Genomic DNA, 57,671 nt, shown 5'->3' with positions numbered 1-57,671 from the left:
AGGAGCGGCGCGTACTGGTGATCATCACCTATCACTTTTCCAGAGGCGATACCGCGCGCGGCTGTGCGGGGTTCAATTGCGATCACGAAGCGGCGCTGGCGCATGCGCAAGGCATTAAAGCGCAAGTCGAGGCCATTTTCGGGGCTGGCCATCAAAGCGTTTACCCACTGGTCTGTGGTTTTGAGACCGACGAAGATGCTCTCATCCTGCACAACAAGGCAGACAAACGACTCGACCTCTCTACACTGGTCTCAGAGCAACACCCGGACTTGCCCGCCCGTCTGGAAGCCATGTTCAACGACATGCCCGGTCAGGTACGGCGTGACCTGATGCCACTATTGGAAGGCAATATCCGCCATATCGCCGAGATTCGCAGCACCGACCGTGAACTGGCCGTCGAGCACCGGGAATGGACGCTGTGCGTCGGTCGCGGCTTTGATTTTTTGCACGTCCCCAACATCGCGCTGATCATCGGCCCATTCAGCCCGGATTTATCGCACCCCATCCAAAAGGCAGCGGGCATTATTCAGGGCAATATGGATAAGGGCCGCATTCCCGATGACGGCTTTCTGCTGCTCTCGTCGGCTCCCTATCAGGAACCCGGCCCCGATCGGGCACGGGCTGAAATGAAGGCGCGCTTTATGGCCGACTTTACCGCCACAGTGATTCGTGATTGCCAGCCACAGCTGGCAAAAAAGATGATCAGCCGGACCGCCATTTTGAACTGGCCAACCCGACGGCTCGAAGTATTTGAGTCAGCCGCAACCGGCACAGTGTAACTCAGGCTACTCGGCATCACGGGCCAGCATGCTGGCAAAATCCGCTGCCGGCATCGGGTGGCCAAGGAAATAACCCTGGCCAAAATTGCACTGCAGACGGGTCAGTGTTTGTTCTTGCGCCCGGGTTTCCAGCCCTTCGGCAACACTCTGAATTCCCAGGCTGGACGCCAGTTGAATGATGCTGGTCACGATGTCCATCGCACTGGAGTAATCATCAATGGCGCTGATGAAGGACCGGTCAATTTTCAACTGATCGACCGGAAAACGGTGCAGGTAGGACAAGGATGAATAGCCGGTTCCAAAATCGTCCAGTGACAACTGGACGCCCAGCCGTTTGAGCTGATGCATGATGGCAATAATGCTGTCGGAATGATGCAGCAAGACCGTCTCGGTAAACTCCAGCAACAACTGATCGGCTGCAAGGCCCGAGGTGGCCAGAGCGGTTTTCACCGATTGCAGCACATTGCCCCGGTAGAACTGGTCTGCCGCCAGATTCACCGAAACCCGACACGGCAAGCCCTGAAGATGCCAGTTCGCAGCTTCAGCGCAAGCCGTTTGCAACACCCAGTGGCCCACTTCGACCATCAGCCCATGTTCTTCGAGCAGGTACATGAACTCGCCAGGCGCCAGCACGCCACGGTCGGGATGGTTCCAGCGCAGCAAGGCTTCGGCACCGGTCAGGCGGTTGTCCGAAAGGCGATACAAAGGCTGATAATACAACTCGAATTCATCATTGCGGATGGCATGCTGCAACTGCGATAACAACACCAGGTGTTCATGGGCTGCCTGGTTCAGTTCATGGGTAAAATAACAATACTGACCCCGCCCGCTCTTTTTCGCCGAGTACATGGCGGTGTCGGCGGTACGCAACAAATCGTGTGCGCTGTCACCGTCTTCCGGGTAGAGGCTGATGCCGATGCTGGCGCCCAGCTTGAGCGGTTGATTCCTGACAAAAAACGGTGCTTCCAGCTCATGCATAACCTTGGCCGCCACCGTTGAGGCGGTTGTGTCAAAACCGATGTCCGGCAGACTGATGACAAATTCGTCGCCGCCCAGGCGGGCTATGGTATCGCTGCTGCGAACACAGCGTTGAAGCCGTCCGGCTACCTCTTTGAGCAACACGTCGCCGGTTTGGTGACCCAGGGAGTCGTTCACGTGTTTGAACCGGTCGAGGTCAATCATCAAGACCGCAGTGCGCGACTGCCGGCGCCTCGCCGATTCGATGGCCCCGTCAATTCGATCCTGCAACAGCGACCGGTTGGGCAAACCAGTCAGCTCATCGTGATGCGCCATGTATTGAATCCGGGCCTCGGCCCGGGCCCGATCAATCGCAATGCCTGCCAGGTGAACGGCTGACGCGATGAGCACCCGCTGCTCTTCACTGGGGCCTCGCACATCCCGATAATAAATAGCGAACGACCCCAACACCTGGTTTGACTGGGTAGTGATGGGAGTGGACCAGCACGCCTTCAGCCCGACGCCAAGTGCCAGCTCACGATAGTCATCCCAGAGCGGGTCGGTCGCGATGTCAGAGACTTCAATGGTCTGGTTTAAATACATGGCGGTACCGCAGGAACCCGCCCTGGGCCCAATATCGACACCAATCAGCGCACGGCAGTAGTCTTCCGGCAAACTCGGGGCGATACTCTGACCTATGGTTTTGCCGCTGTCGTCTAGCAACAGGATCGATGCCAGCCCAACATGCCCCTGAGCTTCAACCCAATGCGCCAATTGACGCAAGATGGATTCCAGAGGCGCGTGGGCAGCAATCAGTTCCAGAATGTCATACTGACCGGTGCGCAAAGCTTCAGCCCGCTTGCGCTGGTTAATTTCCTCTTTCAGATCCCGCGTCAGCCGGTAGAGGTTCTCGGTGATGTGCTCGTTGTATTCCAGCGCTCGCGCCAGTTCCTGAGTGCGCTGCTGCACCGTCGCTTCAAGTGTCAGCGCCGTCTGAAACAGCCCGAAGTCAGACCCCTGTTGCGACATGCTGCGTTCGGATCGGTCCATCAGGGCGTCGATGATTTTATTGAGCCGGCGAATCTCGGCTTCTGACCCGGGCGCACCGGCCTCTGCCGCATGCCCTGCAGGCGACCTGGACGTCATGACTGCCCCCCCTCCGGATACCCGATCGCCAGACCGGTAAAGGTCTGGTTTACGTGCACACCGCCGAACTGCTCTCCATAGGAATTAAAGCCAAGGGTATTACAGGCCTGCGTCAGCGCACTCGCCCGGGCAGTATCGTCATTTTGCCCCATCTCGAGCTTGCGCAGCACACAATCAAACGCCAGCATCACTTGCGGCGAGCCCAGAGTTTGCCGCACAGACTCCAGAGATAGTCGCAGGTTTTCAATCAGATCCACACCCCGGGCAACCCGGAACACCAGGCCGGCTTCAATGGCGCAGTAAAAGCTCAGGCTGCCATCCGGGTTAGCCTGTCGAATTGACCGCACGTATTCCTTGCCTTCGATCATCACCACCACCGGTGAGGCTGCAAACCGCATCAGGTTCAAATCATCAACATCAACACCGGTCAGGCGAGCGTATTCGGCGGCAGCGGGCAATCCGTTGATTTCAGTCACCAGGCGCCGCTCCGGATCTGCAGCCGTGATCACCAGACGCTGATCGGTCGCAACAAAGTGCTGGGACTTCACCGGCGCAATGGAACAACGGGTCGACATCAGCAACATCAGAGCACTATTGGTGTGAAACAGACCCTGATGAAACACCCAGGTATCCTTGAACACCAGGTCATCGCCTGTCGACCCTCCCACAATGGGAATGGTGGGTAAGCTATTAAACAGCGTTCGGGTTACAGCGTCTTCGCGCTGGGAAACGCCATCGATCAGTAGCATGGCAAACGTATTGGGTAATTCGCCCTTGCTGTGCTCATGGCGCAGCACCAGACTATGAGCAAAGGTTTGCAAACGGCCGACTTCCGCTGACTTCAGACTGTCGAGCCGTGCCACGGAAGCCACAAAGTGATCGGCCGGGAAGCTGGCCCCACTGATACTGTGATCACAATACCCCGCTGGTCCTATTTCTCCGGCAGTGGTACAGCCAACGACAGGGGTGTCAACAAACAGCTGATTAAGCGTATTGGCCAGAATAGCCAGGTCGTAGCGACTCGAGCAAAAAAAGATCACCAGACTGGCGTCAGGCTGACTGATTTGCTGATGCAAGTCCCGAACGGCCGCCTCGGGATCGGACAGAGTGGATTGGCCAAGCTTCACACAACGCGTCAATTGAAACCCTCCGATCGCTGGCAAACGTCCAACCCGGACGACAAATAACTTGCCATAGCAAAAGCCTAGTCCAGAAGCGGCTGCTCAGCCAGACAACCGTAAAGGTCGCGCATTCACAAAGTGACGGCGTGCTGCTGATAACCGCTGTGAGCGCAGCTCAGTAGACTGCCTGCATCGTCTGGTTTAACCACCAGGCCAACCCCTATACTCGCTGGAGACTTAGATGAAGATCGACGCGTTTTTTGACAACCTGTGGCAGGACTACATCAACATGACCCCCCAGGCAGAGGCCATTGCCAATGCCCTCACTGCCCGGGGTGAAGTGGTTCAGAATGACCACGTTGCCTTTCGCACCTTCAATATTGGCCCCATCCAGCTGAAACACCTTGAGCCCTTCATTCTCGACATGGGCTACAGCCGGTATGAACCCTACCACTTTCCCTCTAAGAAGCTGGATGCGTTCGGCTATATTCCGCCGAGCCCCGACATGCCGCGCATTTTTCTCAGTGAGCTGCGCGTTGAGGAACTGACCGACTCCGCCCAAACTCTCGTTCGACGCCTCGTCGATCAGATCAATCCGGATGACGTGGCCGATGCCTCCATCTTCTGGCGCGGGCCGTTGTGGCAGACACCGTCTTATGAAGACTACGAGCAACTGGCCAGTGAATCCGAATACGCCGCCTGGCTTAGCGTGATTGGCCTGCGCTGCAACCACTTCACCATCAATGTGAACGCCCTCAATGGCATTAACGACATTGAACAGATGAACCAGATGATTGAAGAGTTAGGGTTCAGCATCAATGAAGCCGGTGGACGGGTGAAGGGGTCACCAGCGGTGTTGCTCGAACAGGGATCTACCAAGGCCAGCGTACAGCCCTTTACTTTCGCCGATGGCAAGCAACACGACGTGACCACCTGCTACTACGAGTTTGCCAAGCGTTACCATGACGAAGAAGGCAACCTCTACCAGGGTTTTGTAGCCGCCAGCGCCGACAAAATTTTCGAATCAACCGATATGCGCAAGGACTCCTGACATCGACCATCCTTCCGGTGGCCTGACCGCATTTGCGGGCCACCCCTTTCCCCGTCACTTTCGGGCATAGGATCTTGGTGCTAGACTGGCTGGGTTGTTGACAGACTCAGCACTTACTCAAACAGGTCAGGTACAGGGATGAAAGGTTCAACACTGTTTACACTTACCGCGGTTACACTTGCCATTACGGCCCTGTATATGGCGCTCGGGCAGCCCGAGGTGACACCCGGTTATTTCATGAGAAACCCGGTCAGTGCCGACGCAGGCGGTCAACACCCGCTGACCTGGATCGACCAGATCCAACAGACCCTGGCCTCCTGGCTGTAATCCCGCTTGTCTCGTTTACCGATCGGGCGCTGCCGTTCTGTTTAACGCTCTGTAATCCGAAACTGATCTGGTTCACCCCTCATGCCCCCACTGATTCGCTCAAATCCTCTCATCTGGCTGGACATTCCCGTTGTGGATCTCGACCGGGCCATCGCCTTTTATCAGCCAGTGCTCGACTGGACGCTCGACGACCAGCGTCCCCAGACCGATATGGCGGTTTTCCGGCACAGCCGGGGTGAGGTTGCCATAGCGCTCATACTGCAATCGTCAGCGCCCGGCGGGCTGGGCCCACTGCCCTACCTTAACTGCCATGGGCGATTGAAGCTGGCAATGGCGCAGGTTGAACCCCGGGGCGGTACCATTGAACAACCCATCCATTCGCTGGCGCCCTTTGGTTTCCGAGCCGTCATTCGTGACAGCGAAGGCAACCGGGTGGCGCTGCACAGCATGGCGATGAACGAATAATGTGTCTTTGCGTAGTCAATTACCGACCCGGGCACGACTGGCCCCTGCTACTGACCGCCAACCGCGATGAATTTCTGGACCGGCCAGCCGAAGCCATGCACTGGTGGGAGCCGTCCGTGCCGCACGATGCACCCGTGCTGGCCGGTCGGGACCTTAAAGCCGGAGGCACCTGGCTGGCGGTAGACGCCAAAGGCCGAATCGCCATGCTGACCAACATTCGCCCGGGGTATCTGGGTAAGACAGGCCAGCGCAGCCGGGGCGAACTGCCGCTGGCGTTTTTGCGACAATCGCACGACATCAGCACCTTTCACCAGTCACTGCTCCCCGACATCGATCAATACGCCGGCTTCAACCTGGTGTTGTTTGATGCAACCGGCCTGTTCTGGTTCAGTTCCGACCACCCGAATGGTCAATGGCTGGCGCCCGGCATTCACGGGCTCAGCAACGATGCCCTGAACACGCCCTGGCCCAAGGTCGAGCTGGCCCGTACACAGATGGCTGCACACCATGACCGACTTGAGATGATGCCCTGGCAACCGGCAGAGCTGGCCAACTTGCCCATACTGGCAGACCCGCACCCCCAACCCGATGAACAATTGCCGGATACCGGTGTGCCCAGAGGCTGGGAACGCATCCTGTCTGCCCAGACCATCACCTCGGATCACTATGCCAGCCGGTGTCGCACCTGGATCGCTCTGCATCGCAACGGCCAAATACAGGTCAGCGAAGCACAACTGAGTCCGGAAAGCGCCATCGCTGAGCCCCGGTTGTTTTCCTGGCAGGTATAGAGAACGGCGCTAAAGTCTGCGATGTTCCTGCGTCGGCATCTTCAGCCGCACGGACTCAACCCGCCCAAGGTCAGTCGTCTGGGTAACCCCTTGCTCGCCTTCCCCGACGCTGTCAACCTCACCCCAGGGGTCAACCATCAGGCTGTGGCCCCACGTATGGCGTTTTTCATCGTGTTTTCCACCCTGATTGGCGGCGACCAGATAACACGCATTTTCGATGGCCCGGGCACGGCACAGCACTTCCCAGTGAGCCTGCCCGGTGGACCAGGTGAAGGCCGAAGGCACCACAAACGTATCTACACCCCGGTTGCGTTGCAGCCGGTATAGCTCGGGGAAACGCAAGTCGTAACACACACTCAGCCCCCAGTGGCCCCAGGGGGTCTCCAGAGTGACGACTTCACCTCCGGGCTGGTAGTGGTCGGATTCACGATAGCGGCCCTGGGCGTCACTCACGGCGGCATCAAAGAGGTGGATTTTATCGTAATGGGCCCGCACCTCGCCCTGGTCATCGATCACATGCATTCGTGCCCGGGGTTTCGCCTCGTTCGGGGCGTAGACCGGCAATGTTCCGGCCACAATCCAGAGTTTGTAGCGGCAGGCAGCGTCGCGCAGGTGCTGTCCAACCGGTCCGGTGAACTCACGCTCGCTGGCAGCCAGTTCCGTGGCGACACCGCCGCCGAACACCGCAAACATTTCAGGCAGTTGCACCGCATCGGCACCGGTCTCGGCGGCAGCCGCCAAATGCCGGTCAACCGAATCGAGGTTTTCCTGCAGATACCGTGAACTGATCATCTGGGCCAGATACCATTTCATGCGTCGCTCTCCTGTTGGGTCCACGCCCACACTCGGCCTTCAGGGTGACCCGGGGCTGCCCGGGTTCGTGGGCACCACATTGCCCAAACGGTCGCCTACGCTGGGGTTCAAAGAACTGCCGCTGTTGTTATCGAACACACGATAAAAGCGCAGTTCGGGTGCCTCAAGCGAGCCGGTCACGTGCATGCGGGCCGAACTCAGGCGTTCCAGTTCGTTGTTAAACACCCGTTCGGTCACATAAATAGCGGCCGCAGCCTGAGGCGTCACCCCGGCCAACAGGGCGACCAGCGGGAAGGTGCTCGACAGCGGGACTGTCATCACCATATCAACATCGAGCACATCCCGCACCAGATCGGCATCGCCACTGAAACGGAACTTGGTCGAAGGTCCGTCGATCAGCAACCGGTCGCCTACCCGGGCAAAGCCCCGGTCAAACAACAATTCGCCTTCGATCACATCGTAGCTGATGCCGTCGCGAATCAAATCGGAAAAGTCCAGGGCAAGACGGCGCAGCACCCGGGTGAAGTTGAGCAGACCCACCAGTTTCACGCCTTCGTATTCATCCAGCTCCAGAATCGAGCCATTGGTCAGGCGCAGTTCGATTCGACCGCGCAAGCGTTCATAGTCGAAATAGGCGGGCGTGCCCGGCCACTCAAAATCCAGATCAAACTGTCCGGAGCGGCTTTCGAGCACCGGGGCGTAATCCCAGCTTTGCAATACGCTGAGGATGTTCCCGACCCTGACCTGCCCCTTAAACGCCGTGCGGTGTTCGCTATTGAGGTAGCGCCAGGTCAGTTCGCCATCCAGCCGAGCCTCGGGCATTTCGACTCTTAGATTGCGCAGAACGGCGCTGTCACCATCGCGACGAATCTCTGCCCGCCAACTGCCCATATCGCGACCGTCGATCGACAGCCGGGCGATCTGTAAATTCGCATCCGGCAGCTCATCCGGCCGCAGCATAGCCATCGGGTCTGGCGCGGGTGCCTCATCAGCCGCCGCTGTTGCAGCGTCGGCAGCTTGTGGCGTCCGGTTGATGTTCACAAAATCAAAATCGGCGAAATGCGGATCGCCGTTAAAGGGGATCAACACACGCCCGCTGAGCTCCCTGGCTTCCAGAGTTGCCAGCCAGCCTTCATCACTGCTGAGTATCTGAATGCGGGGTTGAGTCCAGTTCAAACCCTGTCCGCGCCACAGTGCACCGCGCAAATTCACTTCGCGAATCGGTTGTGTACTCGCTTCGGCCCCGAGTTCAACCAGGGGGGACCCGGCTTCCCGGTAGACGTCACTCACGGCTTGCAAGGCATCGCGCCATTGATCGATGTCCGCCTCGGGCAGAAGTGCATCGACATAAATCCCGCGTTGAATCCGCCGCTCCAGCGGCGTGTTCAGGGCCACGGTTCCAGCCTCAAGCTGATTATCAGGTGAGAAATCGAAAGCCCATTGCACCACCTCGTTGTAATGACCGGAGATGCCCAGCCCCTCGCCATCGGTAAACACCAGGTCCAGCGCGAGCGGTCGGCTCGCTTCTGCTGTTTTACCCAGAGCCGCCGGAAGCGACAACGGCAGGTTGATGAGATCCGACGCCAGGGCAATACGGGTCTGGCCAGGCAAAAAGTCCAGCTGTGCATCGGTGGCAATGCGATACGGCTGGTCTGCCAGCCAGGGGTCTTCGAGCCATCGGCCCCAGGCATCCAGCGGCGTTTCACCAGAAACCGCGAGACTGACCCGGGCATTCGCTCCGGTCAGGTCGGACGTCAGTTGTGCCTGATGCCGGGCGCCGAAAAGTTCACCGTCCAGGCGGTTCGAGTAGAGCCCTCGCCGGCTGTTGTAGCCGATATCACCACTGAGCGCCGATAGATTCAGACCCAGTTCGGTCAATTCAAGCGTGCCATTGCTGAGCTGACTGGTCAGCGCAATGTCAAGTGGCTCGTCGCTCAACGGCACTCTGAGCTCCAGATCTGCTTGGGTGTCACCGGTCATCGTCCAGTCACTGACAACATCGGCCGCCAGAAACTCAAGCGGCCCGTCCTGCTTGAATAACGCCAGGGCGTCGCCCGCGCCTGAACTTACATCGAGGTCGATTAGCAGTTGCCGCTCGGCAAATGGCAACCGCAATTGACCGCTATTGAGCGTTATCCCGGCCAGATTGCCGCGTTGCGCTTCAACACGCAGATCATCGAGTGATAACCGGACTTGACCTGAGCCACCGGCAATCGCCGGCCAGGCGTCATTGAAGCGCACCACGGCATCATCGAAATCGGTCACCAGGGCGAGCCCACTGTCGGTCATCTGACCTTTGCGAAAGCCAGAGACAAAGGAGAAATCCAAATCCGAAAACCGGCCCGACTGTATGTTTTCGACAATCCAGGGTTTGATCGGATCGGGCAAACGATTATCCGGCGTCAGCCGCTTGGCCCAGCTGGCATTGGTTGCGTCTGTCGCCACCGCAAGCCGAAACCCGATTTCGCGCTGACCGGAAGCCAGGTCGCCACCATTGACCAGATCCACCCGCCAGTGACCGGTTAGCGGCTGTGCCGACTCACCCTGGGCCTGTTGCGTTGCATCGGGAGCAATGGTCGCCCGATGCTGCCCTTCCAGTTGCACACCGGCACTGGCCGACCAGCGCACATCCAGAGCGCCCTCAATGCGCTCGAACAAGAACGGCTGGTCATAGATGGCCGGCAACCGGAAATCGACGCCGGTGTTGTCGAAATTCAACCGCGCCCTTGAACCTTCTGCCCGCAGCTGACCACTGACACCACTCAAGCCCGGGATGCCCGAGTAAGGTTGCATCCGCACATCGCTGACACTGGCCGTCACTCGCAATGAATCGTGCTGTCCGATGCGGTAAGACAGCTTGCCCTGGTCAATACTGGCTTGTGGAAAGGCCTGCTCCCAGTAACCACTGCCATCATTGACGGCCAAAAAGGCGCTGATTGGCGCGAGGGGCAATTGATCCCACTGTATCTGCCACTGCAACTGGCGCAGGCTGGCCCGGGCCACAAACTCACCCTGAACCTCGGGTTCAGCAGCGGCGGATCGCTCCAGTTCATGGGAAAAATGGTGTAACCAGACATCCGCCCCTCCGCTGCTTCGCTCGGCAAACAGCTCCATATCCAGATTACGAAGCGCCATTGCACTTCGGCTGCCGCTGAGACGGGTCGCCGGGCTCTGCAGGCGGGCCTGGATAGACTGCCACTGATCGCGGGTCAGGCTCACCCAATACTCGCCCGCTACAGCGGCCTGACGCACATCCGGCAGCCACTCTTGCAGCCAGGGTGCCATATCAAAAGCCCCGTGCCGGGCATACAGGTCCACTTCGTATTGATCGTCACGCCGACTGCTTTCCAGTTGCAATTCAATGGGCACGGAAAGGCCATCGTAATTGACGCTGGCTTCAGCCCGCATCCAGTTGTCATCACCCGACCCGGTCAGTTGCGCCGATTCCATAGCAACCGTCATCCCCGGCAACAGCAACGGCTCAATGTGCAATGCCATGTCGGTAAAGCGCACATCACGTTGCTGGCGGATCAGAGCGATGACCCGCTCCAGCGACATATCCGGTGCGTTGGCTGCGCTGGAGCCGGCGTTTACGCCGGCAAAACTCCAGCCCTCATCAGTTTGCTCCAGGTTGGCTTCAAATCCGGTAAGTTCAAACCGCTTAAATACCGGCGACAGCGTTATCAGCGACTGCAGCAGCGCCGGTTCCAGCAGCATTCGGTCGACACTGAGAGTCGAGCTGATTTGCACATCTTCGGCAATCAGGATGGGGTTAAACTGGCGCCATTCTCCGGTGAGACTGCCAATAGAAACCGAGGCATTGAGACGGTCGCTGAGCAACAACGCCAGTTCGGCGTTATAGCGTTCGACGTGAGGGAAGAACTGTCGGCCGAGCGCGAGATAGGCGGCCACCAGCAGTATCCAGAACGCGCCAATCTTGAGCAACACCGTGCCCAGGGCTTTTAGAATGCGGTAACGGGCCATGTGTCAGAGTTTCAGCGTAAAGGCAGCGGTGCCGCCGGTGCTGGCAATGCCTGTGAATGGAATCAGACCGCGCGTCTGCCTACTGCAAAATGACATCAAACTGTTCCTGGCTGTACATGGGTTCAACCTGAAACCGAATCGGTTTGCCGATAAACTCTTCAAGGTCGGCCAGATTAGAGGATTCTTCATCCAGCAGCCGGTCGACGACTTCCTGCGAAGCCAGCACCAGATACTGGTCGTTGTTGTAGGCACGTTCTTCGCGCAGTATTTCGCGAAACACTTCATAACATACGGTCTGGGGCGTTTTAACACGACCGCGACCGTTACAAACCGTGCAGGTCTCCGTCATCATGTGCTCCAGGCTTTCGCGGGTTCGTTTGCGCGTCATCTCCACCAGCCCGAGATCGGAAACGCCGGTCAGCTTGCTTTTCGCATGGTCTTTTTCCAGGTACTTCTCCAGCATGCGCAACACCTGGCGCTGATGCTCGGGGTCGTCCATGTCGATAAAATCGATAATGATAATACCGCCCAGGTTACGCAGGCGCAGCTGGCGCACAATGGTGGTCACGGCTTCCAGGTTGGTCTTGAAGATCGTCTCTTCCAGATTGCGATGACCGACAAAGGCGCCCGTGTTGACGTCAACCGTGGTCATCGCTTCGGTCTGGTCAATGATCAGGTAACCGCCCGACTTCAGTTCGACCTTGCGCCCCAGCGCCCGGCGAATCTCATCTTCAACCGCAAACAAATCGAAAATCGGCCGTTCACCCGGGTAATACTCAAACACCGGCTCCACTTCGGGCGTGTACTTGCGCACGAAGTCGATCACCTTGGTGTAAGTCTCTTTCGAATCAATGCGAATTTTTTCGACGTCGGCACGCACCAGATCCCGGGCTACGCGCAGATACAGCGGCAGGTCTTCGTAAATGGTGGCCGGCCCCGGGGTCTCTACAATGCGCTCGCCCAGCACCCGGAACACGCGCTTCAAATAGTTCAGATCCGACTGGATTTCAGCCTCGCCGATGCCTTCCGCAGCCGTACGGAGGATGTAGCCCCCCTTTTCGATGCCTTCATCGGCCTTAACCTTAACCACCAGAGCACGCAGGCGTTCACGCTCCTCTTCTCCGTCAATGCGCTGGGAAACGCCAATGTGGTTGGAGTCCGGCATGTATACCAGGTAGCGCGAGGGGATCGATAAATGGGTCGTCAGTCGAGCGCCTTTGGTGCCGATGGGGTCTTTGATGACCTGCACCGTGATCGACTCGCCCTCACGCACCAGAGCCTGGATGGACTTTTGCGTTTCGCCTTCCCGTTTGGGCTGATCAAAATCCGAGGCATGAATAAACGCAGCCCGCTCCAGACCAATATCAACAAAGGCCGCCTGCATGCCAGGCAAGACCCGAACCACCTTGCCCCGGTAAATGTTGCCGACGATGCCGCGCGTTTGCTCCCGCTCGATGAATATCTCCTGGACGGCGCCGTTTTCAACAACAGCAACCCGGGTCTCCATCGGAGTTACGTTTACCAATATTTCTGAATTCATAACTGAGCCTGTTCGTACCTGTCGATTCAAGCGCTGGCGCACTGCTAATACCCCAGGCTCACACTGTCTGGCCGCTCTACTGTAACCATCACCCAATTAGATTGACACCAGGGCTCCATCCCAGACCGTAACACCACGCCGGGTCAGTAACTGGGCCGTTTCGCGCAGTGGTAGACCTACAATAGCAGAATAGCTGCCTTCAATCCGTTTGATAAACACCGAGGCCAACCCCTGTACCGCATAACCTCCGGCTTTATCACAGGGTTCCTGCGTATCCCAGTAGGCACGGGCCTGTTCCGGCATCAGCTCCGCGAAGACAACCCGGGAGGTCACCACCTCAACCTCCACCCGATCGTGGCTGGCCAGCGCGACGGCGGTCATCACATCGTGCGCCCGACCGGACAGCCGTTCCATCATATCGAGAAAGTCGTCCCGGTCGCGGGGTTTGCCGAGAATGTCCCGGTCGACCACAACGGCCGTATCGGAACCCAGCACCAGTGCACCGGACTCGCCCCGGCCTGCAACCACCGCCAAGCCGGCGGCCGCCTTTTCGCGGGCCAGACGGCTGACGTAATCGGCTGCACTTTCCAGCGACTGCATGCGCTCATCAATGTCGATGGGCAAAATGGAAAACTCAACCCCCAGGCCGCTCAGTAATTCACGCCGGCGGGGAGACTGTGAAGCCAGGTACAGGGACATGAAGACTCCTTCCAATAAAAACGAGGTCAATAATCGGCGGGCCGGTCAAAGAGTGCAGCGACGGCACACAACGTAAGCATCAACGCCTACTGAACCCGGAACCGCAATTGCAACGCCCGCAAAATGACGTATACCCAGGGCCACAACAAGGCACTGACCAGCGACGGCAGCAAATGCATCTCGCCGGTGATGCCCGACCCCAGAAAGTCACGACACCATTGCACCAGCAACTGACTGACCGCAATGATCAGAAACACGACCAGTGCCTGCTGCAAGATCGGGTACATGCGCAGCCGCTGATGCAACAGCAACACCAGATACACAAGCCCGCTGTATGACAGGGCAAACACCCCAAGATAGGTTCCCAGCACCACGTCTTGCAATAAGCCCACGCAAAAACCAACGGTAATGCCAACCCGGTCGGGCAACACCAGGACCCAGAAAATAAGAAACAGACCAACCCAGTCGGGTCTGGCCAGCGCAATCATCTGTGGCAGCGGCACCGCGGCCAGCAAATACGCAATAAAGAAACTGAGGGCGATAACCCACAAGCCCTTGGCGGGTTTGGTTTTCATTCCGGCTCCCGCTTGAAGATAAGCAGTAAATTTCGACTGCGTGACAGTTCAGCCAGCGGTTTGGCCCGAATGGTCGCAAAGGGTTCGCCGGTATCGTATTCAATGGCCTGAACTTCAGCGACCGGATAGCCTTCCGGGAATCGCCCGGCCAGACCGGAGGTGATCAGCAGGTCGCCTATCTTTACATCGGCCGTGCTGGGTACAAACTCCATTTCCAGCACGTTCAGATCACCGGTACCCACCACAATGCTGCGCATGCCGTTGCGGTTAATTTGCACCGGAACCGCGTGGTTGGCGTCCGCCACCATCAAAACCCGGGAAGTGAGTGAGTTGACCTGAATCACCTGGCCAAACAACCCGGTGGCGTCGAGGACGGCCTGGCCAACATAGGCACCATCCTGGGCGCCGCGATTGATAATAACCTGATGAGTGAAAGGATCCGGGTCGACACTGAGCATTTCGGCGGTCAGATAGTCGGCCTCGAAACGGGGCGTGGCATCCAGCAAACGACGCAAGCGTTCGTTTTCTGCTTCAAGCACGGCCAGCCTTTGCGCCTGCTGCCGGAGCACGAGCACCTGATTGTTCAGCGAACGGTTATCTTCGATCAGCTCATCGCGCTCGGCGAAGGTGCGACTCGACCACTCCACCATATCGGTGGGCAGGCTGATCAGGGATTGTACGGGAGATACCAGATAAGACAGGGTCTGTCGCAAATAATCGACCTGGGTGTAGCGGGCATCCAGAGCCATCAGCGCGACAGAGACCACCACAGCTACCAATAGACGATAACCGTGCTGTGGGCCGGCAGAAAACAGCGCTTTGATGACAGACTCTCCTATGAAATGCGGGTCGCAAGAACAATGCAGTCAGGCCGGCTTCAGACCGGCACTGGCTGCTGGCGACCATTATTCACTGAAAAAGTCGAACACACGTTCATCCATCATTTCCAGTGCACGGCCGCCACCGCGGGCCACACAGGTCAGCGGATCGTCAGCCACCAGCACCGGCAAGCCGGTTTCTTCGCTCAACAGCTTGTCGATATCCCGCAACAGGGCTCCACCACCGGTCAGCACAAGGCCGCGCTCGGCGATGTCGGAAGCCAGTTCGGGCGGTGTTTGCTCCAGCGCGCTTTTCACGGCCTGAACGATCGCCGAGAGACTTTCCTGCAAGGCCTCAAGCACTTCATTGGAATTCAGGGTAAAGCTGCGCGGAATGCCTTCGGCCAGGTTACGGCCTCGCACATCGATCTCGCGAATCTCGGTTCCCGGGTAGGCACAGCCAATTTCAATTTTAATGCGTTCGGCCGTCGCTTCACCGATCAGCGAACCGTAGTTGCGACGAATATAGGCCACGATGGCTTCATCGAAACGATCGCCACCGACGCGGACGGATTCGGCATAGACCACACCGTTCAAGGAAATAACGGCAATTTCCGTGGTGCCACCGCCGATGTCCACCACCATAGAGCCACGGGCTTCCTCGACCGGCAGGCCAGCACCAATCGCCGCCGCCATGGGTTCTTCAACCAGAAACACTTCACGGGCACCGGCACCAAAGGCCGACTCGCGAATGGCTTTTCGTTCTACCTGAGTGGATTTGCACGGCACACAAATCAACACTCGGGGGCTCGGCGCAAACCAGCTGTTTTCGTGTACTTTGGCAATAAAATGCTGCAGCATTTTTTCAGTGACGTGAAAGTCGGCAATCACGCCGTCTTTCAGTGGCCGGATCGCCTGAATGCTGCCCGGTGTGCGGCCGAGCATGCGTTTGGCTTCTTCGCCCACGGCGGCAACGGTTTTCTGGTTCCCGGTCAGGCGCACAGCCACAACCGACGGTTCATTCAAGACGATGTCGCGATCGCGCACATAAATCAGCGTATTTGCCGTACCCAGGTCAATCGACAAGTCGCTTGAAAAAAGTCCCCGAATCTTTTTAAACATTTTTTGATGATTCCAATTCTGATGGGTGCGGTACAAGAGGGTATGGGAAACCGGCTACAGGATTTCCTGATGACAACCCAATAAATCCACACTATTAAAGCCATGACACAGCCCGGCAATGTATCAATGGCAGGGATTTTGGGCAAGCTGTAAATATGATAACTTATGCCTCATCAATGATTTATTGGGTAGAGTTAAAGCGTTAATACATCCTAATGTGAATTGAACACCGGTGCAGATTCACAGGTTTGAATCACGTCCGTCATCAATTCAGGTTGGGAAGGCAAGCGCCAGGCTCGGCCCGTGATAATGCACCAGATTTGTCATCCACCCACCCAATGCCGCAAGAAGCCATGTGTAAAGCCTGCTTCAACCGCATTGACCAGCGTGGTTTGGCCCCTAATTTAGCCCCAGGAGATCCACAACCATGAGCCTAGACCGCTCCCAGGTGGAAAATGTTGCCCAACTGGCTCGCTTGCAAGTCACGGAGGACGCTATGGCCGCCACCGTGGCCAGTCTGTCGAGCATTCTCGATCTTGCCGACCAGTTGCAAAAGATCGATACCGAGGGTGTCGAGCCGCTGTCGAACCCCTTGGATGCCACCGCGCGGCTGCGCCCCGACGACGTCACCGAGCACAATCAGCGCGATGCCTACCAGGCAATTGCGCCGAGCGCGGCCGATGGCCTGTACCTTGTCCCCAAAGTCATAGAGTGAGCCAGACCCGACATGTTAGATAAAACACTGACCCAGCTCGCCGCCGGTCTGGCCCGGGGCGATTTCAGCAGCGTGGAGCTGACACAGGCCTACCTGGAGCGCATCCGGCAGCACAATGCCGACCTCAACGCCTATATTAGCGTCACCGACGACATAGCCCTGGCTCAGGCGGCCACGGCCGATGAGCACCGCGCCGCCGGCAATGCCAGTTCGCTGACGGGGCTGCCGATCGCTCACAAAGACATTTTTTGCACCCAGGGCGTGCGCACCAGCTGTGGTTCACGCATGCTCGACAACTTTATCGCGCCCTATGAGTCGACGGTAACCGCTCGCCTCGCCGATGCTGGTGCGGTCATGCTTGGTAAAACCAACCTCGATGAATTTGCGATGGGGTCTTCCACCGAATCCAGCCACTACGGCCCGACCCGCAACCCCTGGAACCGGGACACCGTGCCCGGAGGCTCCTCGGGCGGCTCGGCAACGGCTGTGGCAGCGCGTCTGGCGGCGGCGGCCACCGGTACCGATACCGGCGGCTCCATACGCCAGCCAGCTGCATTCACCGGCATTACCGGCCTGAAGCCGACCTATGGCAGGGTTTCGCGCTGGGGCATGATCGCCTACGGCTCATCGCTCGATTGCGGCGGCCCGATGACGCAAACGGCCGAAGATGCGGCGCTGATGCTGAACGCCATTGCCGGCTTTGACCCGAAAGACTCTACCAGCATGAACCGGCCCGTAGACGATTATCAGGCGCGCCTGAACGAACCCCTGGCGGGCCTGCGTATCGGTTTACCGAAAGAGTATTTCGGTGATGGTCTGAACGACGGCATCCGGGCCGCCGTGATGGCCGCGGTCAGCGAGTTGGAAAAACTCGGTGCAACGGTCAAGGAAATCTCACTGCCTCGCACCGAGCTGTCGATTCCGGCCTATTACATCATTGCCCCAGCTGAAGCCTCGACCAACCTGTCACGCTACGACGGCGTCCGCTACGGTTACCGCTGCAAAGACCCGGTGGATCTCGAAGATCTGTATAAGCGCAGCCGCGCCGAAGGCTTTGGCGCGGAAGTTCAGCGCCGGATTCTGGTCGGTACCTACGCATTGTCGGCCGGCTACTACGATGCCTACTACAAGAAAGCCCAGCAACTGCGCCGCCTGATACGCGACGATTTCCAGACGGGTTTTAAGGACGTCGATGTCATTCTCGCCCCCACCACGCCCTCACCGGCCTGGACGCTGGGAGAGAAAAGCAACGACCCGGTGGCCATGTACCTGGAAGATATTTATACGCTGTCGACCAACCTGGCTGGCCTGCCCGCCCTGGCCCTGCCCTGTGGCCAGGTTGGTGGGCTACCGGTGGGCCTGCAGCTAATCGGTAATTATTTCGAGGAGAGTCATTTGCTGAACATCGGCCACCAGTACCAGCAGGTAACCGACTGGCATCAGCAAGCACCGGCACTCTGAGACTGGTTTTTGAGCCAATTGAACGACACGCACGCATCCGTTAATCGCACGTGAGCAGCAGGCCCCAGCGCCCGCTGCCAGCAGAGGACCCAAAGATGGAATGGGAAACCGTAATCGGGCTGGAAATACACGTTCAGCTTTCAACCCGATCCAAGATATTCTCCGGCTCCAGTACCCAGTACGGCGCTGAGCCCAACACCCAGGCGAGTCTGGTCGATCTGGCCATGCCCGGCGCCCTGCCGGTGTTCAACGAAAACGCCCTGCGCAAGGCCGTCGCCTTTGGCCTGGCAATCGATGCGCACATTGGCAAGCGCTCGGTGTTCGACCGCAAGAACTATTTTTACCCCGATCTGCCCAAAGGCTATCAGATCACCCAGATGGATGACCCCATCGTCGGGCTGGGCGAAGTCGACATCGTGCTCGACGACGGCAGCACCCGCACCATCGGCGTGACCCGGGCGCACCTGGAAGAAGATGCCGGTAAATCCCTGCATGAAGATTTCGAAGGCATGACCGGCATCGACCTGAACCGGGCCGGCACGCCATTGCTGGAGATCGTCTCCGAACCGGACATGCGTTCGGCCAAGGAGGCAGTGGCCTACCTGAAGAAGATTCACAGCATCGTCACCTACATCGGCATTTCCGACGGCAACATGGCCGAAGGCAGCCTGCGCTGTGACGCCAACGTCTCGGTTCGGCCCAAAGGCCAGACAGAATTCGGCACCCGGACCGAAATCAAGAACATTAACTCCTTCAAGTTTGTTGAAAAAGCGATCAACGTTGAGGTTCAGCGCCACATCGATGTCATCGAAGACGGCGGCACGGTTACCCAGGAAACCCGGCTGTACGATGCCGACAAGAACGAAACCCGCAGCATGCGCTCGAAAGAGTTCGCCAACGATTATCGCTATTTCCCCGAACCCGACCTGCTGCCGGTCGAGATTGACGACGCTTACATTCAGGACGTAAAAGACCACCTGCCGGAACTGCCGGATGCCAAAATTCAGCGGTTCAAGGCCGATTACGGCCTTTCCGACTACGATGCCACGGTACTGGCCGCCAGCCGCGCCATGGCCGATTATTTCGAGGCCGTGGTCGACGTCACCAAAGACGCCAAGCTGGCCGCCAACTGGTGCATGGGTGAGCTGGCCGGCCAGTTGAACCGCCATGAACAGGACATCGCCGACAGCCCGGTCTCAGCGGCGAACCTCGGCTTGCTGATACAACGCATTCAGGACAACACCGTCTCCAACAAGATCGCCAAAACCGTGTTCGAAGCCATGTTCCGGGGTGAAGGGTCGGCCGACGAAATCATCGAGGCACAGGGCCTGAAACAGGTCAGCGATTCTGGCGCCATCGAGGCGATGATCGACGAGGTGATCGCCAACAACCCCGCCCAGGTGGCCGATTACCGCAGTGGCAAGGACAAACTGTTTGGCTTTTTTGTCGGCCAGGTGATGAAAGCCTCCAAAGGCCAGGCCAATCCGGCCCAGGTGAATGATATTCTGAAAAACAAGCTGCAAGGCTGACCGGTCAGCGCCGGATCACCCCATTGGGGATTGATCCGGCGTATTTTGTGATCAACACTCTCTACATTCGATCCTCACAATGTCCATCACCCCTAAACCCTCGCGCGGCCTGGCCGATACCTTCCATACCAGGTCAACAAAATTGTCACAGAACAATAACTGACCGATCGATCAAATAACGGCATAATCACAGTTCTCACACGTTCAACGGTGCCCGGTCACGGCCGGCCCTATCAGGTTTTGGATCAACACTATGAAGCTGTCCCTGATTGCCCGGGTTATTGCCGGTTTTACCACTCTGCTGATCTTGTTTTCGATGATTACGCTCTACTCGCTGGTCGTTGAAAACCGTCTGGCCGGACAACTGGAGCTGACGTCAGGTCAGTTGGGCCCCTTGCTGGACGATACCAACCGGCTGCGTAACACCCTTCAGGAGGCGAACCGGGCGGTTATCCTGCACGCCAATGCCGACGATGCAGAGCGCAGAACCCTGCTTGAAAGCCAGTTCAGTAGCGCGCGCAACGGTTACGACAGCCTGTTTCAGAGCCTAATGCAACGGCTCGAAGCCTATCCGGACATTCGTGATCAACTGGCTGCCAGCCAACCCCTGGCTGACTCGCTCTTCGCAACCGGCGCTAACCATTTGGCGCTGCAGAATCAGCGGGTGCAGGCCCGCCTGAACGCTCTGGAGCAAGCCCAGCAATTTGACGATGAATGGATATTCTTTACCGGGGATCTGAACGCCATTGGTTCCCGGGCCACTGCTCAGGGGGATTCGGGTCTGCAATGGGAAATCGATTACATCGTTTCCCAGGCTGAGGGCGCTCAGGCCTACCTGCAGCGGGCGCTGGCGATCAATTCTTCCGAACGCATGGGCGAAATCGAGTCCCAGTTAACCACAACTCTGGAACAGCTGAACGCCAAGGCGGAATCGATCGAATCGAATTTTGCCCGCTATGCCGCCGACACCAATGACTATATCGATCTGTTACGCTCCGCCATTGCCGGCGAATCGGGGTTGTTTCAAAGCCACAAGCGCTATGTTGAACTGAACGAGCAAAGCACCCTGGTTCTGCTTGAACTGAACGACACCATGGATTCCAACCTCACCGCACTGGACAGCCTGGTCGGCACAACGCGCAGTGTGTCGGCGCGGGCCACCCAGGAAGGCAATGCCATGGCCACCCGGGCTATTGCCATCACCCTGGGCTTGCTGGTGATGGCGCTGGTCATATCGGTGCTCATCGGGTTTTCCATCGTCCGCTCAATTCGCAAGCCCATGGCCGAAACCCTGGCCGTGCTGGACCAGTTGGCACAGGGCCATCTGGGCGAACGCATCAAACACACCTCCAGTGACGAAATAGGACAGATTGCCCGCAACGTGAATACCCTGGCCGACCGGCTCAGCGATGTCATTCGCGACATCCGGACGTCTTCCGAGCAGGTGGCTGAATTGTCGGCCAGTACGTCGGAAGTCAGCGCAACCACGCGTGCCAGTGTCGAGCAACAGCAGGAGCAGACCCAGTCAGTGGCCACGGCCATCACCGAAATGGAAAGCGCCATTCAGGAAGTGGCCGCCAATGCGGAGCGCACACGCACCGAAGTGTCTGAAGTGACGGAGTCGGCCGAGCAGAACATGGCCAGCATGACGCAAAACATTGACTCGGCGCGGCAATTGAACGACTCCCAGGCGCACGCCAAAACGGTGATTGAGACCCTGCGGGATGAAAGCCAGCAGGTGGCCACCATACTCGATGTCATTCAGGCCATCGCCGAGCAAACCAACCTGCTGGCGCTGAATGCCGCGATTGAAGCCGCCCGGGCCGGCGAGCAGGGCCGGGGCTTCGCCGTGGTGGCCGACGAGGTCCGCACGCTGGCGACCCGGTCACAACAGTCGGCAAACGACATTCGTGTGATGATTGACCGGTTACAGCAGCAATCCGAACAGGCCGTCGCCATTATGTCGAGCAATCAGTCACTGGCGCAGGCCTCGGCCAGCCAGTCTCAACAGACCGGCGACTCACTGGCGGCCATGGTCAAACGCCTGGCAGACATTAACGACATGAGCCATTCCATCGCGACGGCGTCGGAAGAGCAAAGTGCCGTGGCCCGTGAAGTCACCGAAAACGTGGTACATATTTCCGATATGGCGGAATCCCTGGCTGAAACGGCCCGCCAGGCGGCCAGCAACAGCCAGCAACTGCGCGAACTGGCCCGAAACCAAACCGCACTGGTGGGCCGATTCCAGTTAACCTGATCAACGCATACGCCGGTGCAACTGAACCAAAGCCGGCGTGGTGTGCGTATCAAAGAATCACGTTTTACAGGAAGGCTGCATGCAATTACTGTCGTTCGGAGTACCTGTTCCGGCTCGCACTCTGACAACCCTGACCATCACACTGCTGGCATCCGCACCGGCTTTTGCGGTCGACAGCGCTGCACTCAGATCCGGTCTGCAATCGGCAACCGGATCGTTAGCTACCCTGAAAACCATCCATATCGCCCATCAGGGCGAGATCATCTGGGCCGAGGCTTACAATGGGGCTAGCCTGTCTGCCTCCACCAACATCAAGTCAGCGTCAAAGACACTGGTCGCTACGTTGGTCGGCATAGCCATCGACAAGGGCATTCTAGACGGCGTTGATCAACCCATCGCGCCCCTGCTGCAAGACCAGCTTCCAGAGAACCCCGACCCGCGGTTAAACGACATTACCATTGGCCATTTATTGTCGATGCAGGCTGGACTGGAACGCACCTCTGGGCGGAATTACGGCGCCTGGGTGGTCAGCGATAACTGGGTGAAAAATGCTCTGTCACGCCCGTTCGAGGAAGAACCTGGCGGCGACATGCAATATTCAACCGGCAGTACCCACCTGCTATCGGCGATTCTGATGCGTGAAGCCGGAGAGTCCACGCACAGCCTGGCCAACCGTTGGCTGGCACCGGCCGGTATCCGCGTCGATAGTTGGCTGAAAGACCCCCAGGGCATTCCCATGGGTGGCAACCAGGTGGGTATGACACCGGAATCGCTGCTGGCACTGGGTGAACTCTTTCGCCGGAATGGCCAGACGGAAGACGGAGAGCAACTGCTGTCGCAAGAGTGGATTGACGAAAGCTGGGAACGACGTACCCGGTCCCGATTTCATCGCGGCGGGTACGGCTATGGCTGGTTTATACAAACCTTTTCCGGCGTCGATGGCTACTATGGCTGGGGGTACGGTGGTCAGATGATCTACGTTTTGCCCGAGCTGGAGCTGACCATCGCCATCACCTCTGAGGAAAACGAACCTTCAGGCCGCAGTGGTTATCGCGACCAGTTGCATCGCCTGGTCAGTCAGCAGGTTGTGCCTGCGGTCCGTGATTCCTGAGTGACAACACAAAAAAGGCGGCTGCCCTAACGGACAGCCGCCTTTTTTACTCATGAACCTTATCGCACTTTTTTAACTGACCGGTTGTCCACCGGCACCTGAAAAACCTCGACCTCCCCTTCCAGGTCAGCCGCGAGCCCGTTCAGAGTGTTAACCGCATTCTGATTCGCCTTCAGGGCGGTGATCGATTTGCCAGAACTCTCAGTAACGCCTTCCATCGACGCGACCAGTTCGTTGATGTCGCCAACCTGCACGCGAATGACTTCGACGATCTGCCGAACTTTTTTCAGCGAATCATTCGCCTGATTATCGATGGTTGTCAGCACTTCATTGGACGATTCACTCAATGACAAACCATGCTCGATTTGCGGCAAGGTTGATTCCATGGCATTCACCGATGCCTGCGTCTCCTTGCGAATCTGTCCCAGCATCGATTCGATCTGGCCAGTGGCATCGCCGGTGCGCTGCGCCAGAGTGCGCACTTCATCGGCCACCACGGCGAACCCACGGCCGGATTCGCCAGCGCGAGCAGCCTCGATAGCCGCGTTAAGCGCCAGCAAATTGGTTTGCTCGGAAATACCGTTGATCACACCGGCTATGTTGGCAATCTCGCCGGTACGGGCTTCCAGCTGACGAATTTGATCAACCGCCGCGTGCACCACATCCGATACCTTACGAATTTCTATCGCCGTCTCGGCAATCAACCGACGACCGGATTCAGATTGCTCAACCGTCTTCGACGAGTTTTCTTCCGTATCTTCGAGCAATTCAGCGGTATGCAGCACACTTTGGCGCATGGTTTCCAGGCGATTGGCAGCATCGTTCGTCGACTCGCCCTGCTGCTCTGCCATCGTCAGTGCATCGCTGGACTCCCGGGACAACACAACCGCTTCTTTGCCCAGTTGCTGTGAGGCGTTCACGATATTGGTCACCACTTCACCCAGCCGATTCTGCATCAGTTGCACTGAATAGAGCACGCTGCCTTCCGGTGAGGTACGGATCTTCTGGCTCAGATCGCCTTCCTGAACCTTCGACAAAATATCGGCCACTTCGCGCGGTTCACCGCCCAACGAGACTTTCAGGCTGCGTTCAATCAGGATCGCCAGCACAATGCCGAACAAAATGGCGAGCCCGGTCAGCAACAGCATAAAGGCTGTGAACCCTGCCGCACCTTCACGGATGTCATCAGTAATGGCCTGGCTTTGCGCTTCCTGATAGTCAATGAAGGCGTTAATTGATGCCAGCCAGTCGATGAAGGCGGGCTTGGCTTCAGTCAGCATGAGTTGTTCGGCTGCCTCGCGCTGGCCGGCTTGCCGCAGGTCAATAACCTCTGAAATCAGCGGTTCTGTGCGTTGTTCAACGGCTTGAATGCGGCTGAGCAGTTGACGCTCACTGGCGGACACATCACCACCATTGTTCAATAACCGGTTCAGCGGGCCAGCACTCTCCTGATAAAAGCGTTCAAGCCGCTCGATAATCGCAATTTCTTCATTCAAAGCGGCCGTGTCAGGCGCCAGAACCACATCGCGAATGGCGATGGCACGGTCGTGCACACTGCCCCTAAAATTAATAGCGTAGCGTTGTTTCACCGAGTTTTGATCGGTGATGGCCGTTAGCCCCTGATCAATGGTTTGCACATTACGCACACCGATCACGGTAATTGCGAGCATGACCGCCAATACCAGGCCGAACCCAATGACCAAACGCCTTCGTACCGACATCTGGGAGAACAGCTTAATCAATCCCATTTCTACCACCTCATTGTTTACTGCACTGCGCCAGCGACGCACTTTTTTCAACCCGGACCATATGCGTGATCTGGCTCCAAAAATAGCAACTTTACCTGTGAGTCTCCGAACTCCGCTCCGACCGCCCCATTCTCTTTTCAGTGACCCATTACGACCGTCTATTGATGACGTTTTAACCAGCAGTGTGGCAAAACCGTCACTATTCAACAGAAACCGCTGAAAGGTATTGTCAATCATTTGACGACCTTTGTTATTCGCCAAAGTTCGACACAGAGTGAGACAACCTATACGCATCTTGCTGAAGGGCCGACCACTACCGGTTTCACTATTTTTTTGAACAAGGTGTTCGCATCCACTCACCAAGGCTAGAACTGCTAACGGTGAGAGCGCCATTTACGCCAGAGCGAACAAAGACTTATAGCTAGAAGACGCTGCTGTTGAGCATTGGGTGGGCAGGCTAGCGGTCCATACCAACTTCTTACACGTTGGAATATCGCCGGGTCATGAGGGGCGTCTATCATCTGTTGGTGTGTCGGTGTCGTAAAACAATCGAGCCTGTTTACGGTGGTTCAATGGCAGTTTGTCCGACAGAAATCGAAACACCCACCAATCGATTTGCCGACTCCCGGGAGGAGCTCTCATGACACAGACACCAGCCCCTGCACTAGCGACGACCCCAGCCCAACCCCCTCAATCCATTCCACAGCAAGCCTTCGACTGGTACGACGAGTACGCCCACGGTCTGATCGACCGTCGCACCTTCATGAACCGGCTGATGTCGCTTTCGGCCACCGGCATTGCGATGGGCACGCTGACGGCCGCACTGATGCCCAATTACGCCGAAGCCGAGCAGGTGTCATTCAATGACCCGGACATCAAGGCCACCTATACCAGGTTCCCTTCGCCCCGGGGTCATGGCGAGGGCCAGGGGTATCTGGTGGTGCCCACCAACCTCGAAGGCCAGGCACCGGTCGTGCTTGTCATTCACGAAAACCGCGGGCTTAACCCCTACATTGAAGATGTGGCCCGGCGTCTGGCCAAAGCGGGCTTCATCGCCTTCGCACCGGATGCCCTCTACCCGCTCGGTGGCTACCCGGGCAACGATGACGAAGGCCGAAGCATGCAAGGGTCACTTGACTCAGCCAAGATGGAAGCCGACTTCATGGCCGCCGCTGAGTTTTTGAAGAATCATGAAGCGTCGACCGGTAAGCTGGGTGCGGTGGGCTTTTGCTATGGCGGCTATGTCGTGAACATGCTGGCTGCAAGCATGCCAGAGCAGTTAAACGCCGGCGTCCCGTTTTACGGTACCCCGGCCAAAGCAGATATCCGAGACCAGGTAAAGGCCCCGCTGATGCTGCAATTTGCCGAACTGGACAACCGGGTCAACGCAACCTGGCCGGATTATGAAGCCACCCTGAAAGCCAACGGTGTCGACTATACCGCTCACATATACCCGGACACCAACCACGGTTTTCACAACGATTCGACCGCCCGTTATGACGAAGCAGCCGCCGAGCTGGCCTGGGAGCGGACTTTGGCGTTTTTCAACACGCACCTCGGTTGAATGAAAACAGCGTCACATCAGGTAGCGCCACCCGGCGGCTACTGCTATGCCGGCCGCTATGGCCGGCATGGGCCGACGCAATGCCAGCATCACGGCCGCCGTCGCCAGTAATGCCATTCTCGCCGCCATATCTCCCTCCACGGCCACCGGTACCAGAATGGCGATCAGCACCGAACCCGACATGGCGTTAATGAAACTTTCAACCCGCGGATTGATCGGAACCACCGACATCACCAACACCCCGCCGAAACGGGTCAGCAACGTCACCGCGCCCATCAGACAAATGACCAGGAGTCCGTTCAGACCGTCGGTTGCCATCATGCTTCTGCCCTCCCGGCCTTGAGTTCCGCAGGTTGCTCCAGCCAGAACAACCCCACCAGACCACCCCCTATGGCGCCCACGACAACATGGGTGTTTTCAGGCAAATACCGGTAAGCGAGCCAGGCCGTCAGCGCCGCTACGCACCAGGCCAGCACCATACGCAGACTTTTGCGACCGCCAAACACCATCGACAGCATGAAACAGCCCATGACCATATCCAGCCCAAACCGGGCCGGGTTGGCGATCAGATTGCCAAAGGTCATGCCCAGCAGCGTACCGCCCATCCAGGTAACCCAAATCGCCATCCCTCCGCCGACCAGAAGGCCAAGGTTGGGTTTGCCTCGCTGGCAATCGTTCAGTGTCATCGCCCAGTTAGCATCGGACAAGACCAGCATTGAGCCGAATCGCTGGGTTGCCGGGACCTGTTTCAACCAGGGGTACAGACTGGCTCCCATCAGCAAATGCCGGGCGTTGATGGCAAAGGTGGTCACCAGTAACGGAATAACGGGGATCTGCCCTCCCCAGAGCTCCAGTGCCGCAAACTGGGCTGTTCCGGCAAAGACGGCAAAGCTCATAAACACCGTTTGCAGGGGCGTCAGGCCGGTTTGAACGGCGGCAAGGCCATATGCCAAGCCAAACACCATAACAAACATCGACAACGGCAATAGGCGCCAGAAGCCTTGCCCGATACCCGCTAGCGTGAGACTGGGCATGACTGAGACGGCGGTGGACATGACAACTCCGAACGGTAGGGATTAATTCAGCATTGAACCAGCTTGGTCGGGAACGGCCAAGCCTGAGGCAGAACAGAGTTCAAGCTCGATTGTAAAGGATTATGGTCAGGCTTCAGGCCTGACCACCACTGTCACTGAGAAAGGTTTTATCGATGCCCAGCCTGCGCAAAGCCGCATCGTAGCGGGTCTCCAGCCCTTCCTCAAAGATCAGTGCCAGGTCACCCGGCACGGTCAGCCAGGCATTGCCTTTCAACTCCCCTTCGAGCTGACCCGGCGACCAACCGGAACACCCGAGGCACACCAGATAGTCCTCAGGCCCGGCGCCACGCGCGATGGCCTGCAGAATATCCGGACTGGTGGTAATGCTCAGGTGACCGTTGTTGACGGTACTGCTCCAGGGGCCTTCGTTGGAGCGATGAATGATAAAGCCGTGCTCGGGCATCACCGGCCCGCCCGAATACACCGGGCGATCCAGTAAGTCGGCGTTATCGCACTCAATGTCGAGTGATTCAAACACTTCGCCCAGGGTCATGGACGTCAGCCGGTTGATCACCAGCCCCATGCAGCCTTCATCATCATGCTGGAACAGGTAGGAAACGGTGCCGGTAAACCAGGGGTCACTCATATCGGGCATGGCCACGATGAACTGATGGCTCAAACCGGTGTCATTATGAAAGAGGGTGTCCATCATGGTACTCCTGTTGCGCTGAAACGATCGTCTGACGACTCAATACCGCCGACCGTTCAGGTCGGGGATACCAACCAGCCACCCTGCGTTCAGTCGCAGAGGGCGGTGGTGGAAGGAAACCTCACGTACCCGGTAATGCCTTATAGAATAGTAACTTATTACTGAGCTTGCACCTGTGTCACTAACGTTGCTGGCAAACCGGACAATCTGGCTGACGCTTGAACCGGAACCGCTGCCAGCTAAGATCGGTGGCATCCAGTGTCAGCAGCGTTCCAACCAGTGGCTCGCCAAACTGTGCCAGTAACTTTAGGGTTTCAACGGCCTGCACTGACCCGACGATGCCTACCACTGGCCCCAGCACGCCGGCGGTGGCGCAGCTGACATCGTCATCCTGACCGTCGGGAAACAGGCAGCTGTAGCAAGGGCTGTCCTCACGCCGAAAATCAAAGACGCTGAGTTGCCCCGATAACCCAATCGCCGCCCCCGATATCAGCGGTATACCAAGCGCCATGCAGGCCCGGTTGGCGGCATAACGGCTGCTGAAACTGTCGGTGCTAATAACCACGGCATCACAGCCCCGGGCCCAGGCGAGCATGCTGGCCTCATCGAGGTGACTGTCAATCTCAGTAACCTTTACGTCGGGATTCAGCTCGGCCAGGGTGGCTCGGGCGCTCGAGGTTTTCTTTTCACCCACGGCCCGGGTGCGGTGCACAATCTGGCGTTGCAGATTGGTTTCATCGACTCGGTCGCCATCGGCAATCAACAGTTCACCAACACCTGCTGCGGCAAGATACAACAAGATCGGGCTGCCTAATCCACCAGCGCCGAGCACAAGTACGCGGCTGTTAACAATACGCTGCTGCCCCACAATATCCACCTGTGGCAACAGGATGTGCCGGCTGTAACGCAGCAGTTGGTGATCGGTGAGTTCTTCGGGCGGCTGAGTCATGGCAGGGGCCTTGTTAGGCAGATCAAAACCCGGTTTCTTGCACTGAAACGGGCCAGATCTGCGGGCAACCCTGTTGGTCACCCACTGGCGGTTCAGACTGAGCCGATCAGGCTTCTTCGTCAGGAACGACTTCATCGATCAGGGTTTTAAGCTCACCCTTCTGGTGCATATCGGTAATGATGTCACAGCCACCAACCAGCTCACCTTTGACCCACAGTTGCGGAAAGGTCGGCCAGTTGGCGTATTTTGGCAATTCGGCACGAATGTCCGGGTTGGACAGCACATCAACATAGGCAAACTTCTTGCCGCAGCTCATCACCGCCTGCACCGTCTGTGCAGAGAAGCCGCACATGGGCTGGTTCGGGTTGCCTTTCATATACAGCAATACCGGGTTGGATTCGATTTGCTCTTTGATGTTCGCCAGGGTGTCGGTCATGGTTTCATCCCACAGGTTGCTTCAGATGTCGCTATTGTACGCCAATCCTGTTGAATCGACAGGGGATGACAGCGGCAATAACAGCTTGCCCTCTTAGTTAGGGTTTAATTGCTCATTTTCAATCGGACACACTCTACTTCCAGCCCAATTTGGCTCAACGGCTTTCATCTAAACCAGGCAATAGCCAACCATCCGTGCCAGGCACAGGGTAGAGCTACCCGGCACTTGTCGTGTTGCCTGATCCGACCTTTCACAAAACCCGCAAAACATCACTGCAAATATCGCAGGCGGCTTCCAATTGCTCTGGACTAGCCGCTTCAGTAAACTTGACGGTTTTCCCGCTTGGGAGCCTGTTGGGCTTAGGGGGATCGAAGCGAGGGAGTGGGACGGCGAGACCAATTTTTCGCAAATTTTTAGTGCATAGCGGGACTATGTGCTCAAAATTTGCGGATATTTGGGCCGTCGTCCCGCTTCCGCAGCCGATCCATCTAAGCCCTACAGGCTCCCTTGGGCGTGGACCACTAACCCCAGAACGGAGTCACCCACCCATGTCCGTCAGGCACTTTTTGACCCTGAATGATCTCACCCCGGATGAACTGCGGTTCCTGATTCAGCGCTCAGGTGAACTGAAAAGCCTGTTCAAGCGCGGCGAGGTGTTCGAACCGCTTAAAAACCGGGTGCTGGGCATGATTTTCGAGAAATCATCGACGCGGACCCGGGTTTCGTTCGAGGCGGGCATGATGCAACTGGGGGGTGGTGCCATTTTTCTGTCGCCGCGGGATACCCAGCTTGGGCGGGGCGAACCCATAGAGGACAGCGCCCGCGTGCTGTCGCAAATGGTCGACGCGGTGATGATTCGCACCTTCGAGCATGAAAAAATCGAAACCTTTGCCGAGTATTCAACGGTGCCGGTGATCAATGCCCTGACCGATGACTACCACCCCTGCCAGCTGCTGGCCGACATGCAGGCGTATCAGGAAGCGCGCGGCTCGATTCAGGGCAAAACCGTTACCTGGATCGGCGATGGCAACAACATGTGCAACTCCTACATCAACGCCGCCATGCTGTACGATTTCAAGCTGAACATCGCCTGCCCCGAAGGGTTTGAACCCATGGCAGACTTGCTGACCAAAGCCGGTGACCGCGTCACCATTTTGCGAGATCCGGTAGAAGCGGTGCAGAATTCACATCTGGTCACCACCGATGTCTGGGCCAGCATGGGCCAGGAAGAGGAAGCCGACGACCGGATTCGGGTGTTTGAATCCCTGCAAGTCTCCCCGGCGTTGATGGATAAAGCCCACAAAGACGCTGTCTTTATGCATTGCCTGCCTGCCCACCGAGGTGAAGAAGTCAGCATGGATATGCTCGACGATCCGCGCTCTGTGGTCTGGGAACAGGCGGGTAACCGTTTGCATGCACAGAAAGCGTTGTTAGAGTTTTTGCTCTGCAGTGAGTGAAATTGCCTAAGCAAGTTTCGGAGTTCGCTAAGTTGACAAGCAGCGGCTGCCTGGGGTGTTCCTGTGAGGTAGTCCGCAGTATGGATCGGTCCGACGCCTCGGCTGCGGTCTAGGCTCCATGGATGGATTGAGTGGGCGGCATACCGCCCGACCCCACAGGGACACCCCAGGTAGTCGGTGCGGGCCACAGCCACTGTAACGACTCCGAACTCCGAAACTTGCCCTACCCACGACTCAAGGCGTCACACTGCCCTGCCGTACTGGCAGTTTGGCCCGTTTGCGTTCCTTCAGGCCAATCAGAATCAGTGGTACCACAATCATGCTCGACCCGATGATGAACCAGAGATCGGGCGCCTCATCGAAGAACACCCAGCCTCCCAGCAAGGCCCAGAGCAAGCCAGTGTATTCCGCACTGGTGACTTCATTGGCCGCGACCCAGCGGTAGGCCATCAGCACCGTAAAGTTGTAGCACAGAATGAAAAACGCCGAACCAAAGGCGGTGAACAGAATTGTCCAGTCGAACGGCTCGCTCTCCCACATCATTAATAAAAAGGCGGCCGGTAGCATGAGCAGGTGAGTCAGTTGCAGCGTATGCACCATCGACTGACCCCCCGGCAATTTGCGAATCAACACGATGTTGATCGCCAGTGAACACGCAACCCCAATCGCGCTGAGGCTGCTCCAACTGATTGCTACCGGACGCAAGATAACCAGAATGCCAACAAAGCCGCTGATCACCGCAAACAGACTCAGCGGCGTCAGCCGTTCATTAAAAAACACCACCGCGATGACCATCACCAAAATGGGCGCCGCATAGAACAGCGCATTCGCCGTGGCGAGTGGCAGAGTACCCAGCGCCACCACCATGCAGGCAATGCCCATCAGACTGATATGGGCGCGTATCAGATGCATGCGCCAGCCCGCAAACAACCGCTGACGATCGATCATCGACATCAGCGGCAACAGGATGGCCATGGCACAGAGGGTACGGACAAAAATGAACTGAAATATCGGGACGTCGCTACCCTGCCACTTGATCAGCGCATCGGAGACCAGCGCCAGCGCATTGCCGATGACCAGCAACCAGATTGCGCTGTTGATGGTTCTGCCCGGCATGACGATACTCTCCCGATTGAAAATCCTGACTACAGAGAATGCGCCAACCGGCCCGATCCCAATCCATGCCTGGAGTCTATTGCCACTCAAGTATTGAGAAAAATGATATTTTCTTTATGGTATTAGTATTTTAGATACTAGCCGGATCACCTGCTGATGAAGTTACCACCCCTGAAAGCTCTACCCGTTTTCGAAGCTGTAGCCCGGCTTAACAGCTTCAGCCGGGCGGCCGATGAACTGGCGGTTAGCCAGAGCGCCGTCAGCCATCAAATTCGCCTGCTGGAAAGCTACCTTGGCGAGGATCTGTTTACCCGCCAGGGACGTTACTTGGCGCTGACAGAGCCCGGCCGGCACTATCTGGAAGGGGTAACCAATGCCCTGCTGCAGATTGAGCGCGCCAGCGAGCAATTGCAGGGCAAGCCGGATACTCAACTGCGCATGGCCCTGTTCAGCTCATTCGCCGTTCGCTGGCTCATCCCTAACCTGCCCTACCTGCAACGCCAGCACCCCGAGATCGACCTGCAACTGGAAATGATGAACGAGTCGCCGCAGCTATCAGACCGGGTCGCCGACTGCTTTATCACCCTGCACGAAGATCAGCGCGGTTTTACCACCGACTTGCTCTACACAGAGCGGCTGTTCCCCATTTGCAGCCGCACCTACTGGCAACAGCTGTGCAGTGATCTGTATCAGGAAGGGCTGATTGACACACCGGAACCGGCCACCATAGACCCGCTACTACTGATGCGCTGCCCGCTTCTGTCGACTTACTCCATCTTCGGAGAGCAGAAAGACGACTGGCGACGCTGGCTGGCCGAAGGCGGTTTAAGCCTGCCAGCAAACGCCCGGTATCAGCACTTCAGTCACATGCTGCTGGCTCTGGAGGCGGCCCGGCACCACCAGGGCCTGGCCCTGACCAACGACTACATGTACAACGCCAGTGAAGACCCGGACCTGATTCGCCTGCCCTGCCATACCCTGATCACCGGTGACCGCTTCTACTTTGCCTACAAAACCAGCCGCCGACAGGAAGCCGGCATTCAGAGGGTGCGCCAGTGGATTCGGCAGCGGGCAGGCAGTACCGGCTTGCTGGATGCGTTTCGGGAAAACTAATGTTGCAGACAAAAAGAAGCCCGCGAAAAGGGGAAGGAAACGCGGGCTGGGAGCAGTTGGAGCAGGGTCGACTCATCGGGTACCCCCGGGACTGCCCCTGCTCTCTTACTCTGAAGTCTGTCTGTTCACTTACTCGGATGTCTGCTTTTCTGCCTTACCTAAACTACGAAAGAAGCTCACGACAGGATGTTTCAAAATGTTATCCAGAAACACCTGCTGACTCAGCTGACGCAAGCTGTCAGCGTAAGTAGGATAAGGATGGATCACTTTCTGCAATTTGCCAAAATTTAGATTCAGGGTTTTCATGACCTGCACCTCGGCAATCAGCTCACCGGCCCGTTCGCCTATGATGTGAGCCCCGAGCACCTTGCCCCGCCTGCTGACAATCAGCTTAATCAGGCCAACATCGCCGGCTTTTGTCTTAACGCGGTCCAGCTTGGCAAAGTCGTAGCGGTAGACGCGAATGCTGTCGCCATGCAGCTCCCGGGCTTCCTGCTCGGTCAGCCCGGCACGGGCAAATTCAGGGTCAGTAAAGGTGGCCCAGGCGACGTGGCTGTAATCCACAGAGCGGTTGATCGGCAGTATGGCGTTCATGGCAGCAATCTTGCCCTGAAAGTTGGCCATATGGCTCAGTAGATAAGGCCCCGCGACATCACCGCAGGCGTAGATGTTTTTAACGCTGGTCTGTAAATGCTGATTGACCGTCACCCCCTTGTCGACATCCACACCAATGTCCTCCAGGCCCATGCCGTTCACATTGGGCGCCCGACCAATGGCTACCAGCAGGTTCTCCGCTTCCAGGGCACCGGTTTCGGAGCCTTTCTCGGTGTTCAGTCGCACACCTGCAGATGTTTTTTCGACGCCAACTGCCTTGGTGCCGACTTCAAACCGAACCCCTTCCGCCGCCAGGCGCTGACGAATAAGTGCCGAAAATTCAGGCTCTTCGCGCGACAGTATCTCCGGCATCATTTCCACCAGCGTGACCTGGACACCAAGCCGGTTCATCGCCTGAGCCAGTTCCATTCCAATAGGCCCGCCCCCCAGTACGATGACCGAAGCGGGCAAGGTGGCTTGCTGAAAAAAGTTTTCATTGGTCAGGTAATCGACCTGGTCCAGCCCCGGTATGGGTGGCACAAAAGGTGAGCTGCCCGTTGCCAGCACAAATTTCTTACCCTCGTAGGTATTGTCACCTACCTCAATCCGCGTCGGACTGATAAAGCGGGCAAAGCCATTCACATAGTCAGCCCCGGCTTTTTGCAGAACTTCGGGGGTTTCCTCTTCGTAGACATGCTCGCTAACGGCTCTTACTCGCTCAAGAATGGCGCCAGAATCAACGGTAATGGTCGCGAATTTGCGGGCAATGTGAACCTCTTTGGCCTGATTGATCAGCGCCTTGCTTGGCACACAGCCCGACCAGGTGCACTCGCCACCCGGCCGGTCTTTTTCAACAATCAGTACCCGTTTGCCAAAACCCAGGGCAGTAAAAGCCGCCGTCAGGCCACCGGCCCCGCTGCCGATTACAATCAGATCATAAGGTTTCATAACCATCCTACTGTCAGTTAGTCCTGAATTTGCTGGTACAGCGTTGTCAGTTTTTCATGGCGCTGACGATTCAGCCCCCGGTCGGAATAACCTGCTCGGCTGGACGACCGGAAATGCACTTCCCGGGCATCGGCATCGAGGTAGAACTCGGCATCGTCGTGGAACTTCATCAGATCGGTGGTGAATACGACATAGAGGTAATCGGCTTCCTGTTTAATGATTTCGGCCCCGCCATAGCTTTTCACCGCGGTGAGAATGGCGGACATTGTCGCTTCCTGATCGGCCTTGAATGGCCAGGGTGCAACCCGCTTTGCGACATCATCTGCCTGAGTCGATACCGCATTCGGCTTCGATGACAAGGGTTTCAGCCGCCCCTGACTGTGGCCCAGAACCGGTGTCCGGCTGTTCTGCACATAAATCATGATAAAAGCCAGCACGATCAGGACGGCCAGAATGATAAAAAAGGTTTTCATGGTTACTTCCCCTGTTTGCAGTGAGTTTGTCGGAGCATCGGGCCAAAACTTACAAAGCCAATGCTTTATCTTGCACACAAATATCTTGTGCACAAAATAATAGAGGGTATACCTTGACCCGTCAATACCTTGTGCGCAAACTATAAGCCTAATGACCACGACCGGATGCCTAAGTGACTGACAACACCGACGCCCTGCCCCAATTGAAGCTGACAAATCAGATTTGTCACGCACTCTACTCTGCGACCAACGCTCTGATTCGCGCTTACCGGCCGCTACTGGAACCACTGGACCTGACCTATCCGCAATACCTGGTCATGCTGTCACTCTGGGAAGAGGACGGCGTTCCCATTCGCACCCTGGTACACCAGACCCGGCTCGACTCCGGCACCCTAACCCCTATTCTGAAACGGCTGGAGCAGAAGGGTCTGCTGATTCGCGGTCGCGCAGCGACCGATGAACGGAGCAAGACCATCACGCTGACCGATGCTGGGTTGGCCTTGAAAAGGCAAGCGGCGGATGTGCCAGCCGCGCTGGTATGCCAGACCGACATGACCGCCGACCAGGCGCTGGAACTGAAAGCCCTGGCTGAAACGCTCTACCAGCAGTTGCAGAAAACACCAAGATAGATAACGGTATAAATACTTAAATTCAGAGTAACGGTAAGATTGAGAACTCAGGTTTCCAGAGTTGGCCGGCTGGCCTGTGTTCAGGCCACTGCTTGCCGGGCGCGACGGTGGGTTTGCCACAGACCGGCCATAAAGAAACCCATGGCGATCCAGATCAGCACGAAGGTCAGCAGTCTTTGCGGTGGGTAGGCTTCATTAAGAATGAACACCGCCGAGAGAAATTGCAGAGTAGGGTTCAGGTACATGATGAATCCGACCACAATCAGATCCAGCCGACGGGCAGCGGCGGCAAATAACAGCAGTGGCACGGCCGTTACCGCGCCAGCCGCAATCAACAGAAGGGTATCGCTCAGCGATTGCGCAAACATCATCTGGCCCGCCGACCAAAGCCAGAGGAGGTACAGCAATGCGACCGGCACGACCACCATGGTTTCAACCTGTAATCCGTTCAGGCTGTCGACAGGTTGCATCTTACGCACCAGCCCATACAACCCGAAACTGCTCGCCAACACCAGGGAAACCCAAGGCAAACGACCAATGGCAATCAGTTCGAACAGCACGGCAATCAAAGCCACCACCCCGGCGACTACCTGCCACCGGTTCATGGATTCTTTCAGTAACAAGCGACCCAGAAACAAACTGACCAGAGGCGTAATGAAATAACCCAGGCTCGATTCCAGTACCCGCCCCGCCGACACCGCCCAGATAAACACCAGCCAGTTAATGGTAATCAGCGCGGCCGATAACGACAGCCAGGCCAACGCACGGCGATTGGCAATCAGGGCGGCCAGTTGCTTGCGTCTACCCAAGGCCAGGATAACCAGCCCTGTAAACACATAGGCCCAAACGATCCGGTGCGCCAGCACTTCAAACGCCGACACATTGGCCAGCAAACTGAAAAATAAAGGAAAGCAGCCCCAGATACCGTAAGCACTGATGGCCAGCAACAAGCCCCGCATGTTCACCCTCCAAAATCGACGAGCGGACAGTGTACGGGGTTTGTCAGGAGCCTGCCTTAGCGGAGCACAATAAAACGCAGTGTTTCAGCCCAGGTTGCCCAGCAACCCACGGTAAAGCTGATCGTCACCAATCACCTTGAGTGAACGGTCGTCGCACTCTACCAACACGACAAACCCCGTCCGGTGGCGAATTTCCAGCGCCTCATGAAAGCTGGCACTGGCACTGACGAGTGTTGGAGCCTTTTTCAAGTCAGCCATCGAGTCACCATTCTGCCAACGTTGAACGGTTATGGTTTGGTTCTGACACCGTGCTGCACCGGTATCAGCATTGAACCAGCAATCCTGTTTTGTATCGATACAATAGTGGTCGTCTTTTGCTGGCAGCGCCGTTAGCGGGTCGGCAATATCGCCACACAATAGAACATGCAAGGGGTTAGTGTGCGCCACAAAATCTTCGACGTACTGAGTCGCCGGGTTCAGCACAATATCCTGCGGGTTGCCCTGTTGCACAATGCACCCATCTTTCATGATGGCAATGGTATTGCCGAGCTTGAGTGCTTCATCCAGATCATGGCTGACGAACACAATGGTTTTTTGCAAGCGCGATTGCAGTTGCAGCAGCTCTTCCTGCAATTGCTGGCGAATCAGCGGGTCGAGCGCAGAAAAAGGCTCATCCATCAGCAGAATATCAGACTCGGTCGCCAGTGCCCGGGCCAAACCAACCCGCTGTTGCATACCGCCGGACAACGCACTGGGTTTATGGTTACGCCACTCGGTCAGCCCAACCAGTTCCAGCTGTGCATCTACCCGGCGGGCAATTTCTTCTTTTGACAACCCCTGAACATCGAGGGCAAAGCCGATGTTTTCAGCGACCGTCAACCAGGGCATCAACGCAAATTTCTGAAACACCATCGATATGCGTTTCATGCGAATGTCGCGCTGGGTCTGATGATCGGCATCGAAGAAATTCAACACCTCACCTTTATGCTCAATCAGCACCTCACCCCGGGTAACCGGGTTCAAACCGTTTACGCAACGCAGCAGGCTTGATTTTCCGGAACCGGAAAGGCCCATCAATACACAAATTTCGCCCTTGTTGACTTTCAGATTCGCCTGGCTGACCCCCAGCACCAACCCGGTTTCACTCTGCAACCGATCGCGATCGTAACCCTGGTCGAGCAAGGGCAAAGCCCGCTCCGGGTTCTTGCCAAACACCAGGTCGACGTTTTTAAATTCAATCATCAGCTCACCTCGTGTTTTTGTTTCAGCAGACGGTCCAGCACAATGGCCAGCAAGACAATGGCAAGGCCCGCTTCGAACCCGCTGGCAATGTCTACGGTGTTGAGCGCCCGTACCACAGGTCTGCCCAGGCCATTGGCACCCACCAGTGCGGAAATGACTACCATCGACAACGACAACATAATGCACTGGGTAATACCGGCGGCGATGCTGGAAGCTGCAGCAGGCAATTCAATGCGCCACAGCAGCTGGCGATTGGAACACCCGAAGGATTTACCGGCTTCCACCAGTTCTTTGGGTACCTGAAAAATGCCCAGATAGGTCAACCGAATCGGCGCAGCGATGGAAAACACAATGGTGGCAATCAGTCCGGGGACCACACCCAATCCAAACAGCGTCAGCGTTGGTATCAAATAAACAAAGGTAGGTACGGTCTGCATCAGATCCAGAACCGGGCGCAACAGGGTATACAGCAAAGGCCGGTGTGCCGCGGCAATGCCAATCGGAACACCAATCAACACACAGAGGCTGGTTGCGCATACTACCATGACCAGTGTTTCAATCGTCGCTTCCCAGTAACCCAGATTCCAGATCAGTAAGAAAGATAAAACGGTAAAGACCGTGAGCCCGGTGTTGCGACGCAACCACTGGGCCATCACACCCGTAATCGCGATGAACAGCCAGGGTGGCAGCAAAAGCAGGTTGTCGGTTGCGCCGTCTATTAACCATTCCAGAGCAATCGCCAGGCTATCAAAAAACCAGGCACCGGAATCGACCAGCCAATCGACAAAGCGCTCCATGGTTCTACCCAGGGGCAGTTTATAAGCTTCCATAGTCAGTCTCAGTCTCGTTGAAAGGAGCGGCCACAAAGGGCCGCTCGGTCATCGGGAGGGAAATTACTGCAGCGCGGCTTTTGCCACTGGTGCAGCGGCTTCACCATCCAGGGTGGTGACACCGTCGAGCCAGACGTCGAGTACATCGGAATTGGCAGAAAGCCATTGGGTGGCGGCATCATTCGGGCGCATGCCTTCATCCAGAATCAGTGCCATGACTTCGTTTTCCATGGCCAGCGTGAAAGTCTGGTTGGAGAGCAGGCGACCAACATTGGCACACTCTTCAGCGTACCCTTTGCGAACGTTGGTGTGGACGGTAGCACCCCCGTAGTTCGGGCCGAAGAAGTCATCGCCACCGTCGAGGTAGGCCAGATCAAAATTGGCGTTCATCGGGTGCGGTTCCCAGCCCAGGAACACGATCCAGTTGTCGCGACGATCGGCGCGGCCAACCTGAGACAACATGCCCGATTCACTCGATTCAACCACTTCAAATTCACCAAGACCGAACGCATCCTGATCAATCATGCTCTGGATCAGGCGGTTACCATCGTTGCCGGGCTCGATACCGTAGATCTGGTTATCAAATTCATCGGCGTATTCGGCGATGTCTGCGAAGGACTGTACGCCAGCGTCATACACATACTGTGGCACGGCGAGGGTATACTTGGCGCCTTCCAGGTTGGTGCCCAGAATGTCGATGGTGCCGGCATCCCGATAAGGTGCGATGTCTGCTTCCATGGTGGGCATCCAGTTGCCCAGAAACACGTCGATATCACCGTTTTCCAGAGAGCGATAGGTAACGGGTACGGACAGCAACTGGCTTTCGGTTTCATAGCCAATGCTTTCCAGTACAACGGAGGTCAGCGCTGTGGTTGCGGTAATATCCGTCCAGCCTACGTCGGCAAAACGCACTTCTTCACAACTATTGGCCATGGCAACGCCAGCAGTACCCGTCAGGGCAATGGCAACGGTGAGTTTCTTTGCGATTGAAACAGTCATCTTTTTTATCCTCTTTTTACTCGGTTAATGTCTTCTATGACGATCCTGAGGACCAGGCATCCCTTGTTGCCAGCCTGACATATCGTCTTGCTGGCCTGGTCCTGCTCTTCTTTACCTCATCGTACAAACTTCGGTGTTCAAGCTTTGGATTTCGGTGGCAGTGATCCGCAAACTCTGACATTTAAAATCTAAAACATCTCCGCCTTAGCGCTGCGCCGCTTTCCAATTAGGGTGTTCCCATACTGCCGCCGTCGACGGTGTGATTGGCGTACGGCCACGAATATGGTCTGCACATTTTTCGGCCAGCATTACGGTCGGTGCGTTCAGGTTACCGCTGACGACACTAGGCATGATGGACGCATCGACAACGCGCAGATTTTTAACCCCATAAACACGCGCCTCGCTGTCCACCACCGCCATCGGGTCATCGGCTGCGCCCATTTTGCAGGTACAGGACGGGTGATAGGCGCTGTCGGCTTTCTCGCGCACAAAAGCATCAATTTCCTCATCGCTTTGCACAGCGGGACCCGGTTGCAATTCTTCACCGCGAAACGGCTCGAACGCCGGTTGCGCCAGAATTTCCCGGGTCAGCTTTACTGCCTGACGCATTTCCCAGCGATCGCGTTCGGTGCTGAGCAAATTGGGCTGAATGATTGGGTGGTCAGCCGGATTCGCGGACTTCAGTTTCAAATAGCCCCTGCTGGTTTGACGCATCGGACCGACGTGACACTGGTAAGCATGCACTTGAGGGTCTACCCGGCCATGATCGATGACCTGGGAAGGCAGAAAATGAAACTGTAGGTCCGGGTGACGAACACCGGCTTCGGACCGAATAAAGCCACCGGCTTCAAGGTGGGCGGTACGGCAAGCGCCCTTGTCGTTATTGATAAACCAGGTAACACCGGCGATGGTCTTGTGAGGCTGATGCGTATACTTGTACAGCGTCAGCGGTTGTGTGCAGGCCTGCTGCACATACAGCTCCAGATGGTCCTGCAGGTTTTGCCCAACGCCCGGGCGATGTGCGACGACTTCGATGCCGAGTGCTTTAAGATCGGTTTCATCGCCAATGCCGGAGAGCATTAGCAATTGGGGTGAATTAATCGCGCCGCCGCTGAGAATAACTTCCCGCTGCGCTTTGACGCGCACGGTCTTATTATTCTGAACGTACTCAACGCCGACAGCTGTATCCCCTTCAAACAGAATTCGCTGCACCATGGCACCGGTTTCCGCACGCAGATTGGAGCGGTCGAGTACCGGGCGTAAATAGGCCTGGGCGGTGTTCCAGCGTTTGCCTTGTTTGATGGTCATGTCCATGACCCCAAAGCCTTCCTGCTGACAGCCGTTCATGTCGCTGGTGTGTGGGTAGCCGGCTTGCTGGCCGGCTTCAATGAAGGCACCAAACAGGGGGTTTGGCTGATCCCCGGTGTGAACGTTCAGGGGGCCGTCGCCACCGCGGTAATCGTCGGCACCCACTTCCCGGGTTTCTGCCTTGCGAAAATAAGGCAGCACATCGGCGTAAGACCAGCCTTCGGCGCCCTCTTCCTGCCAGCGATCGTAATCGTAGGCGTGGCCGCGAATATACACCATGGCATTCAATGAGGATCCGCCGCCCCACACCTTGCCGCGCGGCCAGTATAGCTTGCGGTTGTTCATGTGGGCTTGCGGTTCGGTGTGGTAATACCAGTTGTATTTTTCATCGCCGAGGTTATAGGTCAGCGCCGCAGGCATGTGTATTTTCCAGGTGTCATCCTTGCGGCCGGCCTCCAGCACCAGAACGTCGACATCGCTGTCTTCCGACAATCGATTGGCCAGCACGCAACCCGCCGAGCCCGTGCCCACAATGATGTAATCCGTTGTCTGATCGAACGAAACAGTCATATCCAATAAATACCCACTCAATTCATATCATGCAGCGCGCTGGCGCGGTGCTGTTTAAAACGGCGACTCAACCGGCCCCATACCCACGTAAACCGATTTGATCTGGGTATAGTGGTTCAGCGTTGCCAGGCCATTCTCGCGGCCAATGCCCGAATGCTTGTAACCGCCCACCGGCATCTCGGCCGGGGAATTACCGTAGGCATTGATCCAGCAAATACCCGCCTGCAATTGGCCAACAACCCGATGCGCACATTGAATATTGTTGGTGAAGACTCCGGCCGCCAGGCCGTAGTCGGTCTTGTTGGCGCGCGCGATTACCTCGGCTTCGTCCTCAAATTTCATAACAGACATCACCGGGCCAAATATCTCATCGCGCACCTGAGGCATATCATCGGTGCAATCTGCGAACACGGTCGGCCGCACAAAATAACCTTGCTCAAAGCCTTCGGGGTGAACGGCATCGCCGCCCGTCACCAAACGCGCACCGGATTCGACACCGGCTTTGATGGCGGCCAGTACCTTGGCCTGATGGTCTGCGGAAATCAGCGCACCCATGTTGGTGTCCGGATGCATTGGGTCGCCAAAGACGACATTGCGCTCAGTCCGGTCTTTGACCTTTTCCAGAAACGCATCGTAAATATCGGCATGCACGAAGACGCGAGTACCATTGGTACAGACTTCGCCCTGGGTGTAGAAGTTCGCGAGCAAGGCCGCGCCCACAGCGTTGTCGAGATCGGCATCGGGGAAGATGATCAGCGGTGATTTGCCACCCAGTTCCATGGTGACGCCTTTTAGCGTACTGGCTGAATCGGCCATGACTTTTTTGCCCGTGCCAACTTCACCGGTGAAGGAGACTTTGGCAATGTCCGGGTGAGCGGTCAGTGCCTGGCCGACACGATGATCGCCCTGCACCACATTGAATACACCGGCTGGCACGCCCGCTTCAATGAAGACTTCAGCCAGTTTGGCAGCGCCCATCGGCGTTTCTTCTGAAGGCTTGAACACCATGGCGTTACCGCAAGCCAGTGCAGGGGCGGCTTTCCAGCAGGCGATCTGTAAGGGGTAATTCCAGGCGCCAATACCCGCACACACGCCCAGCGGTTCACGCCGGGTATAGAAAAAATCGCCGCCCAGGTCGTGATGTGTCCCCTCAATAGCGGACGTTAACCCAGCGTAATATTCAATGGCATCGGCTCCGGTAACGACATCAACCACACTGGCTTCCTGCCAGGGTTTGCCGGTATCGAGTACTTCGATGCGTGCCAGTTCATCATTGCGTTCGCGCAACAGAGCTACGGCTTTATTCAGAATTCGGGTACGCTCCATGGCACTCATGGCCGACCAGGTTGCAAAGCCGCTTTGCGCTGATTGCACAGCGGCATCCACCAGAGCGGCATCGGCCTGTTCAACGTGATACAACACGGCACCGGTGGCCGGGTTGATGACCGGAAAGGTTTCACCGGACTGGCTGGGGCGATAGGCGCCATCGATAAAAGACTGCAACAAGGCAGACGTGGCCGGGGCTGTCATTTCAGGCAGACTCCTTTAATACGTTGGGTTTGGACGGAATCGAGGCGATCATCTGGTTTACATGATGACGGCAAACCGCGATGCACTGCTCGGCGTCGATGCCTTCCTGTGTAAGGGCGCCTCGCAACCACAAGCCGTCAATCAGAGCCGCCAGCGAGGTGGCTGCCAGATGCGGATTGTCGTGACCGAGCGCCTTGAAACTGACTCGCAGATTGCTGTGCAAACGCGATTTATTGATTTGCTGCAACCGGGCAAAGGCCGGTTCATGCATGGCACTGCTCCAGAACGCCAGCCAGGTTTTGGCCGAGAGGCTGTCGGTCTGTGTTTTTGAAAAGTTGGTGGCAATGATCGCCGCCAAACGATCTTGAGGGGTCGGGTTCTCTGGCAAGCGGGTCAGCAGGTCCACTTTGAGCTGCTGCAGCAATTCCAGCATCGTGGCTTCCAGCAAGCCCAGTTTATTCCCGAAATAATGCGCGATGATGCCGGCCGATACGCCGGCCCGGCGAGCAATGCTCTGCACCGTTGTTGCGCTATAGCCCACCTCACCGATCGACTCAAGCGTTGCGTCAATCAGTTGCTTGCGTCTTATGGGTTCCATTCCGACCTTTGGCATAACGTTTCACTCGTCCTGTCTCAATGAAAAGAATCTCAATTGACCGGATTTTACCACCAAATGATCACCATTCTTTTTTGATTGGTCGTTCAATATAAAACAAGGTAATGCATCGACCCCTAAAGTTCAAGGAAGAAGTTGACACTTTCTTTAATGTTGAGAGGGGTAATTCGACGGGAAACAGAGACTATTCCGGCTTGAACATCGTTTCGTGATCAAAACGAATGGGTGAGCCGGAGCGCTAGGAGACTATCAAACTCAAGTTTCGGAGTTCGCGGGTGACTTAAGTTGCCAGTCGCCCGCACCGGCCACCTGGTAGGGCTATCGAGGGTCGGCGTAAACCCGTCCATGGCGGTCCGACGATTCGGGCCTGGACCGCAGGATATGAATCCCTTCCATGGGATTCACCCTTCGGGCTCGCTTCGTTCATGCTAAAACGCTCCCGGCGTTTTAGTCCTTGCTGCGGACCACCCTCGATAGCCCTACCTGGCATCCGGTGCTAATCCCTTGCCTGCGAACTCCGCAACTTGAATACCAGGGCTAAGAGGGTGGCCGAATGAGGATCAGTCTTCTTCCAGATTCAGTGAGGCTGAATTAATGCAGTAGCGCAACCCGGTTGGTGCCGGACCATCCGGGAACACGTGGCCCAAGTGGGCTTCGCACTGGGCACAGAGCACCTCGATGCGGGTCATGCCATGCGAACGGTCTTCCCGCTCGATGATGGCATCCCGGTTCAGGGATTCGTAAAAGCTGGGCCAGCCGCAGCCGGCATCAAATTTGGTATCGGAACGGAACAGTTCGGCGCCACAGCACACGCAGCGGTATAAACCCGGGGTTGTGGTGTCCCAGTAGGTGCCTGTAAAAGGACGTTCGGTACCGGCATGCCGCGTTACCCGGTATTGCTTCGGCGTCAGTTCCGCACGCCATTGGTCGTCAGTCTTCACAATTTTATCAGTCATGCGGGTCTCCCATAGGAAAGTGTCTGGCGTCGCCTTATACTCAGCGCAATGAAACAGGCTTTGAACCCTAAGGGAGGCCTTCGCCGCCCGGGCATTACAGCAAAGCCCAGTGTACGCTATTCATTCTATTCCGGCTTTCATCCCCGGTTCGATTTAACGCATCCTCAGGAGTGCCATGAAAACGCTGCATAAATCTCACAAGCTGGCCAATGTGTTTTACGACATTCGCGGGCCCGTTCTCGACGAAGCGCGGCGTATGGAGGATGAAGGCCACCGTATTTTAAAGCTGAACATCGGCAATCCCAAACCCTTCGGCTTTGATGCGCCGGACGAGATCATCACCGATGTTATCCGCAACCTACCTCAGGGTGAGGGCTACAGCGACTCTAAAGGCCTCTACTCGGCGCGCAAGGCGGTGATGCAATACTACCAGCAGCGCGATGTTCAGGGCGTCGAGATCGACGACATTTACCTCGGCAACGGGGTCAGCGAACTGATCCAGCTCGCCTGCATGGGCTTGCTCAATACCGACGACGAAGTACTGGTGCCAGCACCCGATTACCCGCTGTGGACAGGCGCCGTTACGCTTTCGGGCGGTAAAGCCGTGCATTACCACTGCGATGAAGGCGCCGACTGGTTTCCGGATCTGGACGACATTCGCAGCAAGATCAACGAGCGCACCAAAGCGATTGTGCTGATTAACCCGAACAACCCAACTGGAGCGGTCTACTCCAAACAGCTGTTGTTGGATGTTGTGGAACTGGCACGCCAGCACAGCCTGGTAATTCTGGCCGACGAGATCTACGACAAAATTCTGTACGACGAGGTCGAACACCACTGCCTAGCGGCCCTGTCTCAGGATGTGCTGACGCTGACCTTCAACGGTCTGTCCAAGTCATACCGGCTGGCCGGATTTCGCTCCGGCTGGCTGGTTGTCAGCGGCCCGAAGCACAAAGCCAGCGACTTTATTGAAGGGCTGAACATGCTCGCCAGTATGCGGCTCTGTGCCAACGTTCCGGCCCAGCATGCCATTCAGACGGCTCTGGGCGGTTACCAGAGCATTAACGACCTGATCATTCCCGGTGGACGCATGCGCGATCAGCGCGACCTGTGCTTCGAGCGCATCGAGGCCATTCCCGGCCTCAGCTGTGTGCAGCCCAAAGGTGCGCTTTATATGTTTGTTAAAATGGACAAACAGAAATTCAAGCTGACTGACGATGAACGCCTGGTGCTCGACCTGGTGCGTCAGGAAAAAATGCTGGTAGTGCACGGCCGGGGCTTCAACTGGCCTGATGTCGATCACTTCCGGCTGGTGTTCCTGCCGCCGCGCGAAGTGCTGAACGACGCTATGAACCGGCTTGAACGCTTTTTCAGCCACTACACTCAGGCCTGACGCATAAACTCAGGCCTCTTGGATTTGAGCCAGGGGAAATCCGATGCTGGATATTCACATCACGGAATTCTACAACGACATGGCGCGCATTCTGGCGACGCTGTATCGCCATTTCCCGCGTCAGGTGTCGATTTACATAGAAGACATCAGCGGCCCGGACACCCCGGATGAGTATGGCCTGCACAGCGACCGCCATATAGCCTGCTTCAATACCGTACTGTGGCTGACCGAAGAAGGCCTGATGCGCTTCAGCGATCACGAACGAACACTGGCGGTGAACCATTGCGTACTGACGCTCGATGGCTTTCGATTGCTCAGCCATATCGACCCGGTCGAAGGCGGCGTGTCGCGCATCGACGAATTGCGCGTTGCGCTGCAGGAAGGCTCATCCGACATGACAGAAGCCATCTTACGCCAGTTATTATTGGAGCACCGGCCCAACCGGTAATTCAGGGTGCTTTTAGCCAGCGCTTTCGGTAGGAACCGTCGGCATCAAACTGGCTAACCTGTTTTTCAAGATTAAACACCCGGCCACCGCGAGGGTCGGCCCCAACCCCGGCAATGTACTGCCAGTTGCCATAGTTGCTGGCGACATCGTAATCCACCAAAAAGTGTTCAAACCAGGCGGCACCCAGTCGCCAGTCAAAATGACCTTCATAGATACAGGCGCTGGCGATGATCTGTCGCATCCGGTTCGACAGATAGCCGGTGGTTTCCAGTTGCACCCGGCCTGCACGCACCAGTGAATGGGTGGCAGCATCCTTAAGCCAGCGCCTGAATTCAACCGCATCTGTTGATCCGGTGTGCTGACCTTTATGACCCGGCGAGAGGAACAATTCTCGCCCCCGATGTCGGCTGTACCATTGAAAATACTCGCGCCAGAGCAGCTCGAAATAAAGCCAATAGGTTGACTCGTTACGGTCAACCTCACCTTCGAACCGGGCAATCTCAGCCGCTAATCGCCGGGCCGATAAGGCACCGGCAGATAACCATGGCGACACCTTGCTGGAGGCAGACGCGTTATCCAGCGCATTGCGGGTAATCTTGTAGGTCAGGATGGACTGGTCTTTCCAGAGATAGCGTTCCAAGTGGTCAGCACCACTGGCCTCCCCGCCCGCAAACGGGGTTTCGGACTGGCCAGGCATAGGGCTAGCCAGTCGCTGATCGGCATCAAGTAAGGTCGCTGCAGCGGGCAAAGCGGCGGGCTTGTCGAGTGGCGCTAATGATGCGAGATCCGGTTTTTCAATAGAACGCCGGAACTTGGAGAAGGTATCAGGTAGAGCGTCGAGCCTGAATGGCAGGTCTGCCTCATCGAAGAGCGTCAGCGTTTCGATCAGGTCGCAGCGAACAAATGGCAAGGCAGCCTCTATAGTCTGCCATTGTCGCATTTCATCAAAAGCAGCGGGCCGGCTGGCCACCAGTCGCTGAGCGCCCAGGGTCTTTACCACCTCCGGCACGCCTTCTTCAGGCCGTTGCCAGCGAATCACGAGTTGTTGCCCCAGGGTGTTCAGCGCAGCGTCCAGCGCTATCAAGCTGCGCCAGGTAAATGCCCAGCGGTGCGGCCCCATAGGCGACCATCCGCAGGGCCCGGGCTCGAACCAGCGCGGGTCGATCATGTACACACACACCAGTGCCGAACCCTTGGCGGCTTCTTGCAACGCCGGGTTATCATCAAGACGCAGGTCACGCGTCAGCCAGTAAACGGTGGTCATGCCAGTGCCTTTGGAGAGAGCTTTACGAGTAATACGATGGCAGGACGAATCAGGATGGATGCGAGTTCCATGAGAGCGACGTGACCGCATCGCTGAACCCGCACTCAAACACCAAGGTCACTTATTATATTTGTGATACAGGTCGTCGATCGAATAATCGAACAATTGCCTCACATAGGTTTTTACCTCTGCGAGTGTCACTTCGTCGACAGTTTTAGTAACTGACTTACGCCCAATAATCCCCAGAAACCCTTTTTTGGCGATAATGCTGAGTTCCAGAAACCCATTGTCCACCTCAATCGGCACCAGTTGAAGGCTGACTTGCGCGCCATTTTCACCCTTTCGTGAAAAGAACAACCCACCGCCTTAACCGAGTTCTTCGGTCAGCACGATTTCCGAAGCCCAGGGGTACTGATCGATGAGCTCACGTGCTTCACCCGCTCCTTTCAGCAGCCGATGGTGTTCGACCAGCTCAGGGCCTTCGATCCGATGAGAGTAAAATGCTTCGACCATGCGCAGTCCCTGTTGCTTTGGGTTCATAGACCCGGTGGGTAAATCCTTAATTGGGTACTGATTATGACATGCAGGGCTTCAAGTTGAAGCCCTGCCCTCGAAACGATCTATGCAGAACCGGCTCTTATTTCAGTTCAAATTCGAACTCGAGGCCGACGGCATCACGCTGGTTAAAACCCTTCCAGGTGGTGCCTGCATCCTCGTCACCGTCCTGTGCCAGCGGGATCAGGTCAAAGTAAGCACTGCGATCTTCTCCTTTCAGGTACTGCTCAAAAAACGCTGTGGCGAAATGCTGCGTGATGTTGTTCATACGGGTATTGTCCCAAACGGCATCGGCATAGTGGTCAAAGCCGTCTCCGGTGGCATACACCTCTTGAGGGGCAGGCATGGGGGCCGCCGCATTGTGGTTCGCGTTCTGAAAGGTCAGCAGGTATTTGTCGATACCCGACAAGCCCTGGTAAAGCGGTTTTATGCCGCCTTCGTAATTGGATACATCGTCGACACTGCCACCGATCACCATCACCGGCACATCGATATTGGCCAATCCAGTCGCATCCCAAAGTCCGTATTGATTACCCCACGGACCAATGGCAATAGCAGCCTTAAACCTTGAATCCACGGTATCCTGATACCCCGGATGGCTTAACTGTCTCTGATTCAGCAAGCCCAACTGTGTCGGCGTACCGCCAAATGGCAAGGACGTAGCACTCTCACTCAGCCCGCCCCCAACAGTATTGATCGCACCATAACCACCCATTGAATAACCGATGATGCCTGCGTTACTGACATCAACCAGTCCACCGAAAACACTTGAACTGTCATCATTGAGCCGCGCCATCTCCTGGAGCACATAGTTTTGGTCCAGAGACCTGTTAAGCAGGGTACTGGCGAAAACAGACTGGTCTGAATAGGTACTCTCCATGTGATCTATCGAGACCACCACAAACCCTTTGGAAGAAAGGTTTTCGCCAAAATGAGACATCAGATACCGGTTACCGGGATAGCCATGTGAAACAAGTATCAGTGGAAACGGGCCGCCTGAATACAAGGGTGTGGCATCTCTGGCGGCTCGACCACGCAGTGTGGCGATTGTCTCACCGTCCCGGGTTATGGCTTTCGATGTACGATCGGCAACGTCGTCGCTGACGGCTTCAGCCGGGTACCAGACCTCCAATGTCAACGAACGATCATAGGTAGCAAAACCGTCTTCAGAGGAGCTGGCCAAGTCTGTCTGGTTTTCATTGACCACCGTCAGGGTGGTCACCCCGGTTTCATAGCTACCCAGTGCTGCAAGCTCCGGCGCGTCACCTCGAACCACATCAGTAGGGTTGATACGAGCTTCATGGCTCATGGGTGCACTGTCACCCTCTGAACTGCTGGTATTACAGCCGGTAAGCATCAGCGTTGCGACCGCAAGCGGAAGGAAGAGTGTCTTCATGATTTTCCCTTTTGTTTGGTTTTGTTCTTATTGGAGCCAGAAATCTAGATAACGCTTTCAGGCTTTACAATAACTTCGTGTTATTTGTGCCTTTTTTGAACTAATTGGCAACCTATAGCAGAAGTATGACAATTTAACGAAAGAAAACGTTTTCACATAAACATCATACTGTTTCTTAAAAAGAAAAAATAAGAACACACCAACACAATATTACGATCACTGCGTTCAGCCAGGAAAGCGACTGGCAACCCCCTTTCCGGACGATTTTCCATTATCATCAGAACGCTCACTTACCGAATATACCGATCGCCACACTGAACAACCGGGAACCTGAATGGCCCCTTACTCTGCACACGGCCTCTGGCTGAAAGCGACACCCATCCTGTTTGTGGTGCTCTGGAGCACCGGCTTTATCGGCGCTAAATACGGGCTGCCCTACGCCGAGCCATACACCTTTCTGTTTGTACGATTTATCGGCGTACTCATCGTCTTATTTGTGCTGATACAATTTCTGAACGAACGCTGGCCACGGGCACCCTGGCTCTGGGTGCACATTGGCGTTGCAGGCATGCTCGTTCACGGGCTCTATCTCGGTGCTGTGTTCACCGCTATTGGTCTTGGCATGCCCGCCGGGGTCACGGCGCTGGTCGTCGGGTTGCAGCCACTGGTTACCGCTGTCCTGGCTCGCTTCTGGCTGAATGAGACCATTCGACGCCGACAATGGCTGGGCATTTTGCTGGGGCTTATTGGCATTATTCTGGTGTTATCCGAACAACTGGATTGGGATAATCCCGGACACTTCTTTGTCGGTTTTGGCTGGGTCGCCGTGCTGAGCGCCTTGTCAGCCCTACTGGGTATCTCGGTTGGAACCCTCTATCAGAAGCGATACTGCACCGGCATGCCGCTGGTAACCGGCACCTTTATCCAGTATCTCGGGGCTTGTTTCATACTCGGCCTTGGTGCCTGGTTGTTTGAAACACGCATCATCGACTGGACGCCCACCTTCACTCTGGCACTGCTCTGGTTGATTTTTGGGCTGTCGATCGCGGCCATTCTGTTATTGATGACACTGATTAGGCGCGGGGCAGCCTCCCGCGTTGCCAGTCTGTTTTACCTGGTTCCACCCGTCACCGCCATAGAAGCCTGGGTGCTGTTTGGTGAAACCCTGGGGGGTCTTGCGCTGGCAGGCATCGCAATAGCGGTCGCAGGCGTTGCCCTGGCAGTGAAGCCACCCAATTAGAGACGATGAGCTTACGCGAACACCAAAGGGAAGTTATACTCGCTCGAACAGAGTTTTATCTGGAGGATCCCATCCTCTACAAGGAGGTAAAATGCGGAGTAGATGTGGCAGGCAAGGCTCGATCCTTACCCGTTGTAGCGTCGCGCTGATTTGGGCATTCACTGTATTCACTGGCATTGCAACCGCCGCCGTTATTCCTGCCAACGATCTGCCCGGAGATCTGGTGGGCTGGGTGGACCTGCTTCAGGAGCCGGCTGACGCGTCGGAGTGGAACCTGAACACCGCGCTAAGCGCACCCGAATCACACTGGGTTCCAATCTCCAATTCCGTTTTAAACTTCAGTTTCGATGCTTCTGCCTACTGGGTTCGGTTCACCCTCGACAACCCGACTGACACCAATATTCGACTGATATTTGATGTCGCGCAGCCACTGCAAGACTACATTGGTGCCTGGCTGGTGGATGAAAACAACATGCCCCTCCGAACCTGGCAAACCGGTGACCGCCGCCCAACCTCAGGCCGCCCTTTCGCCTACCGGGCATTCGCGTTTCCAATCAGCATCGCACCCGGTCAGCAGATCCAGTTCATCGCCCGGCTCGACACCCACGACGGCCTCTATGACGCCCTACCCCTGTCGCTGGTTAGCCAGGGCACCTTCTTCATGCAAAAAGACAGGGAAGCACTCTGGTTTGGATTTTACTACGGCGCAATAACGATACTGCTGCTGTACAACCTGCTCGTCGGCCTGGCCACTCGCGAGCGGGATTTTTTGTTGTACAGCCTGTATCTGGGGTGCTTCTTGCTCTGGAATCTGGCCTTCCGAGGCTACCTTGCACTGGGTCCTCTGGCGAATGCGCCCATCCTGAACAACATGGCGACTGCGGTGTTTGGCGGCTCCATCTTTATCTCGCTGATAATATTCACACGCCGGTTTCTATCGTTGAACACGCGTATGCCACGCACCGACATCACGTTGATGATACTGGCAGTGGCCATGACGATACCAACTCTGCTGGCGATGCTGGACTACTACGCCCCGGTGTTCCAACTGATCATTCCGCTGGCACTGATCATCATGCTGAGCGTACTGGCCGTTGCGACCTATCTGTCATATAAACGTATTCGCACAGCACGCATCTACCTGCTCGCCTGGGCATTTCTGATCGCCTCTGCATTTGCCTATTACGGGCGCGTGCTGTCACTGGTGCCTTCTACCTGGCTTACCGAGAATGCCCTGAATATCGGCTCGTTGATTGAACTGCTGGTTTTGTCTCTCGCTATGGCAGACCGCATTCGGGTACTTAAGCAGGAACGACTGGAAGATCAGACCTACCTGATCGACCGGGAACGCGAGATGAATCAGGAATTGAAGGAGCAAGTTGCACTCAAAACCAGGGAATTAAAACAACTTGCCGATCGCTTTGAGCAGGAGTCGATTACCGACGCACTCACAGGCCTGAAAAATCGCAGAACCTTTGAGTCGACTCTGGAGCAGTCAGTCCGCCAGCAAGACCGTGACAACCCGTGGCTTTGCCTGGCACTGATCGACCTGGATTACTTCAAGAACTTCAACGACCAGTTCGGACATCCGCAAGGTGATAAGCTACTGGAACAACTTGGCCAGGTGTTATTGCACACCTTTCAGCGCAGTGACGATTATGTTTTCCGAATGGGTGGAGAAGAGTTTGGGGTTGTGTTTCGAACCGATTCGAACGAGGCGATTACCGCCATGTTGCAGGAATTCCAGAAGGAACTGGCCGCCATTTCTACCCAGGCCAGCACCGAGCCGGTAACGGCCTCCGTTGGCGTTGCCTGTGTGCCCAACGGCAGTGGGGTTTCCCCAAACGAGCTTTACGTCCGCGCCGATGAATTACTGTATCGATGCAAGTCAGAGGGGCGTAACCAATACCGTATTGAGCAGCTTGACGGACCTGCCACAGGAAAAAACTTTGCCCGCTGCTAATTCATTGCCAGTGGCTAAACAGCCTTATTGAATTTTCAACAGCACCCTGAACTTTGCTAAACCCAATCAGGAGAGCAACCATGGAGACGATTAACCGATTGCTACTGAATGTGCTGTCAGACAACCTGGAAGCCAGCAAGGCGTTTTACACGACCCTGTTCGATTTCGAGGTCGACTACGACAGCGACTGGTTTGTGCATCTGATTTCAACCAGCCACCGGCTTGAGCTCGGTATCATAAGCGTCAATAGCGACATTCTGCCTACGGGCATTCAGCCGCAGCCCAGGGGGTTCTACACAACCCTGGTCGTGAGTGATGTTGATGCGGTGTTCGAGACGGCGAAGAGCAAAGGATTAATCGTGCTCAGCGAACCGGAAGATACCTTCTACGGCCAGCGTCGCCTTGTGCTCGAAAGCCCCGAAGGCAGCATCATCGACGTATCGGCGCCCATACCGGATTTTTCACCGGAACACCTTCAGTGAAATAGCCTTTACTGGTGATCTGGAAAAATTCAGGAAAGTCTGACCAATAGCAGCGATGTCGCCCGGCTAAAGCGCGAAACCCAGTTTACTCAGCCATTGCCGCGATTCATCAGGCACATTAGCAAGCCTGGCCGCTGCTAGTTCGCGGCGTTTTGGATAATGTTTGCGCAGACTGTCAAACGTAGTCGGCTGAATCTGGCCGTTATCCAGGGCGTAGTGCATCGCGACCGTGTCGCGAGCCGGATCGTGCAGAGCCTGAATCAGTTCACTGCCCAGTTGTTCGGGGGTGTCGGCGTCAAAGAAATGGGCGTCGAGCATGGGGCCTTCCGGCAAATCCGGCCCAGACGGCAAAGGCTGGCTGGCCCATGGATACAGCGCCTCTGCCAACATGCGAGTACCGGTCCATTTGCCTTCCTGGCTGTAGCCGGCTACGTGGGGGCTGGCCTGATAGACCGCACTGAGTAAGGCTTCACTTACCCGGGGCTCGTCTGGCCAGACGTCGAGCACCGCCTTTAACTTGCCAGCCTCGAGCGCCGCTTGCAGCGGGGGTTCCTGGATCACCGGGCCACGGCCGGCGTTGATCAGCCAGGCACCCGGCTTTAGCCAGGCAAACTGTTCTTCACCGATCATGCCTTCGGTTGCATGATCGCCCTCTCGGGTCAGGGGTGCGTGCATGCAGACAATGTCGGAGGCTTGCAACACAGTGCGCAAGTCCACGAAACCGCCCTGCCCGCCCTGCTCAGCCCTCGGTGGATCACACACCAGGGTGCGAACGCCCAGAGACTGCAATCGCTCAACCAGCTTGCCGCCGACGTTACCTGCGCCGACGACGCCAATGGTCTGTTGCCACCAGGGCAATTCCAGATCGAGATGCAGGCGGGAAAGTACAGACAACACCCAGTCGACGACAGACTGAGCGTTGCAGCCGGGGGCGTGGTGAAACGCGATACCCTGCTCGGCTAACCAGTCCTGATCGATGTGATCGGTACCAATGGTGGCACTGCCCACAAACCGGACGGGCGTACCCTCAAGTAATTCGGCGTTAACTCTGGTAACGGAACGCACCAGCAAAACGTCGGCGTTCATCAGATCGGATCGTGAGAGAGTGCGACCCGGCAGCCGGATCAGGGAAGCAGCGAGCCCTGAGAACCAGGGCTCGACGTGGGGCATGTTCTCGTCAGCGACGATGTGCAGCCCCGGTCGGTCTTGAGTCACTTACGCAGAACCGTCTTTACGGTTACCCCGGTTATCGTCTTCTTCAACCGGATCGGAATCGTTGGCGTCAGCCGGCGCGGCCACTTCAGTTGCCTGGGCCTCAGCGGTTTCTGTCGTCGGTTCTGCGACGGTATCGTCGGCATCTGCTTTTGACTGATCAGTTGCCTGGGCAGCGTCGTCTTTTGCCTGTTCAGCGTCTTCGTCGGCTTTCGACAAGGGAGTCGTCTCACCTATTTCAGCCAACCACTCTACAGGTGGCTGTTCCAGTTCGATCTTGCGCTTGATGTAGTCTTCAATCGCCGGAATCTGGAAGGAGTCGTCTTCACAGGCAAAGCTGATCGAAACGCCCTTGGCACCAGCACGGCCGGTACGGCCAATGCGGTGCACGTAATCTTCGGCATCTTCCGGCAAGGTGTAGTTGACCACGTGCGAGACGCCTTCAACATGAATGCCCCGGCCGGCGACATCGGTCGCGACCAGTACGGGCACCTTGCCTTCCTTGAAGTTATCGAGCGTTTTGATGCGCTTGGCCTGGGGCACTTCGCCCGACAACACTTCGCACTGAATGCCGTCTTTGCCAAGGCGTTCGCTCAGGTCCCGAACGATGTCACGACGGTTGGCGAATACCATCACCCGGTCGGCGTTCGGCTGACGCAGGACGTGCCGCAACAGCGGGTATTTTTCAGCAGTGGTCACCAGATAGACATGCTGCTCGACGTCTTCAGCGGTTTTCACCGTTGGCTCAACTTCAACCCGCACCGGCTCACGCGTCCAGCGCTCGGCCAGATTGAGGATGTCGTATGAGAACGTCGCCGAGAACAGCAAGGTCTGGCGCTCTTCGGTTTTCGGGGTTGCCCGCACAATCGTCTTGATATCGGGAATAAAGCCCATGTCGAGCATGCGGTCGGCTTCATCGATAACCAGGGTTTCCACCTGGTCCAGAAAGACCTGTTTGCGGTTCATGAAGTCGATCAGTCGGCCCGGCGTGGCAACCAGAATGTCCAGCCGGCTTTCTTCCAGCTGCTTGCGCTGCTTGTCCATGTCCATGCCACCAACCAGAGCAGCCACTTTCAGACGGCTGTGCTTGGTCAGGGCTTTGGCATCTTCGGCGATCTGCAGTGCCAGTTCACGCGTCGGTGCGAGAATGAGCGCGCGGGGTTCACCGGCGTACTGCTCCGGCAAACGATGCTCCATCAGGTCGGTAATGACGGTGATCAGGAAGGCCGCGGTTTTACCGGTGCCGGTTTGCGCCTTGCCGATGCAATCATGGCCCGCCAGGGTGTAAGGCAGCGTCATCGCCTGGATGGGGCTGCAATACTGGTAGTTCATTTCATGAATGGCGCGCATCAGGGCGATGGGCAAAAACAGATCGTGGAAACGAACTTTGCCGGGTTCTTCGGGGACTTTGAATTGAGAGATGTGCCAACGGGGTTTACGAGGTTTTCTAGCTTGACTTGTCACAGATTCACACAGACCAATATAGTTGGAGGCACTCGGCGATTCACCGGCCGGGCACCTGTTGGTTTTACGGCAACTGACCCGTCCGTCCTGTCAGGACCGGCAATATGGATCGTTACCCTTCGTTTTCCGAAGACCACCCGGTTCTAACGCGTCGGGGGTGGCAAACTTCGGCGGTAAAGCCTTACTAAAGAACGCAACAAGGGCCACGGGCTCACTTGCTGTTTACACACTTGCCAGCAACAATCGGGGTTGCCATCCCGGCGCGGCGGACCGGCTTCATAAACCTGTCATACACGACACCGATGGCAGGGGCTGGGCCCGTGACACCGATTTCAGACAGGGTGTCACTCCAGCTGCTGCGCAAGCGGTGCCGATTGTAGCGCACTTTTTATGCACTCTCGACTTTTTCAGTACTGCCGACCCGTTTCTGCGGAATCACTTGGCCAACGGACGGACGGACCGCTTATTTCGAGGGCCAGTCCGGCGCAAGCCGGCGAATCAGCACCGAGGTATCGCACCGGTTCATGCCTGCATCCTGCAATTGTTGATAGTAGCCATTCACTTCGGTCGCCAACGGCAGATCCAGGCCCAGGCGACTCGCTTCAGCCAGGGCATAGTTCAGGTCCTTGCGCATCCAGTCGATGGCAAAGCCAAAATCGAACTTGTCTTCAGCCATGGTGAGTGCCCGGTTGTTCAATTGCCAGCTCTGCGCTGCACCGCCGCCCAGCACCTGCTGCACATCTTCGATATTAAGCCCGGCCGCTTTGGCAAGCGTAACGCCTTCCGCAAGGCCCTGCAAAATGCCGGCAATACACACCTGGTTAACCATTTTGCACAACTGACCACTGCCTGCAGGCCCCAGCAAACGGGATTGCTTGCCCGTGGCGTCAAACAAGGGCTGAGCCCGTTCAAAAGCCTCAGACTCACCACCGCACATAATGCTTAGCTGACCGTTTTCAGCCCCGGCCTGACCACCTGAAACCGGCGCATCGATAAACGAAAGACCTTTATCGCGGCAGGCTGCATCCAGCTCACGCGCCAGATCCGCCGAAGTGGTGGTATGGTCGATGACCAGTGTGCCTGGCCTGGCCTGGGCGAGCGCTCCGTCGTCGCCGAGCAGTACCGACCGAACATCTTCATCGTTTCCCACGCAGACCAAAATGGCATCGGCGTCCTTGACCGCTGCAGCGGGCGTATCAGCCCGGCGACCACCGTA

General features: G+C 56.6%; 52 protein-coding genes (2 of these 52 only partly in view). 19 read left to right on the top strand and 33 right to left on the bottom strand.

Translation table 11 applies throughout. The annotated features are described in order from the left end of the window. Positions 1–779: the 3' portion of a hypothetical protein gene (locus ABJT94_RS08800; RefSeq protein WP_348475692.1), read on the top strand. 292 nt of this gene lie to the left of the window's left edge; only the last 779 of its 1,071 coding nucleotides appear in the window; the start codon falls outside the window, past its left edge; it ends in the stop codon at positions 777–779. Between the two features lie 6 nt (positions 780–785). Here ABJT94_RS08800 and ABJT94_RS08795 read toward each other — a convergent pair whose 3' ends face one another. Beyond that, positions 786–2,882 carry an EAL domain-containing protein gene (locus tag ABJT94_RS08795; protein WP_348475693.1) on the bottom strand — a complete coding sequence of 699 codons (2,097 nt, stop codon included), beginning with the start codon at positions 2,880–2,882 and terminating at the stop codon, positions 786–788. Continuing rightward, complete coding sequence (locus tag ABJT94_RS08790) at positions 2,879–4,021, bottom strand: FIST N-terminal domain-containing protein (RefSeq protein ID WP_348475694.1); 1,143 nt, start codon at positions 4,019–4,021, stop codon at positions 2,879–2,881. Before ABJT94_RS08790 ends, ABJT94_RS08795 begins: the two co-directional genes overlap by 4 nt. 223 nt (positions 4,022–4,244) lie before the next feature. On the opposite strand from ABJT94_RS08790, the gene ABJT94_RS08785 reads away from it, so the two are divergent. From ABJT94_RS08785 to ABJT94_RS08770, 4 genes are all read left to right on the top strand, one after another. Continuing rightward, positions 4,245–5,054 carry a DUF1338 domain-containing protein gene (locus ABJT94_RS08785; protein WP_348475695.1) on the top strand — a complete coding sequence of 270 codons (810 nt, stop codon included), beginning with the start codon at positions 4,245–4,247 and terminating at the stop codon, positions 5,052–5,054. A gap of 138 nt (positions 5,055–5,192) precedes the next feature. Continuing rightward, the gene (locus ABJT94_RS08780; protein WP_348475696.1) at positions 5,193–5,381 is read left to right on the top strand and encodes a hypothetical protein; all 189 of its coding nucleotides are present in this window, start codon (positions 5,193–5,195) and stop codon (positions 5,379–5,381) included. An 81-nt stretch (positions 5,382–5,462) separates the two neighbouring features. Further along, positions 5,463–5,846, top strand: a complete 384-nt coding sequence (locus ABJT94_RS08775; RefSeq protein ID WP_348475697.1) for a VOC family protein — start codon at positions 5,463–5,465, stop codon at positions 5,844–5,846. Then, complete coding sequence (locus ABJT94_RS08770; protein WP_348475698.1) at positions 5,846–6,634, top strand: NRDE family protein; 789 nt, start codon at positions 5,846–5,848, stop codon at positions 6,632–6,634. Before ABJT94_RS08775 ends, ABJT94_RS08770 begins: the two co-directional genes overlap by 1 nt. A 9-nt stretch (positions 6,635–6,643) precedes the next feature. Here the strand turns inward: ABJT94_RS08770 and ABJT94_RS08765 are convergent, their stop codons facing one another. The 7 genes from ABJT94_RS08765 to ABJT94_RS08735 all read right to left on the bottom strand — a co-directional run bounded on the left by ABJT94_RS08765 (position 6,644) and on the right by ABJT94_RS08735 (position 16,185). Further along, positions 6,644–7,447, bottom strand: coding sequence for a carbon-nitrogen hydrolase family protein (locus ABJT94_RS08765; protein WP_348475699.1), 804 nt, complete (start codon positions 7,445–7,447; stop codon positions 6,644–6,646). A gap of 39 nt (positions 7,448–7,486) precedes the next feature. Then, positions 7,487–11,431 carry an AsmA-like C-terminal region-containing protein gene (locus ABJT94_RS08760; protein ID WP_348475700.1) on the bottom strand — a complete coding sequence of 1,315 codons (3,945 nt, stop codon included), beginning with the start codon at positions 11,429–11,431 and terminating at the stop codon, positions 7,487–7,489. Positions 11,432–11,510: 79 nt separating this feature from the next. Continuing rightward, positions 11,511–12,971 carry a ribonuclease G gene (rng, locus tag ABJT94_RS08755; RefSeq protein WP_348475701.1) on the bottom strand — a complete coding sequence of 487 codons (1,461 nt, stop codon included), beginning with the start codon at positions 12,969–12,971 and terminating at the stop codon, positions 11,511–11,513. Between the two features lie 96 nt (positions 12,972–13,067). Continuing rightward, a complete protein-coding gene (locus ABJT94_RS08750) occupies positions 13,068–13,670 on the bottom strand; it encodes a Maf family protein (RefSeq protein ID WP_348475702.1) in 603 nt (200 codons plus the stop codon). Positions 13,671–13,756: 86 nt separating this feature from the next. After that, a complete protein-coding gene (mreD, locus tag ABJT94_RS08745) occupies positions 13,757–14,245 on the bottom strand; it encodes a rod shape-determining protein MreD (protein WP_127554949.1) in 489 nt (162 codons plus the stop codon). Further along, complete coding sequence (gene mreC / locus ABJT94_RS08740) at positions 14,242–15,060, bottom strand: rod shape-determining protein MreC (RefSeq protein WP_348485160.1); 819 nt, start codon at positions 15,058–15,060, stop codon at positions 14,242–14,244. Before mreC ends, mreD begins: the two co-directional genes overlap by 4 nt. A 90-nt stretch (positions 15,061–15,150) precedes the next feature. After that, positions 15,151–16,185, bottom strand: a complete 1,035-nt coding sequence (locus ABJT94_RS08735; RefSeq protein WP_127554947.1) for a rod shape-determining protein — start codon at positions 16,183–16,185, stop codon at positions 15,151–15,153. A 427-nt stretch (positions 16,186–16,612) separates the two neighbouring features. Here ABJT94_RS08735 and gatC point away from each other — a divergent pair, with 427 nt between their 5' ends. The 5 genes from gatC to ABJT94_RS08710 all read left to right on the top strand — a co-directional run bounded on the left by gatC (position 16,613) and on the right by ABJT94_RS08710 (position 23,258). Further along, on the top strand, positions 16,613–16,900 hold the full coding sequence (gene gatC / locus ABJT94_RS08730) for an Asp-tRNA(Asn)/Glu-tRNA(Gln) amidotransferase subunit GatC (protein WP_348475703.1): 288 nt from the start codon (positions 16,613–16,615) through the stop codon (positions 16,898–16,900). A gap of 12 nt (positions 16,901–16,912) precedes the next feature. Next, positions 16,913–18,361: an Asp-tRNA(Asn)/Glu-tRNA(Gln) amidotransferase subunit GatA gene (gene gatA, locus ABJT94_RS08725; protein ID WP_348475704.1), complete on the top strand. Its 1,449-nt coding sequence runs from the start codon at positions 16,913–16,915 to the stop codon at positions 18,359–18,361. Positions 18,362–18,456: 95 nt separating this feature from the next. Further along, positions 18,457–19,890, top strand: coding sequence for an Asp-tRNA(Asn)/Glu-tRNA(Gln) amidotransferase subunit GatB (gene gatB, locus ABJT94_RS08720; RefSeq protein ID WP_348475705.1), 1,434 nt, complete (start codon positions 18,457–18,459; stop codon positions 19,888–19,890). A 253-nt stretch (positions 19,891–20,143) separates the two neighbouring features. After that, positions 20,144–22,147 (top strand): methyl-accepting chemotaxis protein, encoded by a 2,004-nt coding sequence (locus ABJT94_RS08715; RefSeq protein WP_348475706.1) that lies wholly within the window; start codon positions 20,144–20,146, stop codon positions 22,145–22,147. Positions 22,148–22,226: 79 nt separating this feature from the next. Beyond that, positions 22,227–23,258, top strand: a complete 1,032-nt coding sequence (locus ABJT94_RS08710) for a serine hydrolase (RefSeq protein WP_348475707.1) — start codon at positions 22,227–22,229, stop codon at positions 23,256–23,258. A gap of 59 nt (positions 23,259–23,317) precedes the next feature. Here the strand turns inward: ABJT94_RS08710 and ABJT94_RS08705 are convergent, their stop codons facing one another. After that, on the bottom strand, positions 23,318–25,006 hold the full coding sequence (locus ABJT94_RS08705; RefSeq protein ID WP_348475708.1) for a methyl-accepting chemotaxis protein: 1,689 nt from the start codon (positions 25,004–25,006) through the stop codon (positions 23,318–23,320). Positions 25,007–25,646: 640 nt separating this feature from the next. Here ABJT94_RS08705 and ABJT94_RS08700 point away from each other — a divergent pair. Next, a complete protein-coding gene (locus tag ABJT94_RS08700) occupies positions 25,647–26,570 on the top strand; it encodes a dienelactone hydrolase family protein (RefSeq protein ID WP_348475709.1) in 924 nt (307 codons plus the stop codon). Between the two features lie 12 nt (positions 26,571–26,582). Here the strand turns inward: ABJT94_RS08700 and ABJT94_RS08695 are convergent, their stop codons facing one another. The 5 genes from ABJT94_RS08695 to grxD all read right to left on the bottom strand — a co-directional run bounded on the left by ABJT94_RS08695 (position 26,583) and on the right by grxD (position 29,698). Next, complete coding sequence (locus ABJT94_RS08695; RefSeq protein ID WP_348475710.1) at positions 26,583–26,891, bottom strand: AzlD domain-containing protein; 309 nt, start codon at positions 26,889–26,891, stop codon at positions 26,583–26,585. Next, positions 26,888–27,625 carry an AzlC family ABC transporter permease gene (locus ABJT94_RS08690; RefSeq protein WP_348475711.1) on the bottom strand — a complete coding sequence of 246 codons (738 nt, stop codon included), beginning with the start codon at positions 27,623–27,625 and terminating at the stop codon, positions 26,888–26,890. Before ABJT94_RS08690 ends, ABJT94_RS08695 begins: the two co-directional genes overlap by 4 nt. A 112-nt stretch (positions 27,626–27,737) precedes the next feature. After that, complete coding sequence (locus ABJT94_RS08685; RefSeq protein WP_348475712.1) at positions 27,738–28,316, bottom strand: YqgE/AlgH family protein; 579 nt, start codon at positions 28,314–28,316, stop codon at positions 27,738–27,740. A gap of 178 nt (positions 28,317–28,494) precedes the next feature. Next, the gene (gene moeB / locus ABJT94_RS08680; RefSeq protein WP_348475713.1) at positions 28,495–29,262 is read right to left on the bottom strand and encodes a molybdopterin-synthase adenylyltransferase MoeB; all 768 of its coding nucleotides are present in this window, start codon (positions 29,260–29,262) and stop codon (positions 28,495–28,497) included. 106 nt (positions 29,263–29,368) lie between these two features. Continuing rightward, positions 29,369–29,698, bottom strand: coding sequence for a Grx4 family monothiol glutaredoxin (gene grxD, locus ABJT94_RS08675; protein WP_348475714.1), 330 nt, complete (start codon positions 29,696–29,698; stop codon positions 29,369–29,371). Positions 29,699–30,246: 548 nt separating this feature from the next. Between grxD and argF the strand changes: the two genes are divergently transcribed. Next, complete coding sequence (gene argF, locus ABJT94_RS08670; protein ID WP_348475715.1) at positions 30,247–31,155, top strand: ornithine carbamoyltransferase; 909 nt, start codon at positions 30,247–30,249, stop codon at positions 31,153–31,155. A gap of 234 nt (positions 31,156–31,389) precedes the next feature. Here the strand turns inward: argF and ABJT94_RS08665 are convergent, their stop codons facing one another. Beyond that, positions 31,390–32,271, bottom strand: a complete 882-nt coding sequence (locus ABJT94_RS08665) for a DMT family transporter (protein WP_348475716.1) — start codon at positions 32,269–32,271, stop codon at positions 31,390–31,392. A gap of 156 nt (positions 32,272–32,427) precedes the next feature. Here ABJT94_RS08665 and ABJT94_RS08660 point away from each other — a divergent pair, with 156 nt between their 5' ends. Then, positions 32,428–33,384: a LysR family transcriptional regulator gene (locus ABJT94_RS08660; RefSeq protein ID WP_348475717.1), complete on the top strand. Its 957-nt coding sequence runs from the start codon at positions 32,428–32,430 to the stop codon at positions 33,382–33,384. A gap of 129 nt (positions 33,385–33,513) precedes the next feature. On the opposite strand, the gene ABJT94_RS08655 is transcribed toward ABJT94_RS08660, so the two are convergent. Then, positions 33,514–34,926 carry an NAD(P)/FAD-dependent oxidoreductase gene (locus ABJT94_RS08655; protein ID WP_348475718.1) on the bottom strand — a complete coding sequence of 471 codons (1,413 nt, stop codon included), beginning with the start codon at positions 34,924–34,926 and terminating at the stop codon, positions 33,514–33,516. Between the two features lie 17 nt (positions 34,927–34,943). Then, positions 34,944–35,399, bottom strand: a complete 456-nt coding sequence (locus tag ABJT94_RS08650) for a DUF1499 domain-containing protein (RefSeq protein WP_348475719.1) — start codon at positions 35,397–35,399, stop codon at positions 34,944–34,946. Between the two features lie 173 nt (positions 35,400–35,572). Here ABJT94_RS08650 and ABJT94_RS08645 point away from each other — a divergent pair, with 173 nt between their 5' ends. Next, entirely contained in the window at positions 35,573–36,028 is a 456-nt protein-coding gene (locus ABJT94_RS08645; RefSeq protein WP_348475720.1) for a MarR family transcriptional regulator, read from the top strand. A gap of 80 nt (positions 36,029–36,108) precedes the next feature. Here the strand turns inward: ABJT94_RS08645 and rarD are convergent, their stop codons facing one another. From rarD to msrB, 8 genes are all read right to left on the bottom strand, one after another. Further along, positions 36,109–36,987, bottom strand: coding sequence for an EamA family transporter RarD (gene rarD / locus ABJT94_RS08640; protein WP_348475721.1), 879 nt, complete (start codon positions 36,985–36,987; stop codon positions 36,109–36,111). 84 nt (positions 36,988–37,071) lie between these two features. Further along, the gene (gene choV / locus ABJT94_RS08635; protein ID WP_348475722.1) at positions 37,072–38,229 is read right to left on the bottom strand and encodes a choline ABC transporter ATP-binding protein; all 1,158 of its coding nucleotides are present in this window, start codon (positions 38,227–38,229) and stop codon (positions 37,072–37,074) included. Then, positions 38,229–39,059, bottom strand: coding sequence for a choline ABC transporter permease subunit (gene choW, locus ABJT94_RS08630; RefSeq protein ID WP_127554926.1), 831 nt, complete (start codon positions 39,057–39,059; stop codon positions 38,229–38,231). The genes choV and choW overlap by 1 nt, the downstream gene beginning before the upstream one ends. 63 nt (positions 39,060–39,122) lie before the next feature. Continuing rightward, on the bottom strand, positions 39,123–39,992 hold the full coding sequence (locus tag ABJT94_RS08625) for a choline ABC transporter substrate-binding protein (protein WP_348475799.1): 870 nt from the start codon (positions 39,990–39,992) through the stop codon (positions 39,123–39,125). A 270-nt stretch (positions 39,993–40,262) separates the two neighbouring features. Then, a complete protein-coding gene (betA, locus tag ABJT94_RS08620; RefSeq protein WP_348475723.1) occupies positions 40,263–41,936 on the bottom strand; it encodes a choline dehydrogenase in 1,674 nt (557 codons plus the stop codon). 54 nt (positions 41,937–41,990) lie between these two features. Continuing rightward, positions 41,991–43,466, bottom strand: coding sequence for a betaine-aldehyde dehydrogenase (gene betB, locus ABJT94_RS08615; protein ID WP_348475724.1), 1,476 nt, complete (start codon positions 43,464–43,466; stop codon positions 41,991–41,993). Position 43,467: 1 nt separating this feature from the next. After that, complete coding sequence (gene betI / locus ABJT94_RS08610; RefSeq protein WP_213678323.1) at positions 43,468–44,079, bottom strand: transcriptional regulator BetI; 612 nt, start codon at positions 44,077–44,079, stop codon at positions 43,468–43,470. Positions 44,080–44,642: 563 nt separating this feature from the next. Beyond that, positions 44,643–45,038 (bottom strand): peptide-methionine (R)-S-oxide reductase MsrB, encoded by a 396-nt coding sequence (gene msrB, locus ABJT94_RS08605; protein WP_348475725.1) that lies wholly within the window; start codon positions 45,036–45,038, stop codon positions 44,643–44,645. Between the two features lie 175 nt (positions 45,039–45,213). Here msrB and ABJT94_RS08600 point away from each other — a divergent pair, with 175 nt between their 5' ends. Together ABJT94_RS08600 and ABJT94_RS08595 are read left to right on the top strand one after the other, a co-directional pair. Beyond that, positions 45,214–46,431 carry a pyridoxal phosphate-dependent aminotransferase gene (locus tag ABJT94_RS08600; RefSeq protein ID WP_348475726.1) on the top strand — a complete coding sequence of 406 codons (1,218 nt, stop codon included), beginning with the start codon at positions 45,214–45,216 and terminating at the stop codon, positions 46,429–46,431. A 43-nt stretch (positions 46,432–46,474) separates the two neighbouring features. After that, positions 46,475–46,879, top strand: coding sequence for a hypothetical protein (locus tag ABJT94_RS08595; RefSeq protein WP_348475727.1), 405 nt, complete (start codon positions 46,475–46,477; stop codon positions 46,877–46,879). A 1-nt stretch (position 46,880) separates the two neighbouring features. On the opposite strand, the gene ABJT94_RS08590 is transcribed toward ABJT94_RS08595, so the two are convergent. The 4 genes from ABJT94_RS08590 to ABJT94_RS08575 all read right to left on the bottom strand — a co-directional run bounded on the left by ABJT94_RS08590 (position 46,881) and on the right by ABJT94_RS08575 (position 50,094). Continuing rightward, entirely contained in the window at positions 46,881–48,143 is a 1,263-nt protein-coding gene (locus tag ABJT94_RS08590; protein ID WP_348475728.1) for a DASH family cryptochrome, read from the bottom strand. Positions 48,144–48,260: 117 nt separating this feature from the next. Beyond that, a complete protein-coding gene (locus tag ABJT94_RS08585; RefSeq protein WP_348475729.1) occupies positions 48,261–48,500 on the bottom strand; it encodes a hypothetical protein in 240 nt (79 codons plus the stop codon). 9 nt (positions 48,501–48,509) lie between these two features. Continuing rightward, positions 48,510–48,656 carry a hypothetical protein gene (locus ABJT94_RS08580; RefSeq protein WP_348483190.1) on the bottom strand — a complete coding sequence of 49 codons (147 nt, stop codon included), beginning with the start codon at positions 48,654–48,656 and terminating at the stop codon, positions 48,510–48,512. A 124-nt stretch (positions 48,657–48,780) separates the two neighbouring features. Then, positions 48,781–50,094: a dienelactone hydrolase gene (locus tag ABJT94_RS08575; RefSeq protein WP_348475731.1), complete on the bottom strand. Its 1,314-nt coding sequence runs from the start codon at positions 50,092–50,094 to the stop codon at positions 48,781–48,783. Positions 50,095–50,428: 334 nt separating this feature from the next. Here ABJT94_RS08575 and ABJT94_RS08570 point away from each other — a divergent pair, with 334 nt between their 5' ends. From ABJT94_RS08570 to ABJT94_RS08560, 3 genes are all read left to right on the top strand, one after another. Beyond that, positions 50,429–51,334 (top strand): DMT family transporter, encoded by a 906-nt coding sequence (locus tag ABJT94_RS08570; protein WP_348475732.1) that lies wholly within the window; start codon positions 50,429–50,431, stop codon positions 51,332–51,334. Between the two features lie 91 nt (positions 51,335–51,425). Next, positions 51,426–53,297 carry a diguanylate cyclase gene (locus ABJT94_RS08565; protein WP_348475733.1) on the top strand — a complete coding sequence of 624 codons (1,872 nt, stop codon included), beginning with the start codon at positions 51,426–51,428 and terminating at the stop codon, positions 53,295–53,297. Positions 53,298–53,377: 80 nt separating this feature from the next. Beyond that, positions 53,378–53,779 (top strand): VOC family protein, encoded by a 402-nt coding sequence (locus ABJT94_RS08560; protein WP_348475734.1) that lies wholly within the window; start codon positions 53,378–53,380, stop codon positions 53,777–53,779. Positions 53,780–53,845: 66 nt separating this feature from the next. Here the strand turns inward: ABJT94_RS08560 and ABJT94_RS08555 are convergent, their stop codons facing one another. From ABJT94_RS08555 to ABJT94_RS08545, 3 genes are all read right to left on the bottom strand, one after another. Then, positions 53,846–54,994, bottom strand: a complete 1,149-nt coding sequence (locus ABJT94_RS08555) for a 4-phosphoerythronate dehydrogenase (protein WP_348475735.1) — start codon at positions 54,992–54,994, stop codon at positions 53,846–53,848. Further along, on the bottom strand, positions 54,995–56,455 hold the full coding sequence (rhlB, locus tag ABJT94_RS08550; protein ID WP_348475736.1) for an ATP-dependent RNA helicase RhlB: 1,461 nt from the start codon (positions 56,453–56,455) through the stop codon (positions 54,995–54,997). Positions 56,456–56,918: 463 nt separating this feature from the next. Further along, a protein-coding gene (locus ABJT94_RS08545) for an NAD(P)-dependent oxidoreductase (protein WP_348475737.1) crosses the window boundary here: on the bottom strand, positions 56,919–57,671 show its 3' portion. Its footprint extends 138 nt past the window's final position; only the last 753 of its 891 coding nucleotides appear in the window; its start codon lies beyond the right edge, outside the window; its stop codon occupies positions 56,919–56,921.

Source organism: Saccharospirillum sp., assembly GCF_039982735.1.
Lineage (GTDB): Bacteria > Pseudomonadota > Gammaproteobacteria > Pseudomonadales > Natronospirillaceae > Saccharospirillum.
This window is presented reverse-complemented; position numbering and strand designations above follow the sequence as displayed.

What these genes read in the sequence shown, in the direction of transcription:
- choW (WP_127554926.1), bottom strand. Translation starts at nt 39,059, where the DNA reads ATGGAAGCTTATAAACTGCCCCTGGGTAGAACCATGGAGCGCTTTGTC.
- ABJT94_RS08795 (WP_348475693.1), bottom strand. Translation starts at nt 2,882, where the DNA reads ATGACGTCCAGGTCGCCTGCAGGGCATGCGGCAGAGGCCGGTGCGCCC.
- gatC (WP_348475703.1), top strand. Translation starts at nt 16,613, where the DNA reads ATGAGCCTAGACCGCTCCCAGGTGGAAAATGTTGCCCAACTGGCTCGC.
- msrB (WP_348475725.1), bottom strand. Translation starts at nt 45,038, where the DNA reads ATGACTGATAAAATTGTGAAGACTGACGACCAATGGCGTGCGGAACTG.
- rarD (WP_348475721.1), bottom strand. Translation starts at nt 36,987, where the DNA reads ATGCGGGGCTTGTTGCTGGCCATCAGTGCTTACGGTATCTGGGGCTGC.
- betB (WP_348475724.1), bottom strand. Translation starts at nt 43,466, where the DNA reads ATGACAGCCCCGGCCACGTCTGCCTTGTTGCAGTCTTTTATCGATGGC.
- rng (WP_348475701.1), bottom strand. Translation starts at nt 12,971, where the DNA reads ATGAATTCAGAAATATTGGTAAACGTAACTCCGATGGAGACCCGGGTT.
- ABJT94_RS08710 (WP_348475707.1), top strand. Translation starts at nt 22,227, where the DNA reads ATGCAATTACTGTCGTTCGGAGTACCTGTTCCGGCTCGCACTCTGACA.
- ABJT94_RS08665 (WP_348475716.1), bottom strand. Translation starts at nt 32,271, where the DNA reads ATGCCGGGCAGAACCATCAACAGCGCAATCTGGTTGCTGGTCATCGGC.
- betA (WP_348475723.1), bottom strand. Translation starts at nt 41,936, where the DNA reads ATGACTGTTTCGTTCGATCAGACAACGGATTACATCATTGTGGGCACG.
- ABJT94_RS08695 (WP_348475710.1), bottom strand. Translation starts at nt 26,891, where the DNA reads ATGATGGCAACCGACGGTCTGAACGGACTCCTGGTCATTTGTCTGATG.
- ABJT94_RS08570 (WP_348475732.1), top strand. Translation starts at nt 50,429, where the DNA reads ATGGCCCCTTACTCTGCACACGGCCTCTGGCTGAAAGCGACACCCATC.
- gatA (WP_348475704.1), top strand. Translation starts at nt 16,913, where the DNA reads ATGTTAGATAAAACACTGACCCAGCTCGCCGCCGGTCTGGCCCGGGGC.
- ABJT94_RS08650 (WP_348475719.1), bottom strand. Translation starts at nt 35,399, where the DNA reads ATGAAAACCTTTTTTATCATTCTGGCCGTCCTGATCGTGCTGGCTTTT.
- ABJT94_RS08655 (WP_348475718.1), bottom strand. Translation starts at nt 34,926, where the DNA reads ATGAAACCTTATGATCTGATTGTAATCGGCAGCGGGGCCGGTGGCCTG.
- ABJT94_RS08660 (WP_348475717.1), top strand. Translation starts at nt 32,428, where the DNA reads ATGAAGTTACCACCCCTGAAAGCTCTACCCGTTTTCGAAGCTGTAGCC.
- ABJT94_RS08625 (WP_348475799.1), bottom strand. Translation starts at nt 39,992, where the DNA reads ATGGCCAATAGTTGTGAAGAAGTGCGTTTTGCCGACGTAGGCTGGACG.
- ABJT94_RS08785 (WP_348475695.1), top strand. Translation starts at nt 4,245, where the DNA reads ATGAAGATCGACGCGTTTTTTGACAACCTGTGGCAGGACTACATCAAC.
- ABJT94_RS08595 (WP_348475727.1), top strand. Translation starts at nt 46,475, where the DNA reads ATGCTGGATATTCACATCACGGAATTCTACAACGACATGGCGCGCATT.
- choV (WP_348475722.1), bottom strand. Translation starts at nt 38,229, where the DNA reads ATGATTGAATTTAAAAACGTCGACCTGGTGTTTGGCAAGAACCCGGAG.
- ABJT94_RS08685 (WP_348475712.1), bottom strand. Translation starts at nt 28,316, where the DNA reads ATGATGGACACCCTCTTTCATAATGACACCGGTTTGAGCCATCAGTTC.
- ABJT94_RS08565 (WP_348475733.1), top strand. Translation starts at nt 51,426, where the DNA reads ATGCGGAGTAGATGTGGCAGGCAAGGCTCGATCCTTACCCGTTGTAGC.
- ABJT94_RS08690 (WP_348475711.1), bottom strand. Translation starts at nt 27,625, where the DNA reads ATGTCCACCGCCGTCTCAGTCATGCCCAGTCTCACGCTAGCGGGTATC.
- ABJT94_RS08600 (WP_348475726.1), top strand. Translation starts at nt 45,214, where the DNA reads ATGAAAACGCTGCATAAATCTCACAAGCTGGCCAATGTGTTTTACGAC.
- ABJT94_RS08700 (WP_348475709.1), top strand. Translation starts at nt 25,647, where the DNA reads ATGACACAGACACCAGCCCCTGCACTAGCGACGACCCCAGCCCAACCC.
- ABJT94_RS08775 (WP_348475697.1), top strand. Translation starts at nt 5,463, where the DNA reads ATGCCCCCACTGATTCGCTCAAATCCTCTCATCTGGCTGGACATTCCC.
- ABJT94_RS08560 (WP_348475734.1), top strand. Translation starts at nt 53,378, where the DNA reads ATGGAGACGATTAACCGATTGCTACTGAATGTGCTGTCAGACAACCTG.
- argF (WP_348475715.1), top strand. Translation starts at nt 30,247, where the DNA reads ATGTCCGTCAGGCACTTTTTGACCCTGAATGATCTCACCCCGGATGAA.
- grxD (WP_348475714.1), bottom strand. Translation starts at nt 29,698, where the DNA reads ATGACCGACACCCTGGCGAACATCAAAGAGCAAATCGAATCCAACCCG.
- gatB (WP_348475705.1), top strand. Translation starts at nt 18,457, where the DNA reads ATGGAATGGGAAACCGTAATCGGGCTGGAAATACACGTTCAGCTTTCA.
- mreD (WP_127554949.1), bottom strand. Translation starts at nt 14,245, where the DNA reads ATGAAAACCAAACCCGCCAAGGGCTTGTGGGTTATCGCCCTCAGTTTC.
- ABJT94_RS08770 (WP_348475698.1), top strand. Translation starts at nt 5,846, where the DNA reads ATGTGTCTTTGCGTAGTCAATTACCGACCCGGGCACGACTGGCCCCTG.
- ABJT94_RS08590 (WP_348475728.1), bottom strand. Translation starts at nt 48,143, where the DNA reads ATGACCACCGTTTACTGGCTGACGCGTGACCTGCGTCTTGATGATAAC.
- ABJT94_RS08715 (WP_348475706.1), top strand. Translation starts at nt 20,144, where the DNA reads ATGAAGCTGTCCCTGATTGCCCGGGTTATTGCCGGTTTTACCACTCTG.
- ABJT94_RS08780 (WP_348475696.1), top strand. Translation starts at nt 5,193, where the DNA reads ATGAAAGGTTCAACACTGTTTACACTTACCGCGGTTACACTTGCCATT.
- ABJT94_RS08760 (WP_348475700.1), bottom strand. Translation starts at nt 11,431, where the DNA reads ATGGCCCGTTACCGCATTCTAAAAGCCCTGGGCACGGTGTTGCTCAAG.
- ABJT94_RS08580 (WP_348483190.1), bottom strand. Translation starts at nt 48,656, where the DNA reads ATGGTCGAAGCATTTTACTCTCATCGGATCGAAGGCCCTGAGCTGGTC.
- ABJT94_RS08575 (WP_348475731.1), bottom strand. Translation starts at nt 50,094, where the DNA reads ATGAAGACACTCTTCCTTCCGCTTGCGGTCGCAACGCTGATGCTTACC.
- ABJT94_RS08735 (WP_127554947.1), bottom strand. Translation starts at nt 16,185, where the DNA reads ATGTTTAAAAAGATTCGGGGACTTTTTTCAAGCGACTTGTCGATTGAC.
- ABJT94_RS08765 (WP_348475699.1), bottom strand. Translation starts at nt 7,447, where the DNA reads ATGAAATGGTATCTGGCCCAGATGATCAGTTCACGGTATCTGCAGGAA.
- betI (WP_213678323.1), bottom strand. Translation starts at nt 44,079, where the DNA reads ATGCCAAAGGTCGGAATGGAACCCATAAGACGCAAGCAACTGATTGAC.
- ABJT94_RS08750 (WP_348475702.1), bottom strand. Translation starts at nt 13,670, where the DNA reads ATGTCCCTGTACCTGGCTTCACAGTCTCCCCGCCGGCGTGAATTACTG.
- ABJT94_RS08705 (WP_348475708.1), bottom strand. Translation starts at nt 25,006, where the DNA reads ATGGGATTGATTAAGCTGTTCTCCCAGATGTCGGTACGAAGGCGTTTG.
- moeB (WP_348475713.1), bottom strand. Translation starts at nt 29,262, where the DNA reads ATGACTCAGCCGCCCGAAGAACTCACCGATCACCAACTGCTGCGTTAC.